Raw genomic sequence first — 56,057 nt, 5'->3', positions numbered from 1 at the left:
TCGTACGACCGTACAGGGCGACAGCCCCTCCCCCTGTGCACGGGGAGGGGCTGGGCGGAGTCGGGAGCGGCCGGATCGTCACCCCGGACCGAACGGGCCGGAACCGGCGGTCAGTACGAGCCGTTGGCCTGCCAGAAGGCCCAGGCGTCGCAGGGGCTGCCGTAGCGCTCGTTCATGTAGTTCAGGCCCCACTTGATCTGGGTGGCCGGGTTGGTCCGCCAGTCGGAGCCCGCGGACGACATCTTCGACCCGGGGTAGGCCTGGACGAGGCCGTACGCGCCGGAAGAGGGGTTGACGGCCCGGTAGTTCCACGTGGACTCGTGGTTCACGATGTTGCTGAAGCACTGGAACTGCCCGCTGGGCACCATCTGCTGGGCGATCGCCTTGACCTCGCCGACCGTGTACGAGGCCTGCTGCGGGAAGTCGCCGGCGTCGCCGGCGGGGCCGGCCGACGCGCTCTGGGTCCGCACGGCCGCGCGTTCCTTGGCCTCCTGTGCGGCCTTCTTCCGGTCCGCGGCCTTCTCGGCGGCTTCCTCGGCGGCCTTCTGCTTGGCCACCGCGTCCTTGGCGGCCTGCCTGCGGGCCGTCTCCTCGGCCGCCTTGCGCGCGGTGGTGTCCGCCGCGATGGCCTGGACGCTCGCCTGGTGCGTCACCGTGTCGGTCTGCACCTGGGCGAGCTGTCCGGCCGGCAGATCGGCGAGCAGCGTGGAGTCGCCCACCGCCTGGGCGTCGTCGGCGGGCTGCGCGACGCTGCCCTGGGCGACTCCCACGACGGCTCCGACGGTGGTGACGGCGGTCGCCGATGCCACGGCGAAGCCCCTGACCGATATCCGGCTCACACGAATTCCTTCTGCAGTGTCATCGGGTGAAGGGACGACGAACGGCCGAGGGCCGCGTGGGCCCTCGGCTCAGTCGTGCGGTACCGGTCGCCGGCCCGGGTGGTGGACGCCGAGTGGCGTCGGCTGCCCACAGGGCTGCCTAGTACCAGTGGTTGGCCTGCCAGAACGACCATGCCTCGCAGGGACTGCCGTAGCGGCTGTCCATGTAGTTGAGGCCCCACTTGATCTGGGTGGCCGGGTTGGTCTGCCAGTCGGAGCCGGCGGAGGCGTACTTGCCGGCGGGCAGTGCCTGGAAGAGGCCGTAGGCGCCGGAGGAGGCGTTGACCGCGTGGTAGTTCCAGCTGGACTCGTGGTCCACGATGTTGCTGAAGCACTGGAACTGACCGCTCGGCACCATCTGCGCCGCCATGGCCTGGATCTGCCCGATGCTGTACGAGCTCTGGATCGGGAAGTCGCCCGCGCTGCGGCTGGCCTTGGCCTTGGCCTCCGCGCGGTCCTTGGCGGCCTTCTCGGCGGCCTTCTTCTTCGCGACAGCCGTCTCGGCCGCGGCCTTGCGGGCGGCTTCCTCGGCATCCTTCTTCGCACCCTCGTCAGCGGCGATGGCCTGGTAGCTGGCCTGCTGCGTGAGGGACGCCGTCTGCACCTGGGCCTGATGGCCCACAGGGATGTCGGCGAGGAGCGTCGCGTCGCTTGCCGTCGCATCTGCGTCGTTGGCCTGCGCGACGCTGCCCGAGGCAACGCCGACGACGCTTCCGACAGCGGTGACCGCCGTGGCCGAGGCCACTGCGAGTCCCCGGACCGAGATCCGGCTCACACGGTTTTCCTTCCAGCGTCGCCCGCTTCGGTGACCCTGGCGGACGCAATCGTGCCCTTGTCGCTGGTCTCCGAACTGCGGGGTCACAGGAGACACGGGCCCGGTGGGCAACTCCCGGTGCGGGAGCGCCGCGTGGTGCGCGGGCGGCATGCGACGGTCGATATGGAGTTGACGGTGATGCTCAAGCGGTGCCGTATTGCTGGGGGCACAGTTGTGTCGCATGCGGGGCCTGACAGGACTGAGACTTTGCCGTAACCAGACTGCGTGAGGCAATTCCGGGTTACGTGTGAAAGCTCACACCCTTCGGGACCCTGGGGATTTCCCGAAACCCACACACACGACGGCGCCGCCCGGCTAGGCTCCCTGCCTTTGCCGAACGGCGCCGACTACCGCGTCACCCCGCTATCTCGGGGCATCTCCTTCAGATCTGCCCATCCTCCAGCATTTCGGTCACCAGTGCCGCGATCTGGGACCTCTCGGACCGGTTCAGCGTGACGTGGGCGAAGAGAGGATGCCCCTTCAGTTTCTCGACGACGGCGACCACGCCGTCATAACGGCCGACACGCAGATTGTCCCTTTGCGCCACATCGTGGGTCAGAACCACCCGTGAATTCGCGCCGATCCGGGACAGAACGGTGAGCAGCACATTCCGTTCGAGCGACTGGGCCTCGTCGACGATCACGAAGGCGTCGTGGAGGGAGCGTCCCCGGATGTGGGTCAGGGGCAGGACCTCCAGCATCCCGCGCGCGGTGACCTCCTCGATGACCTCGCGGCTGGTGACCGCGGACAGCGTGTCGAAGACGGCCTGCGCCCAGGGGCCCATCTTGTCGGCCTCGGACCCGGGCAGATAGCCCAGCTCCTGCCCGCCCACCGCGTACAGCGGCCGGAAGACCATCACCTTCTGGTGCTGACGGCGTTCCAGGACCGCCTCGAGACCCGCGCAGAGCGCGAGCGCGGACTTGCCGGTGCCGGCCCGGCCGCCCATGGACAGGATCCCGACGTCCGGGTCGAGCAGCAGGTCGAGCGCGATGCGCTGCTCGGCGCTGCGGCCCTTGATGCCGAAGGCCTCGCGGTCGCCGCGCACGAGCCGGACGTCTCCGTCGGCGGTGACCCGGCCGAGGGCCTTGCCCCGCTCGGACTGGATGGTCAGCCCGGTGTGCACCGGCAGGTCCGCGACCTCGGGCGCGTGGATGTGCCCTTCCTCGAAGAGGATGTCCACCTGCTCCCCGGACAGGGTCAGTTCGGACATTCCGGTCCAGCCGGAGGAACCCGTGATGGCGAGCTCGGCGCGGTACTCCTCGGCGAGGAGACCGACCGAGGACGCCTTGATCCTGAGCGGCAGGTCCTTCGACACGACGGTGACGTCGAATCCCTCGGCCTGCAGATTGCGCGCGACCGCGAGGATGCGGGAGTCGTTGTCCCCCAGGCGGTAGCCGGTCGGCAGCACACTGGGGTCCGAGTGGTTGAGCTCGACACGGACGGTGCCGCCGAGTTCCCCGATCGGGATGGGGGCGTCGAGGCGACCGAACTTCACCCGGTAGTCGTCCAGCAGGCGCAGCGCCTGCCGGGCGAAGTAGCCGAGTTCCGGATGGTGCCGCTTGGCCTCCAGCTCCGTGACCACGACGATGGGGAGCACGACCTCGTGCTCGTCGAAGCGGGTCAGGGCGTTCGGGTCGGCCAGCAGGACGCTGGTGTCGAGAACATAGGTGCGCCGGTCTGGCATACGGCGCTTTGTGCTGGTCACCACGGAAGGACGTACCCCCTCGGATGAGGTCGGGGAGCGACGGAGTGGAAGCAGGGCCGGGAGGGCGGGAACGACCAGGCCGGTCGTCGGCCGCTGTGCACGGGCCGAGTACCGGCCCCCCGCTGCTTCTTCCGTGCCGTGACCGCACGGTCGGGCTGGTGCAAAAGGGCCTCCCGGGCGGACGGCCCCGTGCCGTCCGCTGAGATCCGACACCCGTGGTTCGGGTGACGACCTGCTTGGCTTATGCCCTCGAAAACACGCCGTCATGCCAGGGCGCATGACGGCGCGACGGTGAACTCCTCGTTACTTCCGCCCCGGGAAGGGGTAGACGGGCCGCCCCGGAAGGACGCATGCGGGCGGCCGCACGTGCGGTGGATCAGCCGCCGTAGCGGCGGTGACGGGCCGCGTAGTCGCGCAGGGCGCGCAGGAAGTCCACCTTGCGGAAGGCCGGCCAGAAGACCTCGCAGAAGTAGTACTCCGCATGGGCCGTCTGCCACAGCATGAATCCGGACAGCCGCTGCTCCCCGCTGGTGCGGATCACGAGGTCGGGGTCGGGCTGGGCGCCGGTGTAGAGGTGGCGGCCGATCAGATCGACGCTGACGGAGTCGGCGAGGTCCTCCATCGAGGTGCCCCGGTCCGCCGCGTCCACGATCATCGAGCGGACGGCGTCGGCGATCTCCTGGCGACCGCCGTAGCCGATGGCGACGTTGACCAGTATCCCGTCGACGTGGGCGGTGGACTCCTCGGCCTCCTTCAGCGCGGTCTGCACATGGGAGGGGAGGATGTCGGGCGTGCCGACGTGGTGGACGCGCCAGCGGCCGTCGGCGGCGAGCGTGCGCACGACGTCCTCGATGATGCCGAGGAGCGGGACGAGTTCCTCCTGCGGGCGGTCGAGGTTGTCCGTCGACAGCAGCCAGAGGGTGACGACCTCGACGTCCGTCTCGGTGCACCAGCCGAGGAACTCCTCGATCTTGTCCGCGCCGGCCCGGTGGCCGTGCTCGGTCGTGGAACCCGCGGCCTTCGCCCAGCGTCGGTTGCCGTCCATGATGACGCCGATGTGCTTGGGCACCTGAGCGTGGTCCAGGTGGCCTTCCACCCGGCGTGCGTACAGCCTGACCAGAAGGCCGCGCAGCTTGTCGCGCAGGTTCACGTGATTGTCAGCCCCTCCGAACGGTGCGGTCCCCGCGGGGCGCAGCCTACCCCTGTGCGGACTTGGGCAAAAAAACGGGCCGGTCCGTGGGGGGGAGACGGACCGGCCCGAGGGGGGGTTTCCACCATAACCCTTCGTGAGTGCTGATGCGCGCATCGGCGCGCCACAACTACTCTCCGCAGTCGATCGACGACGCGCCGGTGACCGTTTCGATCGTCGATCATGGGTGATTCATGGCCGGAACACGGCGGATTCACAGGGAAAGTCACCCGTTCGCCGACGGAAGTCGGGGTTCCGGGCCGCATTCGACACCGTTCGGACATCCGCCCGCACATCCCCCCGACGGGCTAACCCGACGAGAACCCCACCTTGACGCGGGCGTCACCGCGCAGCCCCCTCCGCTGCGCGGTGACGTCCACGCAGCTTTGCTCACGCGAATTGCCCTCAGTAGAACTTACGCGAGGGCGACGAGTGCCAGGAACCGATCGCGATAACGATGTGGAAACTCCGTGAAGAGGCCGCCGGATGGCGGGTCCACGGCCTCGGGGCGGCTACGGCCGGCGGGCTTCCACGAGGTGGCGGGTGCTGTGCGCCACGAAGGGGCCTTCGGCCTCGATCTGCTCGTGCATGGCGCGGAGCCGGGGCAGATAGGCCGCCACCGTGAAGCCGGGGACCATCCACACGACCTTGCGCAGGAAGTGCACGACGGCGGCGATGTCGTGGAACTCGACGCGCAGCCGTTCCGCCCGCAGGTCGACGATCTCCAGGCCCGCCGCCTCCGCGCCGGCGCGCTCCCGGTCGGGGTGGCGGTCGCCGCTCACCGCCTCCGGCTGCGGCCCGAGGAAGTACTCGACAAGCTCGAAGACGCTTCGGGGGCCGACGTGTTGCGCGAAGTAGGTCCCGCCGGGCTGCAGCACGCGGGCGATCTCGTGCCAGAGGGGCCGTACCGGATGCCTGCTGCTGACGAGGTCGAAGGCGGCGTCCGCGAACGGCAGCGGGGCGTCCTCCGGGGCCGCGACGACCGCGATGCCGCGCGGCCGCAGCAGCGTGGTGGCCTTGGCGACGTTCGCCGGCCACCCCTCGGTCGCGACGGTGAGGACGGGAGCCTTGGGCGCGACCCGTTCGAGAGCGAAGTCCAGCACCTCCCCTCCCCCCGTCTGCACGTCGAGCGCGGCGTGCGCGCCCGCCAACCGCTCGGCCAGCGACAGCGCGTACCCCCAGGAAGGGCGCGCCTCGGTCGCCCGGCCCTCGAACCAGGAGAAGTCCCAGCCCTCGGTGGGGACGGCGGCGCCTTCGGCCACCAGGTCCTCGAAGGCGGCACGTCCGTCGCGGCCGTCGCCGCCGTCGCGTTCGTCGCGCACGTCGTCCTTCATGAGGGGATCGTCGCAGAGGGTCGGGGGCCGGCGCGGGTGAATTTCCCCCACGCCCCGGAGCGCGGACCGGGGCGACGAAGGACCTGCGCCCTCATCCCGCGGCGGCGCCGCCCGCCTCGTCCACCTCGACCGTGACCCGCACGCCCGGTTCGACGCCCCACCCCGCCATGGCCCCCGCCGCCGCCTCCAGCACATGCCGGGCGCGCGGCCGCGGCAGGCCCAGGCGGCCGGGGCGCATGGTGCGGACGGCGAGGACGGTGAGGTCGCCGCCCAGGTAGGCCACGTCGATGGGGATGCGCATACGGAACGTGTGGATGCCGGACGCCGGGGAGAGCAGCAGCGCGCCGTCCACGGCGTCCCGCCCCAGCAGGCCCCTGGTGCGCGCCCGGTAGGAGGCGGCGACCTCCAGCGGCACGACCGCGACGGCCCCGCCGTCCCCGTGCACCGTCAACCGGCCCCGTCCGTCACGCCAGCGCCCCATGTCCCACCTTTCGCGTCTTCCAGGCCCTACCCTTCCGAGCGTCCGCCGAGTCCGTCCGTGGTCCAGCGAGGTGCGTGATGCGCAAGGTCGTCCTGATGATGTCGGTGTCGCTCGACGGGTACATCGAGGGACCCGACCGCGACATCTCCTGGCATCGTGTCGACGAGGAGCTGCACCGGCACATGAACGACGTCGTCCGCGGGCTGGGCGGCCTGCTCTCGGGGCGGGTCACCCACGAGCTCATGGCCGGCTTCTGGCCCACGTTCGACTCCGGCCCCGACGTCGATCCCGACGGGGCCATGGCCGAGTTCGCCGGCATCTGGCGGGCCATCCCGAAGTACGTGTACTCCCGGACCCTGCAGCACGCCGACTGGAACACGGTGATCGTCCGGGAGGTCGTGCCCGACGAGGTGCGCGCCCTCACCCGGCAGCCCGGCGGGGACCTGGGGCTCGGCGGCGCCGACCTCGCCGCGGCGTTCCTGCACCACGACCTCGTCGACGAGATCCGCCTGTACGTCCACCCCGTCCTCGTCGGTCGCGGCAAACCCCTGTTCCCCCACCCCGACACCCTGACGCCCCTCACCCTGCTCGAGTCCCACACGTTCGGCAACGGAGTCGTCCTGCTGCACTACCAGCGGGCGCGCGAAGAGGGCGTGCGGACCGACGGGGAATCCGCGAACGGGTAAAAGCGGAACGCCGCGACCCGGTAATTCGACTGCCATCCGAAACCCATCGGCCCGCGGAAGGGAAAAACGGCCGTCAGCTGTTCCGTCTTTCAGCGCCTTCGCGTTCCGGCTCGGTATTCGGACGCCGCCGGCAGGCGGGACGCCGTGGCCGGGGCACCGGGCCGGGGCACTTCCGGCGGAGCCTGCCACGGGTGCCAACAAGTCACGAAACCAAGGGACTTGTCTTCCCTGCGCCGGCCCTCCCGGCCCGCGCGGGGATGCGTCCGCCAAGCGGCATTTGTCCTCTCGATCACGCGGCCGCCCCTCGAATACGCGCTTGATCGACACAGTTGCCATGGTTAGCCTTGCAAACTCGCCAACGCGTTGTTGGAACACCACTCACAAAAGGAATCGCGTGCTCAAGAACCGCCGAAGCAAGCGAATAGGCACCGTCGTAGGCACCCTCGCGGCCGGCTTCCTCCTCACCGTCACCCAGGCGCACGCCGCAGGCGAAGTCGAGCGCGCGACCGCCACCGACTACGCCAATGAGGTCGAGTGGGTGAAGTGCGCCGTCAAGAAGGAGGACGGCGGCATCATCTACCGGGCCTGCTTCTCTCCCCCCGGCGACTGGTTCTCCGTGTACGACGGCAAGGCGGACGGCTCCTCCGCCGTCGTGGACTGGGAAGTGGGGAACCGGTTCGGCTCCATCTTCAACGCCGACGGGGTCAGCACGGACCGATACAAGAACAAGGACTTCGCCGAGAGCGTCACCATCCGCTTCCGCGTCTGCCTGGGCCACTGGAGCACCAAGCTGATCACCGCGGGCTCCTGTTCCGGCTGGGTGAGCAACCTCACCTGACGAGCACCGTTCCCCCGCAGGTCAGCTCGCCGTGCGGGGGAACGTGACCTCCACTCGGCGGTTCTTCTTGCGGCCGGCCTCGGTCGAGTTGTCGGAGATGGGGTACTGCTCGCCGTAGCCGCGCACCTCGAAGGTGATCTTCGGGTCGTTCAACTCGCCCGCGAGCTCCGCCTGGACGGCGTCCGCCCGCTGCTTCGACAGGACGTCGCCGTGCGCGGAGGAACCCAGGTTGTCGGTGAACCCGAAGACGCGGACCAGGGTGGTGTTCTGCTTCTTGATCTCCGCGGCGATCGTCGTGATGCGCGCCTTCGCCTCCGCGCCGAGCTTCGCGCTGTCCTTGCCGAAGAGGACCTCCGCCTGAAGTGCGAACGTCACGTCGGCGTTGGTGTCCTCCCGGCGTTCGTCGCCCGTCTCGTCCTCGACGACCTGCTTGATGTCGAGCACCTTGGGCTCGGCGAGCGTGCCGCCCTCGGGGAGTTTCAGATCGGGGTCGTTGGCGTCGACGTCCACGGGCGCGGACGCGGTGGGCTCGGTGCCCGGCGGGACGCTGGGCGTGTCGGCCTCGGCGGGCACGGGGGCGACGAGCACGGCGGCGACGGCGAGGACGGCGAGAGTGAGACGGGCCGGGCGGGTGCGGGTGCGGGGCATGGGGGGCCTCACCCGGAGATGGTGATGTCAGCAGGGGCGAACATCGGCATCTGGAACGTCACCTGGGCGGTATCGGCGGGGGGCGCCGGAAACTGCATGAAAACCGGTACGGAGTCACCGGACTTGATGCTCGAGACGCCAGTGGTGGTGAGCGGCCGGCCGTCCGTGTCGCGGAGCACGTAGTAGCGCTTCTTTCCCTTGGCGTCCACCAGGGTCGCGCCGCCGAAGGACTTGCCGTTCCTGATGATCTCCGTCTCGTTGCCGCTCAGCTGGGCAGGGATCGTCAGCAACTTCGCGCTGTCGTTCTTCAGGTCCGCGGACACGGTGACGAAACCACCGGAGTCGCGCGAAGCCGAAGTGATCTCCAGCAGCAGGCCGCTCGGCCCCTTCAGTTCGGCAAGAGGCTCACCGGACTGCCCTTCCTGGGCGCTCGGAGCCGAGCCCTTCCCCTTCGACGCGGAAGCCGGCGCCGATGCCGGCGGCTTCTTGTCGTCGCCGCCTCCGCCGCAACCGGCCACGCCAAGGACCAACCCGGCCGCCGCTGTCAGGGCGGCCACCCTCCTGACGGCCATCGCCGTGAACCGAATGCTCATCACGCTGCTTCCTTCTCGTCGTTCGCTGCTCAGTCGGCCAAATGGACGTGAAAGAGGTCTTCGGGCCGGGGGAGTTCCGTGAGGTGCTCCGGATCCAGAGTCCACTCGTCGCCGTCCCCGCAGGTGAGCGTCGGCAGCAGGGCCGGGTCGGCGTCCTCGGGCAGCTCGAAGGTGCAGGCCGGCTCGATCACCGCGGTGGCGGTCGCCTTCGCGTGCAGGTTCTCGGTGCCGGGCACGATGGAGTCGCCGACAGACTTGGTCGTCTGGACGTCCACCGTGTAGCCGGGCGGCAGCCCGTCCGACCGTCCGCACTCCACGGTCGCGTGGTTCTCCGCAGCCAGCTGCGTCGCACGTCCACACCCGTCGAAGACGGCCTGGGTGGCGTCGAAGATGGCCTGCCACTTGGTCGGGTCGAGCACGTTCTCCGCCCACTCGTCGGCGAGTTCGTCCCTCGTGTCCAGAGCCGCGGCGAGCGCCGCCGCGTCGGCCGCCGTCTGCGCGCCGTTGCGGTTCGCCGCGGCCTGGCCGACGGCGAGGTAGGCGAACGCGAGAAAGAGCAGACCCGCCACCACCATGATGTAGATGGGGAAGGCCTGCCCTGCATCGCCGAAACGAGGTGACTTCGTCAGCCGGAGATGACCTCGTTGATCTTGTCCGTGATCGCGTTGTAAATCGTCTGCCCGATGTCCGTGCCCGTGATCGCCAGGACGATCGCCACGACCACGGCGATGATGCCCAGGTACTCCACCGCGGTCTGGCCGCTGTCGTTGCGGGGTGATCGGGACTGGACACGGGCGACGACCGTGCTGATCCACTGGGTCATGCTGTTCCCCTCCGGGTGTCGCGTGACCGGCTCGCTGGACGCCGGTGCCGCTGTCTGCACCCTGAGCGTAGGCCTCGCCGCCGATTCCGGTAGAGGGTCTCCGGGCCCAATCCCGGGCCCATTTCCGGACCGCGCGGCCGTGCACTCGCTCCCTCGTCACCCGTCACCCCACCCCTCGGTGTGCGGCGCCGGGGGCCGTGCCCAGCCAGGTGGCCGTGGCTTCGGCGCGGCTGGCGCTGTGGAGCTTCGCGAAGATGCGGTTGATGTGGTTCTTGACCGTCTTCTCGCTGATGAAACAAGTGGCGGCGATCTGCTGGTTGTTCAGGCCCGACGCGATGAGGTCCATGATCTCCGCCTCCCTCGCGCTGAGTCGGCTTCTCGTGCCGGCTTGCCGTTCCCGTCCCTGTTCCCATCCCTGGACCGACTGTCCCACAGGGGATTGCATCTGCGAAAGCGGATTGCCAGAAGTCTCTGAAAATGGGGAAAGTGGGTCCGTTTTTGCGTGTGCAGTCGCATCGGTGTAGAGATGTGCCATCACCGCCGTGGCCGCCGTCGGAGTGAGGTGGGCGCGGCCCCGGGTGACGTCCCGCACCGCCGACGCCAGCTCCTCGGCGGTGAACTCCCCGTGGACCAGGTATCCGCCGGCTCCGCCCCGCAGGGCCGCCTGGACGATCTCGGCCTCGTGGCTGTACGTCAGCATCACGACCTGTGCGATCCGCGCCAGGTGCGGGAGAGCGGCGAGACCGTCGACGCCGGGCATGCGGACGTCCAGGAGGACGACGTCGGGGCGGTGCCGTACGGCGGCCTCGTAGGCCTCGCGGCCGTCCGCAGCCTCCGCGACGACCGTGATGTCGTCCCGGCCGGAGAGAAGAGCGGTCAGGCCCGCGCGGACCACCGGGTTGTCGTCGGCCACGACGACGCGCACGGGGGCGGGGCGGCGAGGCGGCGGGAAGAGCGGCTGCACCGCGGCGGGGGGTACGGGTGGGTCCGGCATGACGTGGTTGTCCTTCGGGTGCGGGAAGTCGTTCATGGGCGGGACGCCGTCAGGGGGAGTTCGAGGCGGACCTCGGTGCCCCCGGGGTGGGCGCCGCGGCCGATGTCGATGCGGGCGCCGATGGCGGCGGCCCGCTCCACCATGCCGACCAGCCCGAAGTGACCGGAGCGGCGCAGTTCTTCGAGCGTGGTGCCGTCGGGCAGGCCGCGGCCGTCGTCGTAGACGCTGATGCACAGGCGGTCGCCGTGGACGCCCGCGTGCACGGCGACGCGGGTCGGGTCGGCGTGGCGCCGGACGTTGTCCATGGCTTCCGAGGTGATCGTGAGGAGGTGGCGGGCCACGGCGGGCGGCACGGGCAGCGTCGCCCGGTCGCCGGTGGCGTGGTAGCTGGCCGCCAGGCCGGTGCGGGCGGCGAAGTCCCTTGTGCGGGCTGCCAGTTCGGGCAGGACGTCGACGCCGCGAGCGGTGCCCTCCGGCTCCTCACGGCGTAGGTCGGTGAGGAGCTCGCGGGACTCCGCGGCGGCGTGGCGTGCGGCGCGCGCGATCAGTTCGGCGTGCCGGCGCACCCGGGCCGGGTCCATGTCGGGCGAGCCCGCCGAACGGGCCAGGGCGTCCGCGGCGAGAGCCACGCCGTGCAGCGTCTTGGCCACCGAGTCGTGCATCTCCCGGGCCAGTCGGGCACGTTCCGCGGCGACCGCCTCGGTGACGGCGAGGCGGGCCTTGACGTCGGTGAGGGCCTGCGTCGCCGCGCCGAAGCGGAGCATCAGTCCGCGCAGGGTGGAGCCCATTGCACCCGTGATGACGCAGAGACCGGGCAGCAGCAGCCGTTCCGCCACACTCACGTCGGGCCCCTGCCGCAGCGCCGCGTGGACGAGCAGCAGGATCAGCGACTGGAGCGAGGCGAAGCAGGCGGCGCCCCGCCAGCCGTAGACGATGCCTGCCAGCAGGGGGGTGCAGACGCTGACGTAGGCGAGGGTCGTGCCCGGGCCCGCGGAGACCAGCAGCAGGGCGCCGAGAAGGGTGTCCGCGACGAGCAGCGAGGGGTGTTTCAGCAGGAGGGGGCCGAAACGTTCCCAGTCGCGGAAGAGGACGTACGAGCCCATGAAGGTGACGACCACCGCCGCCCCCACCAGTCGGACGCCCGTTCCGGGAGCCGCGTTGAGGAGGGCTGCCGGGGACGCGACGGCGATCATGGCCAGCCGGAAGCCGAAGATCTGGCGTGACAACGCCTGCAGTGCGTTGACCTGGATCGGGATGCTCGTGGGCGGATCCGTCGCCGGCGGCTTCACCCGTCTCCTCGGCAGCCGGCCTCGCGCCTTGGTGAACGCCTTCGTGAACGCCCTCGTCGCTGCCGGGGACTTCGCCGCCGCCGTGTTCGCCGCCGTCGCCGCCGCCGTGTTCGCCGCCGGTGCCGTGGCTGTCGCCGGGGTCGTCGCTGCGCGGGCCGTCGCCGGGGTCGTCGCCGCCTCGGTCGTCATCGCCGTCACCCACCCGCCTAGTCGCCCGTGAGCGGGCTGAAGTCCGTGCCGGAGCCGAGGAGGAGGCCGGCGCCGAGCAGGAGCATCGTCGCCGGGACCATGAACGTGGTGATCGTCAACGTGGCCCTCGGCACCGCCCGGGCGGCCTTGCGGCGGGCGTTCTGGGCGTCGGTGCGGCGCATGTCCTTGGCGATGGACACGAGCGTGTCCACGATCGGCGCGCCCAGTTCCTCGCCCTGCTGGAGCGCGGTGACGAACATGGCCACCTGCTCGGAGTCGTTGCGGAGGCGCAGTTCGGCGAAAGCCTGCCGGCGGCTCACCCCGAGGTCCATCTGCCGCAGGGTGATGCGGATCTCGTCCGCCCAGGGCCCCTCGTACTTCGACGCGACGCGGTCGAGTGCCTGCCGGAAGCCCAGCCCGGCGCTCACGACGACGGCGAGGACGTCCAGGAAGTCGGGCAGCGTCCGCTCGATCACGTCCTTGCGGATCCGGATCGCCGCCCAGATGCCGACCTCGGTCCAGAACGCGGCGAACGCGAAGAGCAGCAGGGCCACGACGATCCTGCCCTGCAGCAGGAACACGAGCCCGCCGAAGCCGCCGAGAGCGCCGTACACCGCGCGGCGCGCCGCGTAGCGGTCGATGGTCAGACCGCCCGGGTTGCCCGCCAGGTCGATCTTGCGACGGTATCTGGCGACCTGCTTGGGGCCCATCAGGCGCAGCACGGCGGGCGCATACCGCATGCCGAGCCGGTCCACGACGGAGTCGACCGCGCCGGTGCGGGTCGCCCCGACCTCCAGGGCCAGGGCCAGGTCCGGCGGGAGCTTGGCGTCCGCCCGGTACATGCGGATGCCGGCGAAGGCGCCCCAGACGGCGAGGCCCATGACGAGTGCGAGCAGCAGTTCCATGTCGCGCGCTCCTTCCGGCCGCTCAGACGTCGATACGGGACATGCGACGGATGAGGACGAAGCCGACCGCGTACAGCGCGAACGCGATGATGACGGCGCCCTGGCCGACCGGGGAGCCGGTCATGCGCTCCAGGGCCCCGTCCTTGACGCCGTTCATGAGGAAGAGGGAGCCGACCCCCAGCACCGGCACCGCGTACGACGTCATGTTCACCTGGGACAGTTGGGTGCGCACCTCGCGTCGGGTCTCCTTGCGTTCCTCCAGCGTCTCCGTCAGGTTGCGCAGCGCCCCGACGACCTGGCCGCCGGCCCGGTTGGACAGGACCAGGGTGGTGACGAGGACAACCAGCTCGCGGGATGGGAGGCGCTCGGCGAGTTCGCCGAGGGCGTCGTCCATGGAGTGGCCGACGGCCAACTGGTTGGCCACCTTGGCGAGTTCCTCACCGGCCGGCGCTTCCAGCTCCTCCGCCGCCATGCCGATCGCGGTGCGCAGCGCCAGCCCGGCATGGGTGGCGTTGGCCAGGATCCGGGCCAGTTCGGGGAGTTGGTTGATGAACTTCTCGATGCGTTTCTGGCGTTGCCAGGTCAGGAACTGCCAGGCGGCCCACACGCCCAGCAGGCCGGCGATCGGCCCGAAGAAGGGGGCGAGGGTGGCCTGGCCGACGAGCCACAGACCGGCCACCGCGGCCAGCAGGTAGACGAAGAACTCGCCCGGCGTCACGTCCAGACCCGTCGCCGCGAGTTTCAGCTCCAGCCTGCGGCCGGTCGCCGTGCGGCGCAGCCGCCGGTCCAGGGTGTGGAAGCGCCGTCGGCGGCCGTCGCCCGACGTCTGCCCCGCCGAGGCCAGGCGTTCCACCAGTTCGGCGCGCTGGGCCCGGCCCCGCGCATGGGCGTGCAGGCCTGCGACGGCAAGCACGCAGGTCAGCAGGGCCGCACCGGTGGTGAGGTCGATGAGGGTGTCGAGGTCCATCAGCGTTACCGGGCTTCCCTTGTGGTCAGTTCGAGTGCGTCACGAGCGACCCCGAACGCCTGCGGGATCGGCTGGCTCGCCATGTAGAGCCGGTCCGCGGTGCGGCGCGGGAGGGGGAAGTACTCGAAGGCGCCGTCGATCCGGCCGTCGGCGGTCATCGGCCGGGCGTTGAAACGGGCGATCGTCGCCAGCCGGTACGGCTCGCCGCCGTGGCTGTCCAGCAGGGCGATCTCGGTGACGCGGCGGGCGCCGTCGGCGAAGCGGGTGAGCTGGACGACGACGTCCACCGCGCTGTTGATCTGGTCGTGCAGCGCGACGAAGGGAATCTCGACGTCCGACATCGAGGCGAGGGTCTGCAGTCGCATCAGCGCGTCCTCCGCGCTGTTGGCATGGACCGTGGCGAGGGAGCCGTCGTGGCCCGTCGACATCGCCTGGAGCATGTCGAGCGACTCACCGCCGCGGACCTCGCCGACGACGATCCGGTCGGGGCGCATCCGCAGGGAGTTGCGGACCAGGTCGCGGATGGTGATGCGGCCGTTGCCCTCCACGTTCGGCGGGCGGGACTCCAGGCGGATGACGTGGGACTGCTGGAGCTGCAGTTCCGCCGAGTCCTCGATGGTGATGATGCGCTCGCCGTCCGGGATCAGACCGGAGAGCGCGTTCAGCAACGTCGTCTTGCCGGTGCCGGTCGCGCCCGAGACGATCACGTTGAACTTGGCCTGCACCAGTGCGGCGAGCAGGTACAGCATCTGCTCGTCCAGCGACCCGAAGCCGACCAGTTCGTGCAGGGTGAAGGAGCGCGGGAAGCGGCGGATGGTGAGGATGGCGCCGGTGAGCGACAGCGGCGGAATGATCACGTTGACGCGTTCGCCGGACGGGAGGCGGGCGTCGACCATCGGGTTCGTCTCGTCCACTCGCCGGTTGACCGTGGAGACGATGCGCTCGATCGTCTGCATCAGCTGGTCGTTCGACGCGAAGCGCAGGGGAAGCTGTTCCACCCGGCCGCTGCGCTCGACGAAGATCGCGTCCGGGCCGTTGACCATGATCTCGGTGATCGACGCGTCCTCGAGCAGGGGTTCCAGGATGCCGAGGCCGAGGGCTTCGTCGACGACCCGGCGGATCAGCTGCGCGCGTTCCCCCGTGGACAGCACCGGCCCCTCGCGGCTGATGATGTGCCCGAGCACGCGCTCCAGCCGCGCCCGGCGTTCGGCCGCCGCCAGCGCGCTCATCTCGGCGAGGTCGATCTCCTCCAGCAGCTTGGCCCGGTAGGACGTGACCAGGTGGCCGTCCTCACCGCGCCCGCCGTGCTCGTCGGGGGCGGTGATGCGCGCCCGCAGGCTCATCTCCGGTTCCTCCTCGTGGACTTCGTCGGTCTCGTGGACTGCCTGAGTGGCGGGGACTGTGTGGGTGGCAGGGTCTGCGTGGGTGACTGGGCCTGCGTGGGTGGCAGGGCCTGCGTGGGTGGCGGGGTCCGCATGGGCGTCAGTGGTCGAGTGGCATGGTGGCCGTCCTGTGAGCCTCTCCGAATCCGATGCCGGGGATGACGGACGGGATGACGACGGTGGAGGTGACCTGGACCTCCTTGTCGGAGTACGAGGGCGCGCAACTGGCGTCCAGCCAGCTGCTGACCGCCCGTGCGCAGTCCCCGGCGTAGTCCTCCCGCAGGGACGCGCTGCGCGCCCCGGTGCGCGCCGCGGTCCCGGCCTGCTGCGCCGCGTACGCGATCAGCCCGAGCTGGACGGCGGCCAGGGCGACGGCGAGGAGGACGGGCAGGAAGCCCAGGTATTCGATGGCCACCTGTCCCCGGTCCCGCCCGTTCCCGTGCCGGAGTCCGCGCCCGTTCCGGTGCCCGTGCCCCTTCCCGTGCCCGCGTTCCCACTCCCCCGCGTTCTCCCGCTCCCGCTCCCGCTGTCCGCGTGGCTCCCGCAAGGGGTCGCGCTCCCGCCCGCGCCTTCCGTACGCCATCTCAGTCGCCGTCCTCTTCCTCGACCGCGCCCGCGTGGGCGCGCACCGGGAACGGGAAGTCGATCAGGCCCGGGACCAGGACGGGGACGTGCAGCGTGACCTCGGCCGTCACGAAGCCGCTGCCCCCGCAGCTCACCTCGGCGCCGCTCTCCCACGCGTCCCCCAGCTTGTCCCTGCCCGCCTGCGCGCAGGCCGCCGACCGCGCCCCCGGATGCGCCGCCGTGCCCGCCCGCACCGCCTCGTCCGCAGCATTCCCCGCGAGCGTGTACGTGTATCCCAGGAGGACGAACTGCCACACCACCACCAGGGTCACGATGATCGTCGGGAGCATGCCGAGGAACTCGACGGTGACCTGGCCCCGGTCGCCCGCGAGGAACACCCTCGTCCGCCGTGCGGTCATCTCACTCCCTCCGCCGCCGGAACCCGGCCGGCCCGCGGTCCGCGCCGCGCGCGCGTCCGCCGCCCCGGCGCACCAGGGCCGTCTCCGCCGCCTTGACCAGCCCGAGCTCGCCCGCGAGCGCCCAAAGCGCCTGCCGGACGGCCCCCTTGGCGTCGAGGGCGTCCACCCGGCCGGCGTCGACCGCGCCCTGGAGTTCACGGAAGTTGGCGGGCACCGTGGTCGCGGCGACGGCCGTGCCGGTGATCTTCTGGATGAGCGGCGGCTGGATCTCCGTCCCACGGGTGTGCCGGTTGACGACGACGGTCGTCTCCTCGGCCTTGCGGATCTGCAGCCGGTCCCACATGCGCACGGTGCGCTTGGCGCCGCGCACGGCGACCACGTCCGGGGTGGTGACGAGCAGCGCGCGGTCGGCGAGTTCGACGGCGGCGGCGCCGGCGCCGGCCAGCTGGGCGCCGCAGTCGACGACGACGACCTCGTAGCGGGAGCGCAGCGCGCCGAGGATCTGGCGGGCGGCGCGGTCGGTGACCTCCTCGCCGCGTTCGCCCTCGCCGGGGGCGAGCAGGAGCGCCACGCCGCTGTCGTGGCGGAAGACGGCCTCGGCGAGGATGCGGGGCGAGATGTCGGCGATGGCGGCGAGGTCGACGACCGAACGGCGGAACTGCACGTCCAGGTAGGAGGCGACGTCGCCGGCCTGGAGGTCGAGGTCGACCAGGGCGGTGGGACGGCCGGACGCCTGGGCGGCGAGGGCGAGCTGGACGGCCGTGAGGGTCGCGCCGACCCCTCCCTTCGCGCCGCTCACGGTGACGACGGTGCCGCCCACGCCGGTGAACACGTCGCCGCCGTGGCCGAGATGGCGTCGTACCCCGACCGACCAGGTGGCGACGGCCTGCACGCGGTTCGCGAGGTCCTCGTAGTTCAGCGGCAGGGTGACCAGGCCGCGCGCGCCGGCGTCCATGGCGGCGGCGAAGAGGCCGGGACCCACGTCGGTGGTGACGAGGATGACGCCGACAGCCGGGAAGCGCAGGGCGACCTCGCGGACGAGTTCCAGCGCCGGCACCGGTCCGATGCGCTCGTGGACGACGACGACCTCGGGGAGCTCGTCGACCGACTCGGCGGCGAGCCGGGCGAGGGTGTCCACCAGCTGGGTGGAGTCGGCGACCGGGGCGACCGGCTCGGCGTCGGGGAGCTGGCTGAGCAGGGTCGTGAGGGAACGGACCGCGTCCGCGTCGCCGACGGCCGGGAGGATCCTCGTGGGCATGGGCGGCGGCCTCTCACTTGTCCGTGGTGAGTTCGTACGTACGGTCCTTGTCGGGGACCGTGGCGCTGCCGCCTGGCGCGACGAGGGCGAGGCGGACGCGCTTGGCGAACGACTCCGCGTACGTGATGCGCTGGGCGTCGAGGGTCGACAGCGCGAAGGTGATGGGCACCGCGTCCTTGGGCGACTGGCTGCGGTTCTTCTCGTCCGGCTCGAGGGCGGTCAGCTCGCCGACGTCGAGGACGCGGGCGTTGGTGACGATGATCTTCGACTGGTCGGGGTCGCTGTCGCGGGCGCCCTCGAAGGTGGCGTAGACGTTGACGGACGCGCCCGGGGTGATCTTGCCGGCCACGCCGGTCGCCGCGTCGATCATGATGGCTACCTCCTGCTGACCCGGCTGGAGTGCGGGCTGGTCGACGATCATGTCGCTCTGCAGCAGGGAGCCCTTCCGCAGCGTGGTCACGGCGATCTTGCCGCGGATCGCGGCCAGGTCGGTGACGGCGTTCTCGGACAGCCAGCGCTCCGGCATCTCTATCTTCTTGAACTGGCCCGCGCTCAGGGCCGTGTAGGGCGCGACGTCGGAGCGCAGCTCGTACGCGGTGACCTCGGGGCCGACCTTGGACTTCACGTCGTCGATGACGGAGAGGACGCCGGCGAAGGCGCCGAGGGCGCACACGATCGACAGGATGAGCAGGATCACGCCGCGGCGCTGACGGGAGTTCATGGGCCGTACAACCTCGTCGGGAGTCGGGTCGGGCGGACGGAACGAAGGGACCGAACGGGCGGAGCGGGCGGAGCGAGGGGAGCCGGGGGCGGGCGGGGGCCGTCTCAGCCGCCCGCGGTGAGCTCGCGGGCGGATCGGACGGCGAGTTCGGAGGCGGACGGCGGGGTGGCGGAGCAGAAGACGCAGCGGTCGCCGATGACGTCGATGCCGCACCAGTGGCACACGCCCTGGCGGACCGAGGCGACCAGTTGGTAGAGGACGGACAGGTCGGGCAGGTAGGCGCAGAACTCGATCGCCTTGCCGGTGCCCCACCAGTCGGCGGACTCGGCGGGCAGCTCCGTCTCCCGCAGACCCTGCACCCGCCAGGCGGGGGCGAGCACGTCGGTCACCCAGTCGGACTGCAGGTGTCCGCGGGCGACGAGCAGCCAGGTGCCGAACTCGGGTCCCGGCAACGCCGTTTCGGGGGTGGCCTTCACCAGTTCCGGCTTGGGGTGGGCCAGCACGCCGAACTGGCTGCCGGGCACCCATGACCGGGCGTGCGACTTCAGGTTGACGCCGGGCACCCGGTCGAGGCGGGCGACCGAGCCGAGGAGGGCGCCCGCGTGGAGGTAGTGGGTGAGCAGCCGGCCCGCGGAGGCGAGCACGCCGGGCCCGAGATCGCAGGAGGCGAGCTGACGCAACTGGCGGACCAGGACGGCGACGGCGAGCGGAGGGAGGTCGGGGCGGAAGAGGGCGATGCGGTCGCTCTCGAGGAGGGAGCGGATGGTGTGCAGCCGCCGCTCCACCGCGGTGGGCACGGCCCGCGAGTACACGACGATCAGGTGCCCGTGCTGGTCGACGAGCGACTGTACGGCGGCGAGGGCGTCCTCCAGCGGCTGCTGGTCCAGGCCGGCGAGCACGGTGGCGGGCAGCGTGCGTTCGTCCTGCGGCGACAGCGCCAGGTCGGCTCCGGTCACGGCAATGGCTGTTGGCACGCGCAGCTCCCCGATTCCCGCGGTCCGGTCCACCGGCGCTACTCCGGTGCACCGGGGTGACTTCATTGCGTGACTACCTCAGCACTGTATCCACGCCCCTGTGGCCGGAGAACAGCTTTCCGTAGCTGCCTGGCAAGTCTTCTTCGCGCAAGTCCCGCCAAACCGGGGCAGGTTACGCACACCGGTCCTCCACAAGCGGACCCGGCGACGACCTCTTGACAACGGAATTGGTCTGGACCAACTTGTTGTCATGTCCCCACATAAAAGATCGACACGACGATGTCCACGAGGTCCACGAGGATCGGCACGACTGTGGTCGGGCGCGGTGACCGCCGCACTGACCCTCACCCTGGCGGGCGCGGCTCAGGCGTCCGCCGCGGACGTCAACAACGCCAAGAACGCCGGCTTCGAGGCCGGACTGACCGGCTGGAACTGTTCGGCGGGAAGCGGCGCCGCCGTCTCCTCGCCCGTGCACGGCGGCGCGGCCGCGCTGAAGGCGACCCCGGCCGGCCAGGACAACGCCCGGTGCTCCCAGACCGTCGCCGTGAAGCCCAACTCGACGTACACGCTCGGCGCCTGGGTGCAGGGCGGCTACACCTACCTCGGCGTGACCGGCACGGGCACCACGGACGTCTCGACCTGGACGCCCGACTCCTCGTCCTGGAAGCAGCTGACCACGACCTTCACCACGGGCTCCGCGACGACGTCCGTGACGGTCTACACGCACGGCTGGTACGGCCAGGCGGCCTACTACGCCGACGACGTCTCGGTCTACGGCCCCGACGCCGGCGGGGGCGGCGACCCCGCGCCCACGGTCCCGTCCGCACCGGCGGGCCTGACCGTCTCGGGGACGACGTCGTCGTCGGTCTCCCTGGCCTGGAACGCCGTCTCCGGCGCGAGCGGATACCACGTCTACCGCGCGGGCACGCAGGTGGCGGCGGTGACCGGCACGTCCGCGACGGTGACCGGGCTCGCGGCGTCGACGTCGTACGGCTTCCAGGTCACGGCGGTCAACGCGGCGGGCGAGTCGGTGAAGTCGGCGACGGTCACCGGCACGACGGCCCCGGCCGGCGACACCGGGGGCGGAACACTGCCCCGGCACGCCGTGACCGGCTACTGGCAGAACTTCAACAACGGCGCCGCGGTCCAGCGCATCTCGGACGTCCCCGCCCAGTACGACATCATCGCCGTGGCCTTCGCGGACGCGACGACGACACCGGGCGCGGTGACCTTCACCCTGGACTCCGCCGGGCTGAACGGCTACACCGTCGACCAGTTCAAGGCGGACGTCCGCGCGAAGCAGACCGCCGGCAAGAAGGTCGTCGTGTCGGTCGGCGGCGAGCGGGGCTCCGTCTCGGTGAACGACTCCGCCTCCGCGGCGAACTTCGCGAACTCGGTGTACGCGCTGATGCAGACGTACGGCTTCGACGGCGTCGACATCGACCTGGAGAACGGCCTCAACGCGACGTACATGTCCCAGGCACTGCGCTCCCTGTCCGCGAAGGCGGGCCCGTCGATGATCCTCACGATGGCGCCGCAGACGATCGACATGCAGTCGACGTCGAACGCCTACTTCCAGACGGCGCTGAACGTGAAGGACATCCTCACGGTCGTCAACATGCAGTACTACAACAGCGGTTCCATGCTGGGCTGTGACGGCAGGGTGTACTCGCAGGGCTCGGTGGACTTCCTCACCGCGCTCGCCTGCATCCAGCTGGAGGGCGGCCTGTCCCCGTCCCAGGTGGGCCTCGGCGTGCCGGCCTCCACCCGCGGCGCGGGCAGCGGCTACGTCTCCCCGTCCGTGATCAACAACGCCCTCGACTGCCTGACGAAGGGCGCCAACTGCGGTTCCTTCAAACCGTCGAAGACCTACCCCGCCCTGCGCGGCGCGATGACCTGGTCGACCAACTGGGACGCGACCGCAGGCAACGCCTGGTCATCGACAGTCGGCCCACACGTACACGCCCTGCCGTAACCCTTCCCCGACCACCACGCCACATCGAGCACCAGTGCGCACTGCGACACTGGACGCCACGTGACGCCCCTCGGTGAGAACGATCCGCCGCAGGATCGTTCTCACCGGGGGCTTCACGCCCACCCGGACTCAAGCACCGCACGACCCGTGACGCACGCACAGCGATCACAGCGATCAACGGGCGCTCACCAGGTGGAGCCTGCGTCGGTTCAGCAAGCGGGCCGGCGCTTTGCGGCGTAAGGGTTCCAGGCCGGTCGGCCGGTCAGCCCGTCGGGCGGTAGTGGGCGAGGACCCACGCCAGTTGGGGGAACCAGGTGTGGAGGCGGTCCTTCGGCCTGGCCGTGACGACGCACTCGTAGACGCGGCCGTCGACGTGGACCACGGCGACCATGAGCGCCTTGCCGTTGGGGCTCGCCTTGTAGTGGACGCTGCGGATCTCGGGCCAGGGGAAGTCGACGGTGATGTCGTACATCTCGAAGGCGACGCCGGCCGCGTCCACGACGATCGCGTTGTGCTTGTCGACGGCCGTGAAGTCCGGGCCGGCCGGCTGGTGCTGCTGCTGCTGGGCGTACTGCGGCGGAGGCGGGCCGAATCCCGGCGGGGTGGACGGTGGCGGGGGCGGCGGCTGCTCTGTCACAGCCGAAACCTACCCGGCGGGGTCCCTGCGGCCACTTTCGGTCCCCCTGAAACATTTACCGTGCCCCACGGCATCAATGGGGTGAGGGCAGTACGGCAACCGGCACAGGGGGCGCACACATGAGGCAGGTCCGCGCGGACGAGTACGCCGAGTTCGCGGCGGCGCGTGCCCGGCATCTGTACCGGTCGGCGTGTCTGCTCACCGCCGGGGACACGTACCTCGCCGAGGATCTGGTTCAGGAGACCCTCGGCAGGCTGTACGTCCGCTGGGGGCGGGTGTCCCGGGTCGACAACCCGGCCGGGTACGCGCAGACCGTCCTCACCCGCACCTTCCTCGCGCACCAGCGCAAGCGAAGCAACCGCGAGCAGGCCGTGGACGTGTTCCCCGACCTGCCCGACGGCAGAGGCGCCGACGCCTCGCTGCGGCTGACGCTGGTGCAGGCTCTCGGGCGGCTGCCCGCCAAGGACCGGGCCGTGGTGGTGCTGCGGTACTGGGAGGACCGCTCGATCGAGGAGACCGCCGACGCGATGAACGCCAGCTCCGCTGCCGTACGGACCCGCTGTTCCCGTGCCCTCGGACGCCTGCGGCAGCTGCTCGGAGAGGACATGAGCGAGTACGCCCGGCCCTGAGCCGTCCGGCCCGCGACGCCTCTACTGTCCGCACTCCGGCTCCGGCCCGCCGGCCCGCCGCACTTCAGACGACTTCACTCCATCCCACGCGGAAGACGGTGTTCACCATGCCCGTAGACCAGCACAGCAATCCCTTCGAGGAGCGGCTCTCCACCGCCCTGCACGAGGCCGGCGGCACGTTCGACCGGCCGGGGGGTCCGCTCGCCGCCGCCGGTGAGGCCCGCGGGCGTCGATTGCGGCTGCGGCGCAGAGCCGCGGTCGCGGGCGGGGTGGCCGGCCTGGCCCTCGTGGGGGTGGGCGGGACGCTGCTCGTGCCGCGCGACGGCGCGCCCGCTCCCAACCCCTCGTCCGTCGCCGCGAGCGGCAGCGGAAAGCCGGCGTCCTACTCCGGCGACGACGTGTTCCGCACGCTCAAGAAGCTGCTGCCGAAGGGGAAGCTGACCAAGACGGAGGCGCGCGGCACGAAGGGGGATCTGCCGCCGCTCGCGCTGGGCGTGTTCGACGACGGCAAGGGCGAGGGGGCCGTCTCCGTCGGCCTGGACCGCGTCCGGACCGACGCCCCGGGGAAGTTCAATCCCGTCACAGCCGTCATGCCCTGCTCGGACGGCGGGCAGACGGGATTCGACAGTTGCCGGACCGACGTGCTGCCCGACGGGTCGGCGGTCACCGTCTACCAGGGCTACGAGTATCCCGACCGCCGTGAGGACACCAAGGCGTGGGGGGCCGACCTGGTCACTCCCGCCGGACAACGTGTCAGCGTCATCGAGTGGAACGCCGCGGCGGAGAAGGGCAAGCCGGTCACCCGTCCCGAGCCCCCGCTGTCGACGACGCAGTTGAGGACGCTCGCCGCGGCCCCGGAGTGGCGTCGGATCGTGGACGCGATCCCCCGGGAGCAGCAGAAGCCGTCCGCCGCCGCGAGCGCGTCCGCCCGGCCCGCGGAGATGGCCGGCTGGGTCATCCTGCGCAAGCTCAGTCTCCTGCTGCCGGACAAACTGAAGCGCGTCTCGTTCGGCAGTCAGGAGACCGGGTTCGGCTACATGGTCGTCGACGACGGCAAGGGCAGGAGTCTGGTCCAGGTCAACGTGCAGCCGGCCATGTCCGACGTCGCCGACGAGCTGTTCGGCGAGGGCTCCGAGACCCTGAAGGACGGCACCCGGGTCGCCGTCCACCAGGGGCCTGGTGAGAAGGGCGGGGCCGGGGTCGTGATGTGGACCGTCGACACCCTGCGCAAGGACGGCCTTCGGGTCGTCGTCAGCGCCTTCAACGCCGCTGCGCAGAACAAGGCGGCGACGCGCGCGGAGCCGGCCCTCACCGTCAAGCAGCTGCGGACGATCGCGCTCAGCCCGCGTTGGCGGAGCACCGAGGACTGACGGACCGCCACGGGCCGTCACGTGCCCCGGCCGATCACGTCCCGGCAGGGCGTGGCTGGCCGGGGGCCCGGCTGTGGCTCCGCGGGGTTCAACGGGGGCTCCGCGGGGCCCGGTCGGGTCAGAAGAACTCCGACCAGGGCTGGTCCCAGATCTGCTTGACGCACAGCACCAGGAACAGCAGTCCCGCCAGCACCAGCATGGCGTTGCTCAGCAGCCCGTTGCGCCATTCGGGGGGCGTGCGGGAGGAGTTGAGCAGCCACAGCAGCGTTCCCGCGAGGAACGGCAGGAAGGCCGCGCCCAGCACGCCGTAGAGGATGACCAGGCGGAACGGCTGGCCCTGGAAGAGCAGCACGATCGGCGGGAACGTCAGCCAGAGCAGGTACGCCCGGAAGGGCCAGGAGCGTTCCCGCTCGCCGGAGGCGACCTCCGTGCCGGTCGTGTCGCTGCCGCCGCGCAGGCGGGCGTAGAAGTCGGCGAACATCAGGCTCACGCCGTGCCAGACGCCGATCAGAGAGGTGAAGGACGTCGCGAAGAAGCCGATGAGGAAGAACTTGGCGGTCGCCGCGCCGTACTTCGCCTCCAGGATGTCGCTGAGCTGCACGAGCCCCTTGTCGCCGCTCGCGATCGACACGTTCGCCGAGTGCAGCAGCTCCGCGCCGACGAAGAGCATGGCGACGACGAAGACACCGGTCGTGAGGTACGCGACGCGGTTGTCCAGCCGCATGACCTTCATCCAGCCCGTGTTCGTCCAGCCCTTGGCGTTGACCCAGTAGCCGTACGCGGCAAGCGTGATGGTGCCGCCCACGCCGCCGATCAGGCCGAGGGTGTTGAGGACGGAGTCCTTCTCGTCCGGCAGGACCGGCAGAAGGCCGGCGAAGGCGTCGCCGAGGTTCGGCGTCACCCGGACCGCCAGGTACACCGTGACCACGAACATGACGCCCACCAGGACGGTCATGACCTTCTCGAAGACGGCGTACTTGTTGAACCAGACGAACACCAGGCCGATCAGACCGCAGGCGACGGCCCACGACTTGAGGCCCATGGCGTCCGGGAACAGCGCCTGCAGCGGCAGCGCGCTCGACGACATCGCCGCCGCGCCGTAGACGAAGCCCCAGACGACGAGGTAGAAGCCGAAGAACCAGGTCGTCCAACGGCCGAGCGCCGCCCAGCCGTCGAAGAGGGTGCGGCCGGTGGACAGGTGCCAGCGGCCGGCCGCCTCGGCGAGGGAGATCTTGACCAGGCAGCCGACGACCGCCGCCCAGAGCAGGGTGTAGCCGAAGTTGCTGCCCGCGATGAGGGTGGCCACGAGGTCGCCGGCGCCGACGCCGGTCGCCGCGACCACGATGCCGGGTCCGATGTACTTCCAGCTGGACTTTCGGGGGGTCTGGTCGGTGCCGGAGGGAGCCTCGGTGTCGTCCTTGGTGTATCCCGTGGGGGGTTCCGTGGTGTCCGCCATGAGGGTCAAGAAAGCGCAAAGCGGCCGGTCCGGCAAGAGCGCCTGCCCGATCTCCACCTGATGCGCTCGGTTCGCCCTCGCGTGTGATCACTTTCGGCGGGTGCGTGCGCAATTACACTTCACGGCCTGTCATGCGCCGTTTTGCGCACGGTTTCGGCCATCACCCCTTTGCCACCCGTTGCCCTATTGACCTGTCCATGCCATGCATCGACGATGTGCGGCAGCCGCACACCAGGCGCACCGGCGAAGTGCACGCCCCCACACACTCCGACTCCCCACCAGGAGCGTTCATGCGACTGCGCACCCGCGGCAGCGGCGCGAGAAGCACCGTCCTCGCCGCCCTGCTGGCCCTCGCCCTGGCCGCACCGTTCTCGGCCGTGACCGACGCGTCGGCGGGCGGCGCCCGAAAGCCGGCGCCGTCCGCCGACGACATCCGCCAGTACGAGATCCACGTACACCACAGCACCCCGCAGCTGCGCACCGCGATCGCCGCCTCCGGGGTGAGCGTCGACGAGGCCGACGAGGAGACCGTCGTGGTCTCCGGCCGGGCCGAGCAGATCGGGAAGCTGCGCGCCCAGGGATACGCGGTCTCGCCCCTGGGCGCGGCGCCGGACCGGGTCGCCGAGGACGAGGTACGGCTCTTCGACTTCCCGTCCGCCGACGCGAAGTACCACAACTACGCCGAGATGACGGCGGAGATCGACCAGCGCGTCGCCGCCCGCCCGGACATCATGAGCAAGCGGGTCATCGGCAAGTCCTACCAGGGCCGGGACATCGTGGCCGTCAAGATCAGCGACAACGTGGCCGTCGACGAGGCCGAGCCGGAGGTGCTGTTCACCCATCACCAGCACGCCCGCGAGCACCTCACCGTGGAGATGGCCCTGTACCTGATGCGCGAGCTGAGCGCCGGGTACGGCACCGACTCCCGGATCACCGACATGGTCAATGGACGCGAGATCTGGATCGTCCCCGATCTCAACCCGGACGGCGGCGAGTACGACATCGCCACCGGCTCCTACCGGTCGTGGCGCAAGAACCGGCAGCCCAACTCCGGTTCCTCGTACGTCGGAACGGACCTCAACCGGAACTGGGACTTCAAGTGGGGCTGCTGCGGCGGCTCTTCGGGCACCAAGTCGTCCGAGACCTACCGGGGCGCGTCCGCCGAGTCCGCGCCCGAGGTGAAGGTCGTCGCCGACTTCGTGCGCAGCCGGGTCGTCGGCGGCAGGCAGCAGATCACCGCCGGCATCGACTTCCACACCTACAGCGAGCTGGTGCTGTGGCCGTTCGGCTACACGTACTCGGACACGGCGACCGGGATGACCGCGGACGACAACGCCGCGTTCAAGGCCGTCGGGCAGAAGATGGCCGCGAGCAACGGCTACACGCCCGAGCAGTCCAGCGACCTGTACATCACCGACGGCTCGATCGACGACTACCTCTGGGGAACGCAGAGGATCTTCTCGTACACCTTCGAGATGTACCCGTCGTCCGGTTCGGGAGGCGGCTTCTACCCGCCCGACGAGGTCATCGAGCGGGAGACCTCCCGCAACCGGGACGCGGTGCTGCAACTGCTGGAGAACGCGGACTGCATGTACCGATCGATCGGCAAGCAGGCGCAGTACTGCGCCTAGTCCGCAGTACCGCGGCTAGTCGGCCTTCTTGGACGCCGGCTCCTCGACGTCGGCGTCCTTGACCTCGGACGCCTCTACCGCCTCGGCGTCGCCGGGGTCCGCGGGCTCGGCGTCGCCGTCCTCGAAGTAGGCGTCGAGGACGGCGTCCAGCTGCTCGTCCCACTCCGCGAAGCGCGCCCTGGCCGTCGCCTCGATCTCGATCGGGTACCAGCGGCGGTCGGGGGTGTGCACGGTGACGGTGTACCGCTTGCCGAAACGCGGCGTCTCGGTCTCGACGGCGCCGATCTCGTCCCAGCGGAACTCGCACTCCTCCTCGTCGAGGCGCAGGCGGACCCCTCTGGCGTCGGCGGCGATCCGCGCCCGGCGGTCCGAGGCCTCGAAGACGGGGCCGTCGACGGACGCGTCCGGCTCCTCCGCGTCCCCGTCCCCGGCGTCGGCTTCGGTCTCCGCGTCCGCGTCGGCCCCGGCGTCGGGCCCGCTCTTCTCCACCTCCTCGGAGTCGACGACCGCCTCGGCGTCGTCGGCCTCGGCCGGCTTCGCGTCGGCCGGCTCCGCGGTCACGGGCGACGTGAGCCCGGGGACGAATGCCGGGTCGAATCCGGCGCCCTCCAGGGGCTGGCTGCTCGAACCTATGCGCTGCTCCACAGCGGGCAGTATGGTCGAAGATCCTGTGCCGGACACAGCCAGCCCCTACTTCGTTACGGGAGTTCCGCACGGCGATCCGTCAGAGAACCAGACGAAGACGCCCAATACGGCCGCCTGGCAGGCGCACCCCCACGTGTTCGGGGCCGGGGTGTCAGCCGAGGACGGCGAGCGCGTCGATCTCGACGAGCAGTCCCGCCGGCAGGCCGACGTAGACCGTGGTGCGGGCCGCGGGCGGGGCGGTGAGGTCCTGCTCCTCGAAGTACGCGTCGTACAGCTCGTTGAACTCGGCGAAGTGCCCGGTGTCGGTCAGGTAGACGCGGATCATCATGACGTCGTCCCAGCCCGCGCCGCCCTCGTTCAGGATCGACCTGACGTTGGCGAGGGTCTGCAGGGTCTGCTCGCGCAGGCCGGGACCGGCCGGGGTCGGCGGCCTGCCCGGCTCGGCGGGCAGGAAACCGACCTGGCCCGCGACCTGGAGGATGTTCCCCTTCTTCACGCCGTGCGAGAACTTCGCGGGCGGGGTGGTGTGGGTGCCGGGGGTGAGTGCGGTCTTCTCGGTCATTCGATGTCCTTGTCCGGAGCTGATACGGGGGCCCTGCCGGAGTACTCGCCGCTGACGGCGTCCGCCGTGCGGCGCACCAGCGGGAGCAGGGCGAGCAGTTCGTCGGCGGTGACGACGACGTTCGGCGCGGAGACGGACAGCGCGGCGACCACCCGGCCGTCGGCGCCCCGGACGGGCGCGGCGACGCAGTTGATGGACTCCTCGTGGCCGCCGAGGTCGGTGGCCCAGCCCTGTTCGCGCACCTTCTGCAGCTCCCGCAGGAACGCGGCCGCGCCGGGCGTCGAACGGGCCGTGTAGAGGGGGTAGTCGAGGCTCTCGGCGACGGCCCTCCGCTCGGGCTCGGGCAGGTCGGCGAGGAGCAGCTTGGCGACGGCGGCGACGGTGATGGCGACGGGCCTGCCGATGCGCGAGTACATGCGCACCGGGTAGCGGCTCTCCACCTTGTCGATGTAGAGGACTTCGCCGTCCTCGTACACGGCGAGGTGGACGGTGTGGCCGCAGGCCTCGCCCAGCCGGGCCAGGTGGGGGTGGGCGATCTCGCGGACGTCGAGGTTCTCCATCGCCTCCTGGGCGAGGGCGAACAGGCGGGCGCCGAGGCGGTAGCGCTGGTCGGCCTGGCGGTAGACGAGGCCGTGCTCGTGGAGGGTGCGCAGCAGCCGCAGGGCGGTCGACTTGTGCACGTCGAGGCGGTCGGCGACCTGCCCGAGGTCGGCGGGACCCTCGGCGAGCAGCGGCAGGATGCTCAGGGCGCGGTCGACGGTCTGGCTCATGGGGTGCGTTCCTCCTCGGGGGCGGCCGGGGCCTGCGTCCAGCCCGGGCCGAGTCGAAGTCTCCCCCACGCGGTGTCGTCGAGGGCGGCGAGCCGGTCGGCGTGGTCGCGGGACGGGGGGACGGCGAGGTCGCCGGGGACGGTGAGGGCGGCGGCAGCCGTCAGATGCCCGTGCCGCAGCCGGTCGCGGGCGGGCAGCCCGCGCAGGGTGGCGGAGAGGAAGCCGGCGGCGAAGGCGTCCCCGGCGCCGACGGCGGCGACGACGTCGACCCGGGGTGCCGGGACGTGCAGGGCGCGGTCCCCGTGGAAGAGGGTCGCCCCGTGCGCGCCCTGTTTGACGACGAGCACCTCGGGTTCGGGGATCGCGGCGCGTACGGCGTCGGGGCCGTCCAGGCCCCACACGTCGGCGGCCTCGTCCTCGCCGACGAACACCACGTCCGCGCCGCGGGCCAGTTCCCGCAGAATCCGGGGGCCGTCGCCGTCCGTCCACAGCCGGGGCCGGTGGTTGACGTCGAAGGAGACGAGCGGCCGGCCGGGCCGGGCGGCGGTCAGTTCGCGCAGCAGGCCGAGACAGTCCGCGGAGAGGGCCGCGGTGATGCCGGTGAGGTGCAGGATGCGGCCGGCCCGTACGGCGTCGAGGCCGACGGTCTCGACGGACATCGCGGAGGCGGCGGACCCGGCACGGTAGTAGGCGACCTCGTGGGAGTCGCCGGCCCGGTCGCCGGCGGTGCGGAAGTAGACGCCGGTCGGCCGGTCCGGGTCGCGTCGCACGCGGCTGACGTCGACGCCGTAGGAGCCGACGGTCTCGACGAGGTGGTCGCCGAAGCCGTCCGTCCCTACCCGGCCGACCCAGCGCGCCGTGTGCCCGGCCGCCGCCAGGGCGCAGGCCACGTTGGACTCCGCACCGCCGATGCCCCGGTCGAAGGACGGCACGTCGGCGAGGCGGCCCGGACGGGAGGGCAGGAGGGCGACCATGGATTCGCCGAGCGTGACGACGTCGACGACATCCACGTGATCCGCGAGGTCCGCAGCCTGCGACGCGTGGGGGCCGCCCGGGCGACCCGGGGCGTCGGGGGCGTCGGGGGCGTTGCGGGGTCCGGTGGCGGTCACGATCGTCGTGGCTCCCGTGCTGGTGTGGGCGAGCGAGGCGGGAGGGGAATCCCCCCGGCCGGAGGCTGGGGGAGGATCCGTTGACCCCGCGTTGGCGGAGATGTTAGACAGCAGTCAGCGACATACGCAATGGACGTTGCAGTTTGTGCAACGCTCCTGATCAGGGAGGTTCCATGAGTACCGAGGCGATCGCGGCGTTCGCCCGACTGGCCGAGGAACGCGTCGACCACCGCTTCAAGGGCCTCCCGCCGGACGCCGACGGCCTCACCGTCGGCGAGCTGGCCGCCCAGCGCCGCAGCCTCTTCGCCGGCGGCTTCGCGACGCCCGTGCTGGTCCTCTCCGCGGAGCGGCTTGAGCACAACCTCGCGCTCATGGAGACGTACGCGCTCCGGCACGGCCTCGACTTCGCGCCGCACGGCAAGACCTCCATGGCCCCGCAGCTCTTCCGGCGCCAGATCGACCGGGGCGCCTGGGGCATCACCCTCGCGGTCCCGCACCAGGTGCGGGTGGCCCGGGCGTTCGGCGTCGGCCGGATCTTCCTCGCCAACGAACTGGTCGACCCGGCGGCCCTGCGCTGGGTCTCCGCCGAACTCGACGCCGACCCCGGGTTCCGCCTGGTCTGTTACGTCGACTCCGTGCGCGGCGTGGAGCTGATGGACGCGGCGCTGCGCGGCGCCGCCCGCCCCCTCGACGTCGTGGTCGAGCTGGCCGCGGGTGAGGGCGCCCGCACCGGCGTGCGCACGGAGGAGGAGTGCGCGGCGGTCGCGGACGCGGTGGCGGCCGTCCCGACGCTGCGGCTGGTCGGGGTCGCGGGTTACGAGGGCGAGGTGCCGGAGGCCGACCCGGAGCGGGTGCACGCCTGGCTGCGCCGGCTGGTCGCGCTGGCCGCCGCCTTCGACGCGGCGGGGCGCTTCACGGGCGCCGAGGAGATCGTCGTCAGCGCGGGCGGCAGCGCCTGGTTCGACGCGGTCGCCGACGTCTTCGCCGGCATCCCCGAACTCTCCCTCCCCGTGTTGAAGCTGCTGCGCTCGGGGGCGTACGTCTCGCACGACGACGGCCACTACCGGGGGCTGACGCCGTTCAACCGGGTGCCCGGGGAGGGCTCGCTGGAGCCCGCGTTCCGGCTGTGGACCCAGGTCGTCTCGCGCCCCTCTCCCGAGCAGGCGTTCGTCAACGCGGGCAAGCGCGACGCCGCCTACGACCTCGACCTGCCGTTCGCCCAGGTGATCCGCCGCGACGGCCGCGAACGCCCCGCGACCGGCGTCTCGGTGACCGCCCTGTCCGACCAGCACGCCTGGCTGCGCACGACGGACGAGGCGGACCTGGAGGTCGGCGACTGGGTGGGCCTCGGCCTGTCGCACCCGTGCACGTCCTTCGACAAGTGGCCGCTGATCCCGCTGGCCGAGGCGGACGGCACGGTGGTCGACTACATCCGCACGTACTTCTGACCCGTCCGAGCCGGAGGCCGACATGGAAGACCTCGTCATCCGGGACGCCGACGTCGTCGACGGCACGGGCGCGGACTCCTACCGCGCGGACGTGGTGATCGACGACGGCAGGATCGTCTCGATCGTCAAGGAGGCGGCGGCCGCGGGCTGTCAGCGTCCGAGGGCCGTGCGGGAGCTGGACGCGGAGGGGCTGGTCCTCTCTCCTGGCTTCATCGACATGCACGCCCACAGCGACCTGGCGCTGCTGAGCGACCCGGACCACAGCGCGAAGGCGGCCCAGGGCGTGACGCTCGAAGTCCTGGGCCAGGACGGTCTGTCGTACGCCCCGGTCGACGACCGCACCCTCGCGGAGGTGCGCCACGCCATCACCGGCTGGAACGGCCCCGGCGACGACGTCGACTTCGACTGGCGGTCGGTGGGCGAGTACCTGGACCGGCTGGACCGCGGTGTCGACGGCCGGGGCATCGCCGTCAACGCGGCGTATCTCGTCCCGCAGGGCACGGTCCGGGCCCTCGTGGTCGGCTGGGAGGACCGGCCCGCCACGCCGCGGGAGCTGGACCGGATGCGGCGGCTGGTGGCGGAGGGACTGGAGGAGGGCGCGGTCGGCCTGTCGTCCGGACTGACGTACACGCCCGGGATGTACGCGGACAACGCCGAACTGGAGGCGCTGTGCCGGGTGGTGGCGCGCCACGGCGGCTACTACTGCCCCCACCACCGCAGTTACGGCGCCGGTGCGCTGGAGGCGTACGCGGAGATGGTGGAGCTGGCCGGGAAGTCCGGCTGCGGTCTCCATCTGGCCCACGCCACCATGAACTTCGGCGTGAACGAGGGGCGCGCGCCGGAACTGCTGGCCCTGCTGGACGAGGCGCTCGACGCGGGCGCCGACATCACCCTCGACACCTATCCCTACACGCCCGGCTGCACCACGCTCGCGGCACTGCTGCCCGGTTGGGCGAGTGAGGGCGGCCCCTCGGAGGTCCTGCGCCGCCTCGCGGACGACGAGGTCGCCGAACGCATCCGCCACGACCTGGAGGTGACCGGCGCTGACGGCTGCCACGGGGTTCCGGTGGACTGGGAGACGATCGAGATCTCCGGGGTGACGAACCAGGCGCTGGGCGACTTCGTCGGCCGCACGGTCGGCGCGTCGGCCGCACGGCTGGGTGAGGCCCCGTGGGCGACGGCGCGCCGGCTGCTGCTCGACGACCGACTCGGCCCGACGATCCTGCAGCACGTGGGCCACGAGGAGAACGTCCGCGCGATCATGCGCCATCGCGTCCACACGGGCGGCTCGGACGGCGTCCTGACCGGCGCCAGGCCGCACCCGCGCGCGTACGGCACGTTCCCGCGCTATCTCGGCCACTACGTGCGGGACGCGGGAATCCTCTCCCTCGAGGAGTGCGTCGCCCACCTGACCGGCCGTCCGGCGGCCCGCCTGCGTCTGCCGGACCGGGGTGTGATCCGGGAGGGGCATCGCGCCGACCTGGTGCTCTTCGACCCGGCGACGGTGGCGGCGGGCTCGACGTACGAGTCCCCGCGCACCCTGCCCACGGGCATTCCGCACGTCCTGATCGACGGCCGCTTCGTCATCGAGGACGGGCGGCGCACGGACGTGCTGGCGGGGCGGGCGGTCCGTCGCGGTCCCACGTGACGGAACGCCCCGCCGCCTCGCCCTACGGCTTGGGCAGAGTGCACCCGCTCCTGTTCAGGTCGATCTGGTTGCCGGCCTTGAAGCAGGCCGGGATCAGGTAGGTCTCCTGGGCGTAGTTGATGCCCTTGCGGACGGTGACGTTGCCGTTCGCGTCGACCTCACAGGGGTTGTTCTCGGTGCAGCGCTGGCCGTCCTCGTTGCCGGTGTTGTTGACGGCGACGACCTTGCCGGTGGCCTGGTCGATCACCGGCGAGCCGGAGGTGCCGCCGATGGTCTGGCAGGCGGAGGTGTAACGGACCGAGTCCTTCCAGGTCCAGTCGCCCTCCTTCATCCGGTAGACGAACCCGTCGATGTTGCAGCTGTAGAGGCGCTTCCAGTAGCCGGACGCCACGGTGATGGCGGTGCCGGCGACCGGGTGCGTGTCCTGCACGGTCAGCGCCGAGATGCCGTACGAGTTCTTGATCGACGCGTAGGTGCTGGTGAGCTGGTAGATCGAGACGTCGGTGTCGGTCATCGTCCCGTAGGCGAGCTTGCTGGCGCGCAGCGTCGCGACCCGGGTGCCGGCGGAGTTGAGCAGGCCGAACGTGCGGCTGGAGGCCTGGTTGACGAGCACCTCGCCCGGCTCCGGGAAGCCGGTCGACAGGCAGTGGCCGTTGGAGAGCACCAGCGCGGGGTCGGTGTCCAGGGAGCTCGGGAAGCGGACGACCGAGCCGGAGCAGTTGCTGAGCGCGACGGTCCCGGCGAGGTTCACGGCCCTGAGCGTGGGTGTGGCGGCCCTGAGGACGGGCGCGGCCGCTCCGGTTCCGGCCGCGGCCGGTGCGGCGACCGCGGGCGCCGCGCCCGCCCCGGCGATGGCCAGGGCGAAGCAGGCGGCGACGAGAGGCTTTCTCATGTGGGGGTCCCCTCTTACGACGGGGCGACCGGAGATTTTCCGGCCGCCCGCTGTTTTGTCATGCGCATTGTTGGTTCCAGAGGGGAGGAGGGCAAGGGTCGGCTTTCGGCCACGGGACGGAAGGCGGCGCCCCCGTCCGGGACCGCCCGGCGGACCAGGACAGAGGGAAGCCGCGGGGAGCCGCGGGGGAAGCCGAAGGAACGCCCTGGGGAATGCGCCGGGAGGCGGCGACGGCTCATCGGCCCCGGTGGGCGGCATGATCAGCCGCCCCGCCCGCAAGTGCCGACATGGCGGGCCCTCCCCGCCCGGGGATACCCTGGGAAGGACTCTCCGCGCCCATCGCGCCCCGTCGACAGAGGCCTTCGCACGCTCGTCGCCGTGAGGGAGATCGACCCCATGGACCTCAACACCATCACCGAAGTCGTCCGCCGACCGGCGGGCCGGCCCGGCGCGGACTGGCGTGAAGGCGACGCCTGGCTGGCCGGCGGCACCTGGCTCTTCTCCGCCGAACAGCCGGAACTGCGCCGCCTCGTGGACCTGACGGCGCTGCACTGGGATCCGCTGGCCGTCAGCGACGCGGGCCTCGAGATCGGCGCGACGTGCACCATCGCGGATCTGTACGCCTTCACACCGCCCGCCGACTGGATCGCGGGCCCGCTCCTCGCACTCAGCTGCGAGGCGTTCCTGTCCTCCTTCAAGGTCTGGAACTCGGCGACCGTCGGCGGGAACATCTGCCTGTCCCTGCCCGCCGGGCCGATGATCACGCTGACGGTCGCGCTCGAGGCACGGTACGAACTGTGGGCGCCCGACGGATCGACGCGCGCCGTCGACGCGCTCGACTTCGTGACCGGCGACCACCGCAACGTGCTCGCTCCGGGCGAGATCCTGCGGCGCGTCGTGATACCGGCGCGCGCCCTGCGCAAGCGCGCCGCGCACCGCCGCTTCGCCCTGACCCGCCTCGGCCGTTCGACGGTGTTCCTGATCGGCACGCTGGCCCCGGGGACGAACGACCTGCTGCTCACCGTCACGGCGGGCACCACACGGCCGGTGCGCATGGCGTTCGACGGCCTTCCCGACGCCCCGACCCTGCGGCACAGCATCGACGCCGTCCCCGCCGGCGTCTGGTTCGCCGACCCCAACGGGACCCCCGGCCACCGGCGCCATCTGACACAGCACTTCGCCGAAGAGATTCGCCACGAACTCATGGCTGGAACCTGACATGACCTACCTCGTGAACGGCAGGAGCTTCCAGGAGGAACCCGAACCCGGCCAGTGCCTGCGCACCTTCCTGCGCTCGCTCGGCCATCACGGCGTCAAGAAGGGCTGCGACGCGGGCGACTGCGGCGCCTGCACGGTCTGGCTGGACGGTGACCCGGTGCACAGCTGCATCACCCCCGCCTTCCGCGCGGACGGCCGCGAGGTGACCACGATCGAGGGCCTGGGCTCACCCGGCGACCTGCACCCGGTGCAACGCCGCTTCCGCGACGCCCCGGGGTTCCAGTGCGGATTCTGCACCGCCGGGATGATCATGACTTCCGCGGCCTTCACCGACGCCCAGAAGGCCGACCTGCCCCGGGCGTTGAAGGGCAACCTCTGCCGCTGCACCGGCTACCGGGCCATAGAGGACGCGGTGAACGGCGTGGTCGGCGTGGAGAGCGCCGCGCCGGGAAAGGCCGTCGGCCGGAGCGTCGGGGCACCGGCCGCCGAGGACGTGGTGACCGGTCGGGCCGAGTTCACCATGGACACGCGCCTCGACGGCATGCTGCACCTCAAGGTGCTGCACTCCCCGCACGCGCACGCCCGGATCGTCGCGATCGACAAGAGCGCCGCCCTCGCCGTCCCCGGCGTCCACCGGGTCTACACCTGGCGGGACGTGCCGCGCCGGCGCTTCACCACGGCCATCCACACCGACCACCTGGTCGACCCGGACGACACCCGCATCCTCGACGACACCGTGCGCTTCGTGGGCCAGCGCGTGGTCGCGGTGCTGGCCGACACCGTCGCGGCGGCGGAGGAGGGCTGCCGGAGGGTCCGCGTGGAGTACGAGGTGCTGCCGGCCGTGTTCGACCCGCTGGAGGCGATGGCGGAGGGGGCGCCGCAACTGCACGGCTCGGACGACCCGTTCGTCCGCGATCCCGCGCACAACGTCCTGCTCGAGATCCACACGCACATCGGCGACGTCGACGCGGGGTTCGCCGAGGCCGACGTGATCCACGAGGGCACGTACTTCTCGCCCCGCGTGCAGCACGCGCACCTCGAGACCCACGGCTCGATCGCCTGGATGGAGGACGGCCGGCTGAACGTGCGCACCAGCTCGCAGTCGCCGTCGATCGCGAAGGTCAAACTCTCCTACCTGTTCGCGCTGCGCCCCGACCAGCTCCGGGTGTTCTGCAAGCGCGTCGGCGGCGGCTTCGGCGGCAAGCAGGAGGTGATCTCGGAGGACCTGGCGGCGCTCGCCGCCCTCGACACCGGACGGCCCGTCTGCTTCGAGTTCACCCGCGAGGAGGAGTTCACCACGGCGTCGCCACGGCACCCCATGACCTTGACGATCAAGCTCGGAGCGAAGGCGGACGGCACCCTCACCGCGTTCCAGGTCCGCAACGTGTCGAACACCGGGGCCTACGGCAACCACGGCGGCGAGACGCTGTACGCGGGCGGCGCCGCCGTGATGCTCTACCGCTGCCCCAACAAGAGGTACGACGCCTTCTCCGTCTACACCGACACCGTGCCGAGCGGCGCGCTGCGCGGATACGGGATGACGCAGCCGGCGTTCGCGGTGGAGTCGGCGATGGACGAGCTGGCACGCGCGTTGCACCTCGATCCGCTCACGCTGCGCCGCCGGAACATCGTGCGGCCCGGCGACCCGCTCGTGGCCCTGCACGACGGCCCCGACGACGTGGCGTTCAGCGAGGACTCGCTCGCGAAGTGCATCGACCTCGTGGAGCACGCCCTGGCCGAGGCCGCCGACCGGCCGGCTCCCGGCCCCGGATGGCTGGTGGGCGCGGGCGTCGCGAGCTCGCTGCACGAGACCGCGCCGCCGACCGAGCACGTCTCCGAGGCCTGGGTCACCCTGGGGGACGATCTCGTCTACGAACTGGCCGTCGGAACCGTCGAGTTCGGTGAGGGCACGTCGACCGCGCACGTGCAGATCGCGGCCGGGCAGCTGGGGACGACGCCGTCGCGGATCCGTCTGGTGCAGTCGGACACGGACCGCACGGGATTCGACACCGGCGCCTTCGCCAGTGCGGGACTGTTCGTGGCGGGCAACGCGGTGCTCCGGGCGGCCGACGCCGTGCGTGACCGCATCCTGGAGTTCGCCGCCGCGTACACGGGCGTGCATCTCGTGCTGTGCTCGCTCCACGACGAGGAGGTCGTCTGCGGCGACCGGCGGGTGCCGCTGGCCGAGCTGGTCGCGTCGGCACGAGCCCGCGGCATCCGGTTCACCGCCGCCCGCAAGGCCTACGGCTCACCCCGCAGCGTCACCTCCAACACCCAGGGGTTCCGCATCGCCGTCCATCCGGTGACGGGCGAGATCCGCATCCTGTACAGCGTCCAGGCGGCCGACGCCGCCGTGGTCGTCAATCCCGCCCAGGTCCGCGGACAGGTCGAGGGCGGGGTCGCCCAGGGCATCGGCTTCGCGCTGACCGAGAACCACCACGTCGACGGCGACGGCGTCATGGTGAACCCGAACCTGCGCAACTACCGCATCCCCGCCTACGCCGACGTCCCCCGCACCGACGTGCTCCTGGTGGCCTCGACGGACTCCGTCGGCCCGATGCGGTCCAAGGGGATGGCGGAGTGCTGCATCAACCCGGTCGCCCCGGCGCTCGCCAACGCGCTCCACGACGCCACGGGCGTCCGCTTCCGCTCGCTGCCCCTGACCCCGGAGCGGATCTGGAGCCGGCTCGCCGAAAGGCAGTCGGTGGCGACGGGCCCGGGCTCATGAGCACCGACCAGCGCCGGGACGCGGGAGCGACGGCGATCATCAACCAGAAGGTGCGGCCCGGACTCGAACATGAGTACGAGTCATGGCAGGAGGGCGTCAACGCCGCCGCCGCCGGCTACGCCGGATACCTGGGCGTGGAGGTCTCCCCGCCGACCCCGGCGCAGCCGGAGTGGGTCGTCGTCTACCGGTTCGACTCCGTGGCCCACCTGAGAGCGTGGATCGACAGCGACACGAGAGCGCGTCTCCTGACGGTCGGCGACAGGCTGCTGGACGGTCCCGGCACCCAGCAGGTGATCAGCGGCGGCTCCCGCCCGGCGGAGGACCCCCTGGTGACGGTGGTGGTCACCCACCGGGTCGACCCGGCGCACGTCGACGAGTTCCTCGCCTGGCAGCGCCGACTCACCGAGGAGGAGGAGAGGTTCGAGGGGTTCCGCGGCACGGAGATCTTCCAGCCGGTCGAGGGGGTGCAGGACGACTGGACCACCCTGTACCGGTTCGACAACGCCGAGCATCTCGACGCGTGGCTGACGTCGAACAGACGCAAGCGGGTCCTCGCCGAGGGGAAGAAGTTCGACTTCCGGCTGCGCACGATCGACAACTCCTTCGGCAGCTGGTTCGCCTTCGAGGAGAACGGCAAGGACGCGGCCGCGCCCTCCGAGACCCGGACCGCCCTCGCGGTCTGGGTGGGCCTGTACCCGACCGTGGTGCTGCTGACGCTCGCCCTGTCACCGCTGGGCATGCCGTTCTGGCTCGGGCTGCTCGTGGGCAACCTGCTGTCGAGCTTCCTGATGAGCTTCCTCACCATGCCGTACTACGTGAACCGGCTCCTCAAGCGGTGGCTGAGACCGGCCCCCGACGAGCCGGCGACGCGGACCAACCTCATCGGCCTCGGCATCATCGCCGTGGTGATGGCTTTCTGGGTGGCGGTCTTCTACGTCGTCACGACCCAGATCTGGACGCTGCCCTGAGCCATCACCGAAAACCACCCAAAATCCACGTCTCACGTGGCGGAAAACACGCCCCCGGAGGCGTTACCGGGCCGTAAGCTCCCAGACATGCAGGTGATCCAGTCGACCAAGCTCGCCAACGTCTGTTACGAGATCCGGGGCCCGGTTCTCGAGGAGGCGATGCGGCTGGAAGCGGCCGGTCACCGCATCCTCAAGCTGAACACGGGCAACCCGGCCGCCTTCGGCTTCGAGGCCCCGCCGGAGATCCTGGAGGACATCCTCCGCAACGTCTCCACGGCGCACGGCTACGGCGACGCCAAGGGTCTGCTGGCGGCGCGCCGGGCCGTCGTGATGCACAACCAGACACTCGGCATCGAGACGGACGTCGAGCACGTCTTCATCGGCAACGGCGTCTCCGAGCTGATCGTCATGGCGATGCAGGGCCTGCTGGACGACGGCGACGAGGTGCTGGTCCCGGCGCCGGACTACCCGCTGTGGACCGCCGCGGTCTCGCTCTCCGGCGGCACCGCCGTGCACTACCGCTGCGACGAGCAGGCCGACTGGATGCCGGACCTCGCCGACATCGAGCGCAAGGTGACCGACCGCACCAAGGCGCTCGTCATCATCAACCCGAACAACCCGACCGGGGCCGTCTACGACGAGGCCATGATCCGGGGGCTGACGGACATCGCGCGCCGGCACAACCTGCTGATCTGCTCGGACGAGATCTACGACAAGATCCTCTACGACGGCGCCACGCACACCCCGACCGCCAAGATCGCCCCCGACCTGCTCACCCTCACCTTCAACGGCATGTCGAAGGCGTACCGGGTGGCCGGCTACCGGGTCGGCTGGATGTCGATCTCCGGTCCGCGCGCGCACGCCGACTCCTACATCGAGGGCCTGACGATCCTGGCGAACATGCGCCTGTGCGCGAACATGCCGGGGCAGCACGGGGTGGTGGCCGCGCTCAGCGGACGCCAGACGATCAACGACCTGGTGCTGCCGGGCGGACGGCTCAAGGAGCAGGTGGACACGGCGTACGAGCTGCTGACGCAGATCCCGGGCGTCACCTGCGTGCGGCCGAAGGGGGCGCTGTACCTCTTCCCGCGCCTCGACCCGGCCGTCTTCAAGATCCGGGACGACCGGCAGATGGTCCTCGACCTGCTGCGCCGGGAGAAGATCATGGTGGTGCAGGGAACGGGCTTCAACTGGCCCGAGCCCGACCACTTCCGGGTCGTCACCCTGCCGACGGCGACGGACCTGCGGGACGCGGTGGGCCGGATCGCCCGCTTCCTGGACGGCTACAGCCAGCCTTAAACATCATCCGGGCCTGAATTTCCTGGACCCCTCAACTTTAGACGAAATCTAAGCTAGGATGGCTTCCTGACAGCACGGGAGGCCATCCTCATGTACGAGCCGATCCACACAGCTTCTTCCCGTAGGTCCGCCCACACCGCGATGGCCGGCACGCCCTCGGACTTCCCCCACCGCTCTCGCGAGGAAGAACTCGACATCCAGCTCGCGGGTCACCTCGCGGCGCTGCTCGCCGTCACCGACGAGCTGCGCGCCGCCGCGCCGTCGGCCGACCTGGACACCGCCGCCACCCGGCTCGCTCAGCAGGTGACCCGGCTGCGCGGCGGGCGGACGCAGGTCCGCTCCCCCCTCGCCTCGGCACCGGCCGGGCCGCCCCTGGCGGCACTGCACGACCGGGCCCACGCCGTCGCCGGCCGGGCCCTCCTCGTCGCCGCGTCCCGCGCCGACACCGCCGTGGCGATCCTGGCGGCCCAGCGCATGGACGCGCACGCCGCCGGCCTGGCGGAGCAGCAGGAACTGAGCACCGCCGGCTGACCCCTCCCCCGGGAGACTCCCCCACCGGGGACCTCGAACGGCCCCGGTCCGCGTGCACCCGCAGCGACGCGCGGACCGGGCGCCATGACCGTGTCGCGCACACCCGCACCACACACACCCGGTGTCGCGCCCATCCGGCGGGCGGCGCCTGTCGCGACGCCCGCCGCCGGTCCGCCCATTCGGGTGATCTGTACACCACAAGCGCCTGCCGGACGGCGGTGTGCTCGCACCCAACTCGTAACGTCGGCGCACATGACGGTGGTCGACTCCGGCACGTCGGCACGCCCGCGGTCCGCGCGAAGTCGGCCTCCTGCGACCATCGAGCCGAGCAGGGAGCACCAGATGACGTCGACGGCCACCCCGAGGTTCTCCGTCTTCACCCCCAGCCACCGAACCCGCTTCCTCGACGAGTGCCTGGCGACCCTGCAGGCGCAGACCTGTCCGGACTGGGAGTGGATCGTCCTGCTCAACAACGGCGCCCGCTGGCGGCCGGAGAACCCCGACGACCGGGTCCGGATCGAGATCGCGGACGACGTCACCGGCGTCGGAGCGGCGAAGCGCAGGGCCTGTGAACTGGCCCGCGGCGAGATCCTCGTCGAACTCGACCACGACGACCTGCTGGCGAAGGCGTGCCTGGCGGAGCTCGGCAGGGCGTTCGACGAGAATCCCGACGCGGTCTTCGTCTACAGCAACACCGCGCAGATCACCGAGGACGGGAAACGGGACGACAGCCGTTTCAACGAGTCGCACGGCTGGCACTACGAGGACGTGCGCGTCGACGGCCAGACGCTGCTGCAGGTGCGGGCGATGGCGCCGACGCCGCACAACATCGCGTACATCTGGTACGCGCCCAACCACGTCAGGGCGTTCCGCCGGGACGCGTACGAGGCGGCGGGCGGGTACGACGCCTCCCGCTCGGTCCTGGACGACCAGGACCTGATGTGCCGTCTGTTCCACGTCGGCGACTTCCACCACATCCCCCGCTGCCTGTACCTGCAGCGGATGCACCCGGCGAACACCCAGCGCGACCCGGAGACCAACGCGCACATCCAGAGCGAGACGGTCGCCCTGTACGACAAGTACATCGAGGCCAACGCCCTAGCCTGGACGTACCGCAGGGGACTGCTCGCGCTGGACCTCGGAGCGGCGCACCGCAAGCCGCCCGGCTACCTGGGCGTGGACCAGTACCCGGGCGAGGGCGTCGACATCGTCGCGACCCTGCCCGGCAGGCTGGACCTGCCCGACGACTCCGTCGGTCTGGTGCGGGCCGTGGACTTCCTGGAACACGTGCCCGCCAAGATCCCCCTGATCAACGAGCTGTACCGGCTGCTGGCACCGGGTGGCATGCTCCTCAGCACGACGCCCAGCTCCGACGGCCGCGGCGCGTACCAGGACCCGACCCACGTCGCGTACTACAACGAGAACTCCTTCTGGTACTACACGGACGACCAGTACCGCGCCTTCGTCCCCGAGATCGAGGCCAGGTTCCAGAGTTCCCGGCTGACCACCTGCTTCCCCTCGCAGTGGCACTCCGAGAAGAACATCTCCTACGTGATCGCCAACCTCATCTCGGTGAAGGACGGCGCCGAACGGTGCGGCGGCCCGCTGCTGGTGTAGGTCCGAGGCGGCCTCCGGGCCGCCGCACGCGAGGCGCCCCGCGGGACCGGTGAGTCCCGCGGGGCGCCTCGCGCCGGTTTCAGGGTCGCCGCGTCGTGCGGGCCGCGGCGGCCAGGGCCGCGAAGGCGGGCAGCCTCACGGCCGAGGCCAACTGGTCGTCCCACGGAGGCAGGGGCGCCAGGCCGGCCCGCAGCCAGCCGCCGTGGCCGAGGACGCCGAACGCCGGGCGCGCGGCCGGCCGGGGGAACTTCTCCGAGCCGACGGGGCGGATCCGCTCGGGATCGAGTCCGCTGAGCCGGAAGGCGTCGCGCGCCAGGCCGCACCAGGTGGTGCGGCCCGCCGACGTGCCGTGGTAGACGCCCGCGGGAGCGCGGCCGGTGAGCGCGGCGCGGCCCAGGGCGGCGAGCTGCCGGGCGAGCGCCCGGGTCCAGGTCGGCTGACCGTGCTGGTCGGCCACCACGTCCAGGGTCTCGCGCCGGGCGGCGAGTTCGAGCACGGTGGCCACGAAGTTGGGACCGTGCTCGCCGTAGAGCCAGGCGGTGCGCACGATGTAACCGGTGTCGGGCAGCAGCTCGCGGACCGCCTGCTCGCCCGCCAGTTTGCTCCGGCCGTACGCGTTGACCGGGCCCGTCGGCGCGTCCTCGGGGTAGGGCCCGCGGGCGTCGCCCGGGAAGACGTAGTCGGTCGACAGGTGCAGCAGGATCGCGCCGGCGTCCGCGCAGGCGCCGGCGAGGTGGCGGACGCCCGTGCCGTTGACGGCGGTGGCCGCCGCCTCGGACCGCTCGGCGCCGTCGACGTCCGTCCAGGCGGCGCAGTTGACGACCACGGCGTGACCGGGGACGGCCGCACGCACGGCGGCCGGGTCGGTGATGTCGAGCCGATCGCGGCCGAGGCCCGTCACCACGGCGTCCGGATCGGCGGCGAGCTCGGCCAGCACGTCCCGGCCGAGGAGCCCGCTCGCGCCGGTGACCAGCCACCTCGTGGTCATCGCGGTGCGGTCCTCTCCTGCAGCGGCTCCCACCAGGAGCGGTGGGCGCGGTACCAGGCGACCGTGTCCGCGAGACCCTGCGCGAAGGGCGTCTGCGGGGCGTAGCCGAGCTCTTCGCGGATCTTGCTGTCGTCCAGCGAGTAGCGCAGGTCGTGCCCCTTGCGGTCGGGTACGTGCTCGACCCGGTCCCAGTCCGCGCCGAGGGCGTCCAGCAGCAGACCCGTGAGCTTGTGGTTGGTCAGCTCGGCGCCTCCGCCGATGTGGTAGACCTCCCCGGCCCGACCGCCGTGCAGGACCAGGTCGATGCCCCGGCAGTGGTCAGAGACGTGCAGCCAGTCGCGGACGTTGCGGCCGTCCCCGTACAGAGGGACCGGCTTTCCGTCGAGCAGGCGGGTGACGAAGAGCGGGACGACCTTCTCCGGGAACTGGTACGGCCCGTAGTTGTTGGTGCACCGGGTGACCACGACGTCCAGTCCGTGGGTGCGGTGGTGGGCGAGGGCCAGCAGGTCCGCGCCGGCCTTCGACGCGGAGTACGGGGAGTTCGGCGCCAGGGGCCGGTCCTCGGTCCACGACCCTTCGCCGATCGAGCCGTACACCTCGTCCGTGGACACCTGGACGAAGCGGCCGACGCCGTGCCGGCGGGCGGCGTCGAGAAGTACCTGTGTGCCCAGCACATTGGTGGTGACGAACGGACCGGCCCCCTCGATAGACCGGTCGACGTGCGACTCGGCGGCGAAGTGCACCACCGCGTCCTGGCCCGCCATCACCTGGTCGACCACGTCCGGATCGCAGACGTCACCCCGCACGAAGGTGTAGCCGGGGGCCTTCGCCACCGGCGCGAGATTGGCCTCGACCCCCGAGTAGGTGAGCTTGTCGAGGACGGTGACGCGTGCCGCGGGATCCGCGCTCAACTGCCGCCGGACGTATTCGGAACCGATGAATCCGGCACCGCCGGTCACCAGGACGCGCATGGCTCTCCGAGTTCTCTCGCTGCCCGGCGCTCGGCGCCGGGTGGGTCGGTCGGTGGGTCGATCGATCGATCCTCGTGCGGCGGCGCCCTCCGAGACCGAAGCCTCGAAGGGCGCGCCGCGCAGGTCCGGTGAGCCCGGCGGCCGGTACCGCGCCGCCGTTCACCGGGGACTACGGTGCTACGTCCGCGCAGACCACGAAGACCTGGATGGGGTTGTTGCCGGTGACGCCGGCCTGCCACCCCGTGGGGGGAGACGTGGTCGAGCCGCCCGTCGGGGAGTTGTCCCGGAGGCTGCCGAGGCCGGGCAGCACGGCTCCGCCGCCGGTGGCCACGTCTCCGAGATCGCAGACGACGGTCGCTGCCGTTCCTCCCACCGTCCCCGGGTTGGTCACGGTCTTGACGTACAGGTTGCTGCCGACACCGCCCTGGACGCCCTGGTTGCCCTGCGGACCGGCGTCGCCCTGGGCGCCCTGGTTGCCCTGGAAGCCCTGCGCGCCCGTGTCACCCTGGAAGCCCTGAGTGCCCTGGGTGCCCTGGAAGCCCTGGGTACCCTGTGCACCCGGGTCGCCCTGGAAGCCCTGAGTGCCCTGCGCCCCCGGGTCGCCCTGGAAGCCCTGGGTACCCTGCGCCCCCGGGTCGCCCTGGAAGCCCTGGGTGCCCTGGAAACCCTGGGTTCCCTGGGTGCCCTGGGTTCCCTGGAAACCCTGGGTTCCCTGCGCGCCGTCGGCTCCATCGGCGCCGTCAGCGCCGTCGGCGCCCTGGAAGCCCTGCGGTCCCTGCGGGCCCTGCGGACCGGGCTTACCCGGCTTCCCCGGCTTGCCGGGCTTGCCGGGCTTGCCCGGCTTACCCGGCTTGCCCTCGTGCCCCTGGGGGCCACGCGGTCCCCTGGGGCCGGCGTGGTCACGGCCGCTGTGGTGCTTGTCCTTGTCCTTGTCCCTGTCTGCGACGGCGGCGGACCGCGTGGTGCGCTCGGGCCGCACCACCGCCCGGCCCTCGGCGCCCGCTCTGCGGATCGCGTCGGCGATGGCCTCGGAGGGCCGCTGGATCGGACGCAGTCGCACCACGGAACTGTCGGCGCCGGGCCGGCTCGCCGCGTCGGCGACGGCCACGGCGCTCGGCACCACGCTGAGCGCCACGGCAACGGCGCCCACCGAGACCAGCGTGGCGGATTTCACGCGCGACATTCGGATCGTTCTACGGTTCAAGTGAACCTTCCTCACGATAAGGAGGGGATCAGACAGCAAGCGCGCACTGAGTGAGTCTCCTGCCGCTCGCATGCCACTTCACCTACGGTCACGAACAACGAAGACATCCTTCACCTTTTGTGAAAGAAGTATGAATGATTGTCCGATATGGTGGCCGTGGATCACCCGGGCGGCATCCATGCCCTTGCCGCTGCCCCGCCATTCCGCCGAAAGAGTGGAAATCGCCGAACGGCGTCCTCGCTCACGCGCCGCTGCCGAGAATTCCGCGAAACATGAGGCAGTCCTCGAACGACGGCAGCAGACCCTGCCGCTCCGCCTGCTCCAGCGTGGGCGCGGCCGCGTCCTTGTCCGAAAGGAGCGGCACGAGGTCGGCGGGCCAGGCGATCGCCAGTGCCGGGTCCAGCGGATGAATCCCGAACTCCCGTTGCGGCGCATATCCCCGCGAACACAGATAGACGACGGTGGAGTCGTCCTCCAGCGCCATGAAGGCGTGCCCCAGTCCTTCCGAGAGATAGACGCTGCGGTGCGTCGTGTCGTCGAGCCGGACCGCCTCCCACGTCCCGAAGCCCGGGGAGCCGACGCGGAGGTCGACCACCACGTCGAGGACCGCGCCGCTGACGCAGGTGACGTACTTCGCCTGCCCCGGCGGGACCGCCGCACCGTGGATGCCGCGCAGCGTCCCGCGCACGGAGCGGGAGCAGTTGGCCTGCTCGAGCGGGAGCCCTCGGCCCACGGCGTCCCGGAACCGGTCGGCCCGGAACCACTCGTGGAACCGGCCCCGGTCGTCCGGGAACACCGTCGGCGTGTCCACCCACGCCCCTTCGATGCCGAGCGGTCTCACGCGACCGCCTCCTTGCGGGCGGTCGGCCCGTTCGCGTCGCGCCGTGGGCGTCCGCCCGGCGGGGGCGCGACGGCGTGCCGGGAATCCTCCAGCAGTCCCAGCAGGTACTGGCCGTATCCGCTCTTGAGGAGCGGCCGGGCCAGCTCGCGGAGCCGGTCGTCGTCGACCAGGCCGGCCCGCCACACCGCCTCCTCCAGACAGCCGATCTTGAATCCCTGACGCTCCTCGATCACCCGGACGAACTCCGAGGCCTGCACCATGGAGCCGAAGGTGCCGGTGTCGAGCCACGCGGTGCCCCGGTCGAGCCGGGTGACATGCAGCTCCCCCGCCCGGAGATAGACGCGGTTGAGGTCGGTGATCTCCAACTCGCCCCGCGCGCTGGGCCGCAGGCCGCGGGCGATGTCCACGGCACGGTTGTCGTAGAAGTACAGTCCGGGCACGGCGTACCGGGACCTCGGCCGGGCCGGTTTCTCCTCGATGGACACCGCCCTGCCCCTGTCGTCGAATTCCACGACGCCGTACGCCGAGGGATTCGCGACCTGGTAGGCGAACACCCGGCCGCCCTGCAGATCGCCGTGCAGAGCCAGCCGGGTGCCGAGGCCGCTGCCGTGGAAGATGTTGTCGCCCAGAATCAGGGCGACGGATTCGCCGCCGATGAAGTCGTCCGCCAGCAGGAAAGCCTGGGCGATGCCTTCCGGGCGTTTCTGTTCCGTGTAATGCAGCCGCAGACCCAGTTCACCGCCGTCGCCGAGCAACCGGCGGAACTGACCCTGGTCTTCGGGGGTGGTGATGATGAGAATGTCACGGACGCCGGCCATGACGAGCGTGGAAAGCGGGTAGTAAATCATGGGTTTGTCGAAGACCGGCAGCAGTTGCTTAGAAACCGAGCGGGTCAACGGCCAAAGTCGCGAGCCGGTTCCGCCGGCCAACAGGATTCCGCGCACGGCATCACCATAGGCCGACCGGACATGAATACCGGTTTTTCACTGCGTATGGCGTGTATGCCGTCGAATGCGGTCCGCCCTCACGACACCGCACCCCCACGACGGGCGCAGGCCTGTCGTGGGGGTGTCGGGTGCAGCACCGCGGCCGGTCGTGACGATCGCTGGTCAGGGCATCCCCATACCGGCCGCGGAGTCGTGGGTGGGTCAGCCCAGGCGCTTCACCAGCGCGCGGTACTCGTCCCACAGTTCCTTCGGGGTGTGGTCGCCGAAGGTGTTGAGGTGCTCGGGGACCAGGGCGGCCTCCTCGCGCCAGATCTCCTTGTCGACGGTGAGGAGGAATTCGAGGTCCGCGTCGTCGAGTTCGAGGCCCTTGGTGTCGAGGGCCTCCTTCGTCGGCAGGATGCCGATCGGGGTCTCGACGCCCTCGGCGTGGCCGTCCAGACGCTCCACGATCCACTTCAGGACGCGGCTGTTCTCGCCGAAGCCGGGCCAGACGAACTGCCCCTCGTCGTTCTTGCGGAACCAGTTGACGTAGTAGATCTTCGGGAGTTTCGCCTGGTCCTTGCCCTTGGCGACGTCGACCCAGTGGCCCATGTAGTCGCCCATGTTGTAGCCGCAGAACGGCAGCATGGCGAACGGGTCCCGGCGCAGCTCGCCGACCTTGCCCTCGGCGGCGGCCGTCTTCTCGCTCGCCACGTTCGCGCCGAGGAAGACGCCGTGGTTCCAGTCGAAGGACTCGGTCACCAGCGGGACCGCGCTCGCGCGGCGGCCCCCGAAGAGGATCGCCGAGATCGGCACGCCCTTGGGGTCCTCCCACTCCGGCGCGATGATCGGGCACTGCGCGGCGGGCGTGGTGAAACGGGCGTTGGGGTGCGCGGCCGGGACGCCGGACTCCGGGGTCCAGTCGTTGCCCTTCCAGTCGGTGAGGTGCGCCGGGGTCTCCTCCGTCATGCCCTCCCACCAGACGTCGCCGTCCTCGGTGAGGGCGACGTTGGTGAAGACCGAGTTGCCCCACAGCGTCTTCATCGCGTTGGCGTTGGTGTGCTCGCCGGTTCCGGGCGCGACGCCGAAGAAGCCGGCCTCGGGGTTGATGGCGTACAGCCGGCCGTCCTCACCGAAGCGCATCCAGGCGATGTCGTCGCCGATCGTCTCGACCGTCCAGCCGGAGACCGTGGGCTCCAGCATGGCGAGGTTGGTCTTGCCGCAGGCGCTCGGGAAGGCGGCGGCGACGTATTTCGACTCACCCTGCGGAGGGGTGAGCTTGAGGATCAGCATGTGCTCGGCCAGCCAGCCCTCGTCGCGGGCCATGACGGAGGCGATGCGCAGCGCGTAGCACTTCTTGCCGAGCAGGGCGTTGCCGCCGTAGCCGGAGCCGTAGGACCAGATCTCGCGGCTCTCGGGGAAGTGCGAGATGTACTTGGTCGAGTTGCACGGCCACGGCACGTCGGCCTCGCCCTCGGCCAGCGGTGCTCCGAGCGTGTGCACGGCACGCACGAAGAAGCCGTCGGAGCCGAGCTCGTCCAGGACCGGCTGTCCCATGCGGGTCATGGTGCGCATGGACACGGCGACGTAGGCGGAGTCGGTGATCTCCACGCCGATCGCGGACAGCGGCGAGCCGAGCGGGCCCATGCAGAACGGGACGACGTACATCGTGCGGCCCCGCATCGAGCCGCGGAACAGGCCCTTCTCACCGGAGAAGATCTCCCGCATCTCGGCGGGGGCCTTCCAGTGGTTCGTGGGGCCGGCGTCCTCCTCCTTCTCGGAGCAGATGAAGGTGCGGTCCTCGACCCGGGCGACGTCGGTCGGGTCGGAGGCCGCGTAGTAGGAGTTCGGGCGCTTGATCGGGTCGAGTTTGCGGAACGTGCCCTGCTCGACGAGCTCCTCGCACAGGCGCTCGTACTCGGCCTCGGATCCGTCACACCAGACCACGTTGTCCGGCTGCGTCAGTTCGGCGATCTCGTTCACCCAGGAGACGAGTTCCTGGTGCTGGGTGGGAATGACGGGGGGAGCCGCGATGTCGCGCGCCACGATTGCTCCTAAAAGAGGGATTTTTTGTTGGAGGCCCCGTGGGGGCTGCGACCCGGATGCTTCACGGTCAGGGACCCTGGCGCTCATCCGGTGTCGACCGCACTCATTTGATCATCCGACTACGATGCCCATATGTCCAGAGGGCCTCACAGGTGAGCGGAGTGAGGATGGCCACGTGTACGGACGCAACTTTGCGTTCCCGTGACGTTCACGCGGTCGACCGTTGACCCGGGACTCATGAGACGATGGCCACTCTTGGCCTCCGGGCGTGGCGTACTGACGCGTAACTTACGGTTGCGTAGGTACGATTCCCCCATGACTGCGTCCGCGCCCGACGCGCCCACGGACTCGCCGGCCGCCGCCGCCGCGTCCGTCGCGCACTCCCTGTCGGAAGAGATCAAGCCCAAGCTCCGCGGTTGGCTGCACCTCGGCATGTTCCCGGCAGCCCTCGTCTCCGGACTGGTTCTCACCGCGCTGGCGGACTCGACCCGCGGTCGTGTCGCCTGCGGAATCTTCGCCCTGACGGCCTGCCTGCTGTTCGGGGTCAGCGCCCTCTACCACCGGGGCGACTGGAGCCCGCGGATGGACGGCGTGCTGCGCAGACTCGACCACGCGAACATCTTCCTGATCATCGCCGGCACCTACACCCCGCTCACGATGCTCCTCCTGCCGGAGAGCAAGGGGCGGTGGCTGCTGTGGAGCATCTGGGCCGCCGCGCTCGCCGGGATCGCCTTCCGGGTCTTCTGGGTCGGCGCCCCCCGCTGGCTCTACACCCCGTGCTACATCGCGATGGGCTGGGCGGCCGTGTTCTTCCTGCCCGACTTCATGCGCACGGGCGGCGTCGCGGTCCTGGTCCTGGTCATCGTCGGCGGCCTCCTCTACAGCGCGGGCGGCGTGATCTACGGCATCAAGCGCCCCAACCCGTCACCGCGCTGGTTCGGCTTCCACGAGGTGTTCCACTCCCTCACCCTCGCCGCGTTCATCGTGCACTACATCGGCATCTCCCTGGTGGCCTACCAGCACGGCTGACGGTCCCCGCACACCCCTTCGACGGCGGTCCCGACGGCGGTCCCGACGTGGTCGCGCCGCGGAGCGATGCCCGACAATGAGCCCATGACGGCCGCACGCACCAGCTCCCCCGCCGACCGCCCCCGACCCGGTCTGCGTGAGCGCAAGAAGATCAAGACCCGCGAGGCCATCCGCACCGCGACCTACGCGCTCATCCGGGAACAGGGGTACGACGCCACGACGATCGACCAGATCGCCGAGCGGGCCGAGGTGTCGCCGTCGACCGTCTTCCGCTACTTCCCCGCCAAGGAGGACATCGTCCTCACCGACGAGTACGACCGGGTCCTGTTGGAGGAACTGCGCGTCCGTCCGGCGGACGAGCCGTGGACGGAGTCCATCCGTCAGGTGATGCTGGCGGCCGCCCGCACGGGCGTCGAGGACGACGTCGAGGTGGCGAGGCTGCGCACCGACCTGCTCGTACGGGTTCCGGCGGTGCGCTCGCGGATGATGGAGAGCATGTCGGTCACCGGCCGGCTGCTCTGCGGCGCGATCGCCGAGCGCACCGGCCGCGACCCCGAGAGCCTGGAAGTCCGCGTCCACGCGATGTCGCTCATCGGGGGCCTGATGGAGGCGTCCATGTACTGGGCGGAGAACGGCCACCGGGGCGACTTCCCAGCCCTCCTCGACCGTGCCCTGGACGTCCTCTCCCACGGCCTGGAGCACGACCGCGAACACGACCGGGAACACGGCCGCGAACAGGATCGGGACAGCCGCCGGGAAAGCCGCGAGGAACAGGCCCCTGGCAGGGAAAACCCCTGAGCCCCCGCCCCTCCCCCATGCCATCCTGACCGGGTGAACGCTCCCGAGATCCGCGTCGAAGTGGCCCCCGAGCTGGCCCTGTTCGTCCCGCACGCCCGGCGCGCCGACGCCACCGCACTCGCCGTCGACGGCGTGTCGACGCTCGGCCATGTCGTCGAGTCCCTCGGGGTGCCCCTCACCGAGGTGGGCGCCCTCGTCGTCGACGGCCGCGAGGCGCCGGTCTCGCACATCCCCGCCGACGGCGAGTCCGTCGCCGTCCGCCCGGTAACCCGCCCCCAACGCGTCCCCGGCGCCCCGCTGCGCTTCCTCCTGGACGTCCACCTCGGCACCCTCGCCCGCCGGATGCGCCTGCTCGGCGTGGACACGGCGTACGAGTCGACCGACATCGGCGACCCGGCGCTCGCCGCCCGCTCGGCCGCCGAACAGCGCGTCATGCTCAGCCGCGACCGGGGCCTGCTGCGCCGGCGCGAGCTGTGGGCGGGCGCCTACGTGTACAGCACCGACCCCGCCGCGCAGCTGCGCGACGTCCTCGACCGGTTCGCGCCCGCACTGCGCCCCTGGACCAGATGCACCGCCTGCAACGGCGAGCTGCGCCAGGCCACCAAGGACGAGGTCGCCGACCAGCTGGAACGCGGCACCCAGCAGAACTACGACGTCTTCGCCCAGTGCCGCTCCTGCGGACGCGCGTACTGGAAGGGCGCGCACCACGACCAGCTGGAGGCCATCGTGGAACGCGCCCTCGCCGAATTTCCGGGCTGACCCGCCGCCCTCCCCCGACCTGCCGGCTTCCCGGTCCGCCCGCCGCCGCCCCGCCCCCTAACCCGTCGGCTGCTCCCGGCCTCCCAGGGCGGCGCGCAGGCGGTCCGGGTCGGTGGTGGGGGCGTCGCAGGTGAAGTCGCGGCAGACGTACGCGGTCGGTGCGCCGTCCCGCAGCGGGCGGTCGGCCAGCAGCGGGAACTCGTCGCCGCCCGGGACGCCGAAGGCGACGACCGCACCCGGGGCGTTGCCCAGCAGCGCCGTGCGGTGCAGGGCCCTCGACGCGGGGTCGTCCGTGCCGGGGCCGACGACGGCGACCTCGCGCGGGCCGTCGAGCAGCGCCTCGGCCACGGCAAGCCCCCACCCGATGAACCGGGGCACCCGCGGCCCGAGCGCCTTCACCACACCCAACGCGCGCTCCGCGGCCGTGCGGTGCGGCTCGGAACCGGTGTGGGCCGCGTAACCCAGCAGCGCGCCGGCCGCCGCGGTCCACCCGGAGGGCACGGCGTTGTCGGTCGGGTCCTGCGGACGCCGGATGAGCCGCTCGGCGTCGGCGGCGGTGTCGAACAGCGCCCCGGACTCCGGGTCGGCGAACCGGGCGAGGACATGGTCGAGCAGGAACCCGGCGAACTCCAGCCACACGCCCTCCCCGGTGACCGAGGCCAGCGCGAGGAACCCCTCGGCCACGTCGGCGTAGTCCTCCAGGACACCCGCGTTGGCCCCTGCCTGACCGTCCTTGCTGGTCCGCGCCAGTCGCGCCTGGTCGTCCAGGTGCAGCCGGACGAGGAGGTCGGCGGCGGCGACAGCAGCGTCCACCAGGTCCGGACGGTCGAAGTAGGCGCCGGTCTCGGCGAGCGCGGCGATCGCGAGCCCGTTCCACGCGGCGACGACCTTGTCGTCCCGGCCGGGGGCCGGACGCAGCGCCCGCTCACGCAGCAGCCGCTCCTTCACGCCGGCGATCCTCTCCGCGTCGAACACGGCTTCCTGCTGCGGCAGTTGCAGGACGGAGGCGCCGTGCTCGAAGGTGCCTTCCTCGGTCACGCCGAACCAGCGGGCGGCGAGTTCGGCGTCCTGCGGGCCGAGCGCCGCCGCGAGCTGACCGGGCGTCCACACGTAGTACGCGCCCTCGACGTGGTTGCCTTCGCCGTCGTCGCTGTCGGCGTCGAGCGCCGAAGCGAACCCGCCCTCGGCGGTGCGCAGTTCGCGCACCATGAAGTCGGCGGTCTCCAGTGCGACCCGACGGGCCAGCTCGCTCCCGGTGGCCCGCCAGAGGTGCGCGTAGACGCGGCACAGCAGGGCGTTGTCGTAGAGCATCTTCTCGAAGTGGGGCACCACCCAGTCACGGTCGACCGAGTACCGGGCGAACCCGCCGCCCAGCTGGTCGTAGATCCCGCCGCGCGCCATCCGCTCACAGGTGTCCTGCGCCATCTGCAACGCGCCCTCGGCGCCCGTCCGCGCGGCGTGCCGCAGCAGGAACTCGAGCACCATCGACGGCGGGAACTTCGGCGCGCCGCCGAAACCGCCGCGCTGCGCGTCGTACTCCCGGGTCAGCCCGAGCAGCGCCTGGGACAGCTCCTGCTCGCCGGGGGCGCTGCTGTCCCCGTAGGAGATCTCCCGTCCGGCGAGATCCCGCACGATCTTCCCGGCGACCTCGGCGACCTCGTCCCGCCGCTCCGTCCACGCCTGGTGCACCCCCTCCAGCACCTGCCGGAAGGAGGGCATGCCGTGCCGGGGCGCGGGCGGGAAGTACGTGCCGAAGTAGAACGGCTCGGCCTCGGGCGTCAGGAACACGGTCATCGGCCACCCGCCCTGCCCGGTGGCCGCCTGCACGGCTTCCATGTACACGGCGTCGACGTCGGGACGCTCCTCCCGGTCGACCTTGATGTTGACGAAGTGGTCGTTCATGTAGGCGGCGACGGCTTCGTCCTGGAAGCTCTCCCGCGCGAGGACATGACACCAATGGCAGCTGGAGTAGCCGACGCTCAGGTGCACAGGGACGCCCCGCCGCCGCGCCTCCTCGAAGGCCTCCGCCGACCAGGGCCACCAGTCGACGGGGTTGTCGGCGTGCTGGAGCAGGTAGGGGGACGTCTCATGGGCCAGTCGGTTCGCCATGACGTCCATCCTGCCGCAGGACCCGGCCCGTCAGGCGGCAGGCAGGTCCCCGACGGTGACGTCGCCCCTGCCCGGGCCCGTGCCGGGCCCGCCGGTGACGCGCAGGCGGGCCATGTGCTCCTGGCCGGTCGTCGCGGGTGCCGTCGCGCGACCCCCTGCCCCCTCGCGCCGGGGAGCCGCCCGCCGCACACTTGACCGAGCACGACTGGTACCGCCGGAGGGGGACGGGACATGCGGGACGGCCATAGGGCGGAAGCAGAGCGGTTGTTGGCGCGGGCCGTGGAGGAAGAGGTGCGGCGGTCCGGCGGGCGTGCCGACCGGCAGGCGCTGCTGACCCGGGCGCGGGGCGCGCTGGACGCGATGGCGCAGACCGCCGCCGAGGAGTACGAGGCGTACGCCCGCGCCCTGGAGGAGTCGGAGTCCGCCCGGATCAGCTTCGGACAGCGCTACGCGCGCGAGGGCGGCCGGACTCCGCTGCTGGTGGCGGGCATCGCCGCCCTGACGACGGCGGTCGCCGACCTCGCGCTGGGCACGGGCCCGGGCACGGCGCTCGGCGCCGGGGTGACCGTCGGGGTCGTCGGGGCGGCGGCGACGGTGGTGAAGGTCGCGGGGTCGCATCTGCCGGCCGCGCACCACCGGGCCGGCGCGGCAGGACAGCCGGGCGGCGCCGAACAGTTACGGCTGCAGTGGCTCACGGCGCTGGAGGTGCGCGGCATCCGGCCGTTCCTGGACCAGCAGCGGGTGCTGAGCGCCACGACCGGTGCGAAGAAGGCGACGGGACCGCAGTTGCGCGGCGCGGACAAGAGCGCGGCGGCACGCGGGCGGACGGTGCTGCAGCAGTCGTTCGCGCAACTCCCCCAGCCGGCCGGTCCGTTCGCCGGGCGGCGGACGGAGCTCGCCCAGATCCGGCAGTGGGTGCAGGCGGCGCGGGCCAGCACGCAGACCCGTCCCACGGTGGTGGTGCTGCACGGCGCCCCGGGCAGCGGCCGTACCGCGCTGGCGGTCCGGGCGGCGCACGATCTGCGGGACCAGTTCCGCGGCGCCTGCGTGGTGGATCTGCGCGGCGACAGCGCGGGCGAGAACCCGCTGCCCACCCGGGACGCCCTGCTGCATCTGCTGAACCGGCTGGGCGCGCCGCGCGAGCAGCTTCTCTTCCGTGAGCGTTCCTCGGCGGAGCAGCAGCTGAAGCGGCTGAGCGAGCTGTACCAGCAGCACCTGACCGGCCTGCCGGTGGCGGTGATCCTGGACGACGCCCCGGATGCCGAGCAGGTCCGCGCACTCGTCCCGGAGCGTTCCGACAGTCTGGTCCTCGTGACGGCCCGGGCGGCGCTCGCCCTGCCGGCGGAAATGTCGGCGTGGGTGCACGAACTGGCGGTCCGTCCGCTGGAGACGGCGGGCGCGGAGGAGCTGCTGGGCGCGGCGGCGCAGGACGCCTCGGGTCCGTACGACGCCGAGTCCGCGGACCTGATCACCGAGCTGTGCGGCGGGCTGCCGCTCGCGCTGCGCGTCGTCGGCTCCTCCCTGGGTCCGCGCTCGCCGCGCGCCCTCGCGGCGGATCTCGCGGCATACGGGCCGGTGGAGCCGGTGGAGCGCGCCCTGTGG

Annotated in this window: 53 protein-coding genes (1 of these 53 only partly in view); 19 read left to right on the top strand and 34 right to left on the bottom strand. The window is 71.3% G+C overall.

Going from position 1 to position 56,057, the window contains the following annotated elements; all coding sequences use genetic code 11:
* Positions 1-110 precede the first annotated feature (110 nt).
* From ACH4ZA_RS01850 to ACH4ZA_RS01825, 6 genes are all read right to left on the bottom strand, one after another.
* Complete coding sequence (locus ACH4ZA_RS01850; RefSeq protein ID WP_319278546.1) at positions 111-839, bottom strand: transglycosylase SLT domain-containing protein; 729 nt, start codon at positions 837-839, stop codon at positions 111-113.
* 139 nt (positions 840-978) lie between these two features.
* Entirely contained in the window at positions 979-1,653 is a 675-nt protein-coding gene (locus ACH4ZA_RS01845) for a transglycosylase SLT domain-containing protein (protein ID WP_398427586.1), read from the bottom strand.
* Between the two features lie 421 nt (positions 1,654-2,074).
* Positions 2,075-3,400 (bottom strand): PhoH family protein, encoded by a 1,326-nt coding sequence (locus ACH4ZA_RS01840; protein ID WP_398427584.1) that lies wholly within the window; start codon positions 3,398-3,400, stop codon positions 2,075-2,077.
* A 373-nt stretch (positions 3,401-3,773) separates the two neighbouring features.
* Positions 3,774-4,547, bottom strand: coding sequence for an isoprenyl transferase (locus ACH4ZA_RS01835; protein WP_319278542.1), 774 nt, complete (start codon positions 4,545-4,547; stop codon positions 3,774-3,776).
* A gap of 551 nt (positions 4,548-5,098) precedes the next feature.
* Positions 5,099-5,920 carry a methyltransferase domain-containing protein gene (locus ACH4ZA_RS01830; protein WP_398427583.1) on the bottom strand — a complete coding sequence of 274 codons (822 nt, stop codon included), beginning with the start codon at positions 5,918-5,920 and terminating at the stop codon, positions 5,099-5,101.
* A gap of 91 nt (positions 5,921-6,011) precedes the next feature.
* Positions 6,012-6,401, bottom strand: coding sequence for a DUF192 domain-containing protein (locus tag ACH4ZA_RS01825; protein ID WP_398427581.1), 390 nt, complete (start codon positions 6,399-6,401; stop codon positions 6,012-6,014).
* A 77-nt stretch (positions 6,402-6,478) separates the two neighbouring features.
* Here ACH4ZA_RS01825 and ACH4ZA_RS01820 point away from each other — a divergent pair, with 77 nt between their 5' ends.
* A complete protein-coding gene (locus ACH4ZA_RS01820; protein WP_319278538.1) occupies positions 6,479-7,087 on the top strand; it encodes a dihydrofolate reductase family protein in 609 nt (202 codons plus the stop codon).
* Positions 7,088-7,481: 394 nt separating this feature from the next.
* Positions 7,482-7,925: a hypothetical protein gene (locus ACH4ZA_RS01815; RefSeq protein WP_319278537.1), complete on the top strand. Its 444-nt coding sequence runs from the start codon at positions 7,482-7,484 to the stop codon at positions 7,923-7,925.
* 21 nt (positions 7,926-7,946) lie between these two features.
* Here the strand turns inward: ACH4ZA_RS01815 and ACH4ZA_RS01810 are convergent, their stop codons facing one another.
* From ACH4ZA_RS01810 to ACH4ZA_RS01785, 6 genes are all read right to left on the bottom strand, one after another.
* A complete protein-coding gene (locus ACH4ZA_RS01810) occupies positions 7,947-8,573 on the bottom strand; it encodes an OmpA family protein (RefSeq protein WP_398427580.1) in 627 nt (208 codons plus the stop codon).
* Positions 8,574-8,581: 8 nt separating this feature from the next.
* Positions 8,582-9,166, bottom strand: coding sequence for a hypothetical protein (locus tag ACH4ZA_RS01805; RefSeq protein WP_398427579.1), 585 nt, complete (start codon positions 9,164-9,166; stop codon positions 8,582-8,584).
* A 29-nt stretch (positions 9,167-9,195) separates the two neighbouring features.
* Positions 9,196-9,795: a pilus assembly protein TadG-related protein gene (locus ACH4ZA_RS01800; RefSeq protein WP_398427824.1), complete on the bottom strand. Its 600-nt coding sequence runs from the start codon at positions 9,793-9,795 to the stop codon at positions 9,196-9,198.
* On the bottom strand, positions 9,792-9,989 hold the full coding sequence (locus ACH4ZA_RS01795) for a hypothetical protein (RefSeq protein ID WP_351679340.1): 198 nt from the start codon (positions 9,987-9,989) through the stop codon (positions 9,792-9,794). Before ACH4ZA_RS01795 ends, ACH4ZA_RS01800 begins: the two co-directional genes overlap by 4 nt.
* 163 nt (positions 9,990-10,152) lie before the next feature.
* Complete coding sequence (locus ACH4ZA_RS01790; protein WP_398427823.1) at positions 10,153-10,983, bottom strand: response regulator; 831 nt, start codon at positions 10,981-10,983, stop codon at positions 10,153-10,155.
* Positions 10,984-11,015: 32 nt separating this feature from the next.
* Complete coding sequence (locus tag ACH4ZA_RS01785) at positions 11,016-12,272, bottom strand: sensor histidine kinase (protein ID WP_398427577.1); 1,257 nt, start codon at positions 12,270-12,272, stop codon at positions 11,016-11,018.
* On the opposite strand from ACH4ZA_RS01785, the gene ACH4ZA_RS01780 reads away from it, so the two are divergent.
* Complete coding sequence (locus tag ACH4ZA_RS01780) at positions 12,175-12,492, top strand: hypothetical protein (RefSeq protein WP_398427842.1); 318 nt, start codon at positions 12,175-12,177, stop codon at positions 12,490-12,492. The two genes, ACH4ZA_RS01785 and ACH4ZA_RS01780, sit on opposite strands and share 98 nt — an antisense overlap.
* On the opposite strand, the gene ACH4ZA_RS01775 is transcribed toward ACH4ZA_RS01780, so the two are convergent.
* The 8 genes from ACH4ZA_RS01775 to ACH4ZA_RS01740 form a co-directional block, all read right to left on the bottom strand.
* Positions 12,479-13,366, bottom strand: coding sequence for a DUF5936 domain-containing protein (locus ACH4ZA_RS01775; RefSeq protein ID WP_319278527.1), 888 nt, complete (start codon positions 13,364-13,366; stop codon positions 12,479-12,481). The genes ACH4ZA_RS01780 and ACH4ZA_RS01775 overlap by 14 nt on opposite strands.
* A 22-nt stretch (positions 13,367-13,388) precedes the next feature.
* Positions 13,389-14,333, bottom strand: coding sequence for a type II secretion system F family protein (locus ACH4ZA_RS01770; protein ID WP_319278526.1), 945 nt, complete (start codon positions 14,331-14,333; stop codon positions 13,389-13,391).
* A gap of 5 nt (positions 14,334-14,338) precedes the next feature.
* Complete coding sequence (locus ACH4ZA_RS01765) at positions 14,339-15,676, bottom strand: CpaF family protein (protein WP_319278525.1); 1,338 nt, start codon at positions 15,674-15,676, stop codon at positions 14,339-14,341.
* Between the two features lie 139 nt (positions 15,677-15,815).
* Positions 15,816-16,130 (bottom strand): TadE/TadG family type IV pilus assembly protein, encoded by a 315-nt coding sequence (locus tag ACH4ZA_RS01760; protein ID WP_319278523.1) that lies wholly within the window; start codon positions 16,128-16,130, stop codon positions 15,816-15,818.
* Between the two features lie 169 nt (positions 16,131-16,299).
* Positions 16,300-16,698 carry a TadE family protein gene (locus ACH4ZA_RS01755; protein WP_319278521.1) on the bottom strand — a complete coding sequence of 133 codons (399 nt, stop codon included), beginning with the start codon at positions 16,696-16,698 and terminating at the stop codon, positions 16,300-16,302.
* A 1-nt stretch (position 16,699) separates the two neighbouring features.
* The gene (locus ACH4ZA_RS01750) at positions 16,700-17,956 is read right to left on the bottom strand and encodes an AAA family ATPase (protein WP_319278520.1); all 1,257 of its coding nucleotides are present in this window, start codon (positions 17,954-17,956) and stop codon (positions 16,700-16,702) included.
* A 13-nt stretch (positions 17,957-17,969) separates the two neighbouring features.
* Complete coding sequence (cpaB, locus tag ACH4ZA_RS01745; protein WP_319278518.1) at positions 17,970-18,677, bottom strand: Flp pilus assembly protein CpaB; 708 nt, start codon at positions 18,675-18,677, stop codon at positions 17,970-17,972.
* A gap of 104 nt (positions 18,678-18,781) precedes the next feature.
* Positions 18,782-19,651, bottom strand: coding sequence for a hypothetical protein (locus ACH4ZA_RS01740; protein WP_319278516.1), 870 nt, complete (start codon positions 19,649-19,651; stop codon positions 18,782-18,784).
* Between the two features lie 250 nt (positions 19,652-19,901).
* Here ACH4ZA_RS01740 and ACH4ZA_RS01735 point away from each other — a divergent pair, with 250 nt between their 5' ends.
* Positions 19,902-21,626 carry a chitinase gene (locus ACH4ZA_RS01735; protein ID WP_398427576.1) on the top strand — a complete coding sequence of 575 codons (1,725 nt, stop codon included), beginning with the start codon at positions 19,902-19,904 and terminating at the stop codon, positions 21,624-21,626.
* 262 nt (positions 21,627-21,888) lie between these two features.
* On the opposite strand, the gene ACH4ZA_RS01730 is transcribed toward ACH4ZA_RS01735, so the two are convergent.
* Positions 21,889-22,263 (bottom strand): hypothetical protein, encoded by a 375-nt coding sequence (locus ACH4ZA_RS01730; RefSeq protein ID WP_398427575.1) that lies wholly within the window; start codon positions 22,261-22,263, stop codon positions 21,889-21,891.
* Between the two features lie 119 nt (positions 22,264-22,382).
* Here ACH4ZA_RS01730 and ACH4ZA_RS01725 point away from each other — a divergent pair, with 119 nt between their 5' ends.
* Positions 22,383-22,892 carry a SigE family RNA polymerase sigma factor gene (locus ACH4ZA_RS01725; protein ID WP_319278511.1) on the top strand — a complete coding sequence of 170 codons (510 nt, stop codon included), beginning with the start codon at positions 22,383-22,385 and terminating at the stop codon, positions 22,890-22,892.
* A 107-nt stretch (positions 22,893-22,999) separates the two neighbouring features.
* Positions 23,000-24,262: a hypothetical protein gene (locus ACH4ZA_RS01720; protein ID WP_398427574.1), complete on the top strand. Its 1,263-nt coding sequence runs from the start codon at positions 23,000-23,002 to the stop codon at positions 24,260-24,262.
* A gap of 118 nt (positions 24,263-24,380) precedes the next feature.
* Here ACH4ZA_RS01720 and ACH4ZA_RS01715 read toward each other — a convergent pair whose 3' ends face one another.
* Positions 24,381-25,718: an Nramp family divalent metal transporter gene (locus tag ACH4ZA_RS01715; RefSeq protein WP_398427573.1), complete on the bottom strand. Its 1,338-nt coding sequence runs from the start codon at positions 25,716-25,718 to the stop codon at positions 24,381-24,383.
* Positions 25,719-26,008: 290 nt separating this feature from the next.
* Here ACH4ZA_RS01715 and ACH4ZA_RS01710 point away from each other — a divergent pair, with 290 nt between their 5' ends.
* A complete protein-coding gene (locus ACH4ZA_RS01710; protein ID WP_398427571.1) occupies positions 26,009-27,349 on the top strand; it encodes a M14 family metallopeptidase in 1,341 nt (446 codons plus the stop codon).
* 15 nt (positions 27,350-27,364) lie between these two features.
* Here the strand turns inward: ACH4ZA_RS01710 and ACH4ZA_RS01705 are convergent, their stop codons facing one another.
* The 4 genes from ACH4ZA_RS01705 to ACH4ZA_RS01690 all read right to left on the bottom strand — a co-directional run bounded on the left by ACH4ZA_RS01705 (position 27,365) and on the right by ACH4ZA_RS01690 (position 30,336).
* Positions 27,365-27,994: a hypothetical protein gene (locus tag ACH4ZA_RS01705; protein WP_398427570.1), complete on the bottom strand. Its 630-nt coding sequence runs from the start codon at positions 27,992-27,994 to the stop codon at positions 27,365-27,367.
* A 151-nt stretch (positions 27,995-28,145) separates the two neighbouring features.
* Positions 28,146-28,556 carry a RidA family protein gene (locus tag ACH4ZA_RS01700; RefSeq protein WP_398427568.1) on the bottom strand — a complete coding sequence of 137 codons (411 nt, stop codon included), beginning with the start codon at positions 28,554-28,556 and terminating at the stop codon, positions 28,146-28,148.
* Complete coding sequence (locus ACH4ZA_RS01695; RefSeq protein WP_398427567.1) at positions 28,553-29,326, bottom strand: IclR family transcriptional regulator; 774 nt, start codon at positions 29,324-29,326, stop codon at positions 28,553-28,555. Before ACH4ZA_RS01695 ends, ACH4ZA_RS01700 begins: the two co-directional genes overlap by 4 nt.
* Positions 29,323-30,336, bottom strand: a complete 1,014-nt coding sequence (locus tag ACH4ZA_RS01690; protein WP_398427821.1) for a sugar kinase — start codon at positions 30,334-30,336, stop codon at positions 29,323-29,325. Before ACH4ZA_RS01690 ends, ACH4ZA_RS01695 begins: the two co-directional genes overlap by 4 nt.
* A gap of 272 nt (positions 30,337-30,608) precedes the next feature.
* Between ACH4ZA_RS01690 and ACH4ZA_RS01685 the strand changes: the two genes are divergently transcribed.
* Both ACH4ZA_RS01685 and ACH4ZA_RS01680 read left to right on the top strand, forming a co-directional pair.
* Positions 30,609-31,883 carry an amino acid deaminase gene (locus tag ACH4ZA_RS01685; protein ID WP_398427565.1) on the top strand — a complete coding sequence of 425 codons (1,275 nt, stop codon included), beginning with the start codon at positions 30,609-30,611 and terminating at the stop codon, positions 31,881-31,883.
* A 22-nt stretch (positions 31,884-31,905) separates the two neighbouring features.
* The gene (locus ACH4ZA_RS01680; protein ID WP_398427563.1) at positions 31,906-33,531 is read left to right on the top strand and encodes an amidohydrolase family protein; all 1,626 of its coding nucleotides are present in this window, start codon (positions 31,906-31,908) and stop codon (positions 33,529-33,531) included.
* 22 nt (positions 33,532-33,553) lie between these two features.
* Here the strand turns inward: ACH4ZA_RS01680 and ACH4ZA_RS01675 are convergent, their stop codons facing one another.
* Positions 33,554-34,423 carry a serine protease gene (locus ACH4ZA_RS01675; protein ID WP_398427562.1) on the bottom strand — a complete coding sequence of 290 codons (870 nt, stop codon included), beginning with the start codon at positions 34,421-34,423 and terminating at the stop codon, positions 33,554-33,556.
* A 396-nt stretch (positions 34,424-34,819) separates the two neighbouring features.
* Here ACH4ZA_RS01675 and ACH4ZA_RS01670 point away from each other — a divergent pair, with 396 nt between their 5' ends.
* The 6 genes from ACH4ZA_RS01670 (at position 34,820) to ACH4ZA_RS01645 (ending at position 42,784) form a co-directional block, all read left to right on the top strand.
* A complete protein-coding gene (locus ACH4ZA_RS01670; RefSeq protein ID WP_398427820.1) occupies positions 34,820-35,641 on the top strand; it encodes an FAD binding domain-containing protein in 822 nt (273 codons plus the stop codon).
* A 1-nt stretch (position 35,642) separates the two neighbouring features.
* Positions 35,643-38,369, top strand: a complete 2,727-nt coding sequence (locus ACH4ZA_RS01665; RefSeq protein ID WP_398427560.1) for a molybdopterin-dependent oxidoreductase — start codon at positions 35,643-35,645, stop codon at positions 38,367-38,369.
* On the top strand, positions 38,366-39,337 hold the full coding sequence (locus ACH4ZA_RS01660) for an antibiotic biosynthesis monooxygenase (protein WP_398427558.1): 972 nt from the start codon (positions 38,366-38,368) through the stop codon (positions 39,335-39,337). The genes ACH4ZA_RS01665 and ACH4ZA_RS01660 overlap by 4 nt, the downstream gene beginning before the upstream one ends.
* Positions 39,338-39,424: 87 nt before the next feature.
* Positions 39,425-40,636, top strand: coding sequence for a pyridoxal phosphate-dependent aminotransferase (locus ACH4ZA_RS01655; RefSeq protein WP_266724121.1), 1,212 nt, complete (start codon positions 39,425-39,427; stop codon positions 40,634-40,636).
* Between the two features lie 90 nt (positions 40,637-40,726).
* Entirely contained in the window at positions 40,727-41,167 is a 441-nt protein-coding gene (locus ACH4ZA_RS01650; RefSeq protein WP_319278490.1) for a hypothetical protein, read from the top strand.
* A gap of 342 nt (positions 41,168-41,509) precedes the next feature.
* Positions 41,510-42,784: a glycosyltransferase gene (locus ACH4ZA_RS01645; protein ID WP_398427557.1), complete on the top strand. Its 1,275-nt coding sequence runs from the start codon at positions 41,510-41,512 to the stop codon at positions 42,782-42,784.
* 79 nt (positions 42,785-42,863) lie between these two features.
* Here the strand turns inward: ACH4ZA_RS01645 and rfbD are convergent, their stop codons facing one another.
* From rfbD to ACH4ZA_RS01615, 6 genes are all read right to left on the bottom strand, one after another.
* On the bottom strand, positions 42,864-43,772 hold the full coding sequence (gene rfbD, locus ACH4ZA_RS01640) for a dTDP-4-dehydrorhamnose reductase (RefSeq protein ID WP_319278487.1): 909 nt from the start codon (positions 43,770-43,772) through the stop codon (positions 42,864-42,866).
* On the bottom strand, positions 43,769-44,743 hold the full coding sequence (gene rfbB, locus ACH4ZA_RS01635) for a dTDP-glucose 4,6-dehydratase (protein ID WP_319278485.1): 975 nt from the start codon (positions 44,741-44,743) through the stop codon (positions 43,769-43,771). The genes rfbD and rfbB overlap by 4 nt, the downstream gene beginning before the upstream one ends.
* Positions 44,744-44,912: 169 nt before the next feature.
* On the bottom strand, positions 44,913-45,926 hold the full coding sequence (locus tag ACH4ZA_RS01630) for a hypothetical protein (RefSeq protein WP_398427556.1): 1,014 nt from the start codon (positions 45,924-45,926) through the stop codon (positions 44,913-44,915).
* A gap of 262 nt (positions 45,927-46,188) precedes the next feature.
* Entirely contained in the window at positions 46,189-46,788 is a 600-nt protein-coding gene (locus tag ACH4ZA_RS01625; protein ID WP_319278482.1) for a dTDP-4-dehydrorhamnose 3,5-epimerase, read from the bottom strand.
* The gene (rfbA, locus tag ACH4ZA_RS01620; RefSeq protein WP_398427555.1) at positions 46,785-47,732 is read right to left on the bottom strand and encodes a glucose-1-phosphate thymidylyltransferase RfbA; all 948 of its coding nucleotides are present in this window, start codon (positions 47,730-47,732) and stop codon (positions 46,785-46,787) included. The genes ACH4ZA_RS01625 and rfbA overlap by 4 nt, the downstream gene beginning before the upstream one ends.
* A gap of 204 nt (positions 47,733-47,936) precedes the next feature.
* Positions 47,937-49,760 (bottom strand): phosphoenolpyruvate carboxykinase (GTP), encoded by a 1,824-nt coding sequence (locus ACH4ZA_RS01615; RefSeq protein WP_398427553.1) that lies wholly within the window; start codon positions 49,758-49,760, stop codon positions 47,937-47,939.
* Positions 49,761-50,075: 315 nt separating this feature from the next.
* Here ACH4ZA_RS01615 and ACH4ZA_RS01610 point away from each other — a divergent pair, with 315 nt between their 5' ends.
* From ACH4ZA_RS01610 to ACH4ZA_RS01600, 3 genes are all read left to right on the top strand, one after another.
* Entirely contained in the window at positions 50,076-50,789 is a 714-nt protein-coding gene (locus ACH4ZA_RS01610; RefSeq protein ID WP_319278478.1) for a hemolysin III family protein, read from the top strand.
* 84 nt (positions 50,790-50,873) lie between these two features.
* Positions 50,874-51,587: a TetR/AcrR family transcriptional regulator gene (locus ACH4ZA_RS01605; RefSeq protein WP_398427551.1), complete on the top strand. Its 714-nt coding sequence runs from the start codon at positions 50,874-50,876 to the stop codon at positions 51,585-51,587.
* Between the two features lie 33 nt (positions 51,588-51,620).
* Positions 51,621-52,346 carry a Mut7-C RNAse domain-containing protein gene (locus tag ACH4ZA_RS01600; protein WP_398427550.1) on the top strand — a complete coding sequence of 242 codons (726 nt, stop codon included), beginning with the start codon at positions 51,621-51,623 and terminating at the stop codon, positions 52,344-52,346.
* Positions 52,347-52,403: 57 nt separating this feature from the next.
* Here ACH4ZA_RS01600 and ACH4ZA_RS01595 read toward each other — a convergent pair whose 3' ends face one another.
* Entirely contained in the window at positions 52,404-54,455 is a 2,052-nt protein-coding gene (locus ACH4ZA_RS01595) for a thioredoxin domain-containing protein (RefSeq protein ID WP_398427549.1), read from the bottom strand.
* A gap of 231 nt (positions 54,456-54,686) precedes the next feature.
* Here ACH4ZA_RS01595 and ACH4ZA_RS01590 point away from each other — a divergent pair, with 231 nt between their 5' ends.
* Positions 54,687-56,057 carry the start of a tetratricopeptide repeat protein gene (locus ACH4ZA_RS01590; RefSeq protein WP_398427547.1) on the top strand. Its footprint extends 1,830 nt past the window's final position, so only the first 1,371 of its 3,201 coding nucleotides appear in the window; the start codon lies at positions 54,687-54,689; its stop codon lies off the right edge, out of view.

Origin of the sequence: Streptomyces sp. NPDC020597 (genome assembly GCF_044335095.1) — a bacterium.
GTDB lineage: Bacteria > Actinomycetota > Actinomycetes > Streptomycetales > Streptomycetaceae > Streptomyces.
Note: the sequence above shows the minus strand (reverse complement) of the source record. Positions and strands in the feature narration are given on the sequence as shown.

What these genes read in the sequence shown, in the direction of transcription:
- ACH4ZA_RS01715 (WP_398427573.1), bottom strand. Translation starts at nt 25,718, where the DNA reads ATGGCGGACACCACGGAACCCCCCACGGGATACACCAAGGACGACACC.
- ACH4ZA_RS01820 (WP_319278538.1), top strand. Translation starts at nt 6,479, where the DNA reads ATGCGCAAGGTCGTCCTGATGATGTCGGTGTCGCTCGACGGGTACATC.
- ACH4ZA_RS01645 (WP_398427557.1), top strand. Translation starts at nt 41,510, where the DNA reads ATGACGTCGACGGCCACCCCGAGGTTCTCCGTCTTCACCCCCAGCCAC.
- ACH4ZA_RS01610 (WP_319278478.1), top strand. Translation starts at nt 50,076, where the DNA reads ATGACTGCGTCCGCGCCCGACGCGCCCACGGACTCGCCGGCCGCCGCC.
- ACH4ZA_RS01675 (WP_398427562.1), bottom strand. Translation starts at nt 34,423, where the DNA reads ATGAGAAAGCCTCTCGTCGCCGCCTGCTTCGCCCTGGCCATCGCCGGG.
- ACH4ZA_RS01700 (WP_398427568.1), bottom strand. Translation starts at nt 28,556, where the DNA reads ATGACCGAGAAGACCGCACTCACCCCCGGCACCCACACCACCCCGCCC.
- ACH4ZA_RS01790 (WP_398427823.1), bottom strand. Translation starts at nt 10,983, where the DNA reads ATGCCGGACCCACCCGTACCCCCCGCCGCGGTGCAGCCGCTCTTCCCG.
- ACH4ZA_RS01795 (WP_351679340.1), bottom strand. Translation starts at nt 9,989, where the DNA reads ATGACCCAGTGGATCAGCACGGTCGTCGCCCGTGTCCAGTCCCGATCA.
- rfbD (WP_319278487.1), bottom strand. Translation starts at nt 43,772, where the DNA reads ATGACCACGAGGTGGCTGGTCACCGGCGCGAGCGGGCTCCTCGGCCGG.
- ACH4ZA_RS01830 (WP_398427583.1), bottom strand. Translation starts at nt 5,920, where the DNA reads ATGAAGGACGACGTGCGCGACGAACGCGACGGCGGCGACGGCCGCGAC.
- ACH4ZA_RS01775 (WP_319278527.1), bottom strand. Translation starts at nt 13,366, where the DNA reads ATGGAACTGCTGCTCGCACTCGTCATGGGCCTCGCCGTCTGGGGCGCC.
- ACH4ZA_RS01720 (WP_398427574.1), top strand. Translation starts at nt 23,000, where the DNA reads ATGCCCGTAGACCAGCACAGCAATCCCTTCGAGGAGCGGCTCTCCACC.
- ACH4ZA_RS01680 (WP_398427563.1), top strand. Translation starts at nt 31,906, where the DNA reads ATGGAAGACCTCGTCATCCGGGACGCCGACGTCGTCGACGGCACGGGC.
- ACH4ZA_RS01595 (WP_398427549.1), bottom strand. Translation starts at nt 54,455, where the DNA reads ATGGCGAACCGACTGGCCCATGAGACGTCCCCCTACCTGCTCCAGCAC.
- ACH4ZA_RS01685 (WP_398427565.1), top strand. Translation starts at nt 30,609, where the DNA reads ATGAGTACCGAGGCGATCGCGGCGTTCGCCCGACTGGCCGAGGAACGC.
- ACH4ZA_RS01780 (WP_398427842.1), top strand. Translation starts at nt 12,175, where the DNA reads ATGGCCAGCCGGAAGCCGAAGATCTGGCGTGACAACGCCTGCAGTGCG.
- ACH4ZA_RS01825 (WP_398427581.1), bottom strand. Translation starts at nt 6,401, where the DNA reads ATGGGGCGCTGGCGTGACGGACGGGGCCGGTTGACGGTGCACGGGGAC.
- ACH4ZA_RS01735 (WP_398427576.1), top strand. Translation starts at nt 19,902, where the DNA reads ATGTCCCCACATAAAAGATCGACACGACGATGTCCACGAGGTCCACGA.
- ACH4ZA_RS01660 (WP_398427558.1), top strand. Translation starts at nt 38,366, where the DNA reads ATGAGCACCGACCAGCGCCGGGACGCGGGAGCGACGGCGATCATCAAC.
- rfbB (WP_319278485.1), bottom strand. Translation starts at nt 44,743, where the DNA reads ATGCGCGTCCTGGTGACCGGCGGTGCCGGATTCATCGGTTCCGAATAC.
- ACH4ZA_RS01770 (WP_319278526.1), bottom strand. Translation starts at nt 14,333, where the DNA reads ATGGACCTCGACACCCTCATCGACCTCACCACCGGTGCGGCCCTGCTG.
- ACH4ZA_RS01755 (WP_319278521.1), bottom strand. Translation starts at nt 16,698, where the DNA reads ATGACCGCACGGCGGACGAGGGTGTTCCTCGCGGGCGACCGGGGCCAG.
- ACH4ZA_RS01655 (WP_266724121.1), top strand. Translation starts at nt 39,425, where the DNA reads ATGCAGGTGATCCAGTCGACCAAGCTCGCCAACGTCTGTTACGAGATC.
- ACH4ZA_RS01710 (WP_398427571.1), top strand. Translation starts at nt 26,009, where the DNA reads ATGCGACTGCGCACCCGCGGCAGCGGCGCGAGAAGCACCGTCCTCGCC.
- ACH4ZA_RS01765 (WP_319278525.1), bottom strand. Translation starts at nt 15,676, where the DNA reads ATGAGCCTGCGGGCGCGCATCACCGCCCCCGACGAGCACGGCGGGCGC.
- ACH4ZA_RS01605 (WP_398427551.1), top strand. Translation starts at nt 50,874, where the DNA reads ATGACGGCCGCACGCACCAGCTCCCCCGCCGACCGCCCCCGACCCGGT.
- cpaB (WP_319278518.1), bottom strand. Translation starts at nt 18,677, where the DNA reads ATGAACTCCCGTCAGCGCCGCGGCGTGATCCTGCTCATCCTGTCGATC.
- ACH4ZA_RS01665 (WP_398427560.1), top strand. Translation starts at nt 35,643, where the DNA reads ATGACCTACCTCGTGAACGGCAGGAGCTTCCAGGAGGAACCCGAACCC.
- ACH4ZA_RS01670 (WP_398427820.1), top strand. Translation starts at nt 34,820, where the DNA reads ATGGACCTCAACACCATCACCGAAGTCGTCCGCCGACCGGCGGGCCGG.
- ACH4ZA_RS01650 (WP_319278490.1), top strand. Translation starts at nt 40,727, where the DNA reads ATGTACGAGCCGATCCACACAGCTTCTTCCCGTAGGTCCGCCCACACC.
- ACH4ZA_RS01810 (WP_398427580.1), bottom strand. Translation starts at nt 8,573, where the DNA reads ATGCCCCGCACCCGCACCCGCCCGGCCCGTCTCACTCTCGCCGTCCTC.
- ACH4ZA_RS01630 (WP_398427556.1), bottom strand. Translation starts at nt 45,926, where the DNA reads ATGTCGCGCGTGAAATCCGCCACGCTGGTCTCGGTGGGCGCCGTTGCC.
- ACH4ZA_RS01805 (WP_398427579.1), bottom strand. Translation starts at nt 9,166, where the DNA reads ATGAGCATTCGGTTCACGGCGATGGCCGTCAGGAGGGTGGCCGCCCTG.
- ACH4ZA_RS01725 (WP_319278511.1), top strand. Translation starts at nt 22,383, where the DNA reads ATGAGGCAGGTCCGCGCGGACGAGTACGCCGAGTTCGCGGCGGCGCGT.
- ACH4ZA_RS01695 (WP_398427567.1), bottom strand. Translation starts at nt 29,326, where the DNA reads ATGAGCCAGACCGTCGACCGCGCCCTGAGCATCCTGCCGCTGCTCGCC.
- ACH4ZA_RS01750 (WP_319278520.1), bottom strand. Translation starts at nt 17,956, where the DNA reads ATGCCCACGAGGATCCTCCCGGCCGTCGGCGACGCGGACGCGGTCCGT.